Consider the following 54,925-nt stretch of genomic DNA (forward strand, 5'->3'; position numbering starts at 1 on the left):
CCGCCGCCGAACGCGGCGACAGCGGGGCCTGCATGGAAAAGGTCCGGCAGGCACGGCAGATCGCCCTGGGAGCGACGACCGGCGTGCGTGGCGGCGGCTGACGCCGGGAAAAAGTGCTGTGGCGGCTCTTGCGCGTTCCCGAGGCATTTCCATATAGGGAACATGTCATCAACAACGGAAAGGAGGTGGTCCTGTGTCTAATTGTTCCAAGCCGCGATCCACGATCGTCGAGACCAGGGTCTTCGCCTCCGGCGGAACCCAGCTTCTGTAAGAAGTCGTATCGTGATCTGAAAAGGATCGTGGTTTGACAATGGAAAGGCCGCCCTTCGGGGCGGCCTTTCTGCTTTCCGGTCACCCGCTTCTTCGTAATACTTCCAACTTCAGTGGCAGAGCCTCGCCCAGCCATGCCGCATGATCGGTATGGTCGGCGTAGTCGTCCCCGGTCGACGGGTGGAGCAGGACCGGCAGGCCGAGGCGGTTCAGCATCAGCCAGGGGAGGAACTTAGACAGGAGTTCCGATGGGAATGCCACCTGATACATGGCCGACGTGTGCGGTCCTACCGGCTGGTCGTGCCAGCGTCCGAGCAGGGCTTCGGGGAAGGACGCCGCGACACGGTCGCGGATTGCCGCTGCCCGGTCGCGGTTCACCGCCGGATCGTAGTAAATGTGGGCGTGGTATCCGCTGATCCGGCTCGGGTCGGTGACCCCTTCGTCCGGGGGCGGGATCGTATCGTCGGTCATCGCCGCGTCTCCCTTACAATCAGGCTTCTTGGCGCATCCCTAAGGATGCTTGGGCCTGAAGAATGTTTGGGATTGATGGTCCGGCTTCAATCACGGATCAGGACTGGCCCTTGTCCCGATCGGAGTGGGCGGTTTGCCCAAGCCTGACACCCGGTCCACAATCGGCATCGGGATCCAGGAAGATGACGCCACCCGCTTCCAGGGCGCGGCGGATCGCTGCCGCCGTAGCGCGCTGCAACCCGTGCTGTCCGCCTTCGAAGCCACGGACGGTGCTGCGGCTGACCTCCGCCCGGACGGAGAGGTCGTCCTGCGTCCAGTCCAGAAGCGCCCGTGCGGCGCGGCATTGTTCCGATGTCAGTGGCATGGCCTGCTAGATAGGCTTGCTATTCCAAAAGGTCAATGTCAGGCATTTTGGTTGAAACTAAGGCATTTGGTCCCATGTGACTGCTACAGCTTTTTGTAGTTTCATTGCATTTCCAGGGAGAGATTAGTGCCAGGGCATGACACGCCTCTTATCGCCATCATCGCCATCGGCCTCGCAATGGCCTTCGTTCTCGGCTTGGCGGCGCATCGGTTGCGCGTGTCGCCCCTGGTAGGCTACCTGCTCGCCGGTATCGTCGTCGGTCCTTTCACGCCCGGTTTCGTGGCCGACCAGGGACTGGCCAACGAACTGGCCGAGATCGGCGTGATCCTTCTGATGTTTGCGGTCGGGCTGCATTTTTCGCTGAAGGACCTGATGTCGGTCAGGACCATCGCCCTCCCCGGAGCGGTCGTTCAAATCGCGGTCGCGACGCTGCTGGGCATGGCGCTGGCGTGGAGTTTGGGCTGGACGATGGGAGCCGGGATCATCTTCGGTCTGGCGCTGTCGGTCGCCAGTACGGTCGTCCTGATCCGCGCCTTGCAGGAAAGACGCATCCTGGAAACCGAACGCGGCCGGATCGCGGTCGGCTGGCTGATCGTGGAAGACCTTGTCATGGTGCTGGCGCTGGTGATGCTGCCGGCACTGAGCGGCGCCCTGGGAGGCGCCGGGGGGACGGCGTCCTGGCAGACGATCGCATGGTCGGCCGGCATCACCCTGGTCAAGGTCGCGACCTTCGTCGCCATCATGCTGATCGCCGGCCGGCGTATCGTGCCCTGGATCATGCACTACGCCGCCCATACCGGATCGCGCGAGCTGTTCCGGCTGTCGGTCTATGCCGTGGCGCTCGGCATCGCCTATGGAGCGGCGGCGCTGTTCGGCGTGTCGTTCGCGCTCGGCGCCTTCTTCGCCGGCATGGTCCTGGCCGAAAGTCCGCTGAGCCAGCGCGCCACCGAAGAAGCGCTGCCGTTGCGCGACGCCTTCGCGGTGCTGTTCTTCGTGTCGGTCGGCATGCTGTTCGATCCCGGCGTCCTGATCCGGTCGCCCTGGTCGGTGCTCGGCACCGTCGCGATCATCATCGTCGGCAAGACCATCGCCGCCTTCCTAATCGTCAAGGCCTTCGGCCGCTCGAATTCCACCGCCCTGACGATTTCCGCCAGTCTGGCGCAGATCGGCGAGTTCTCGTTCATCCTGGCCGGCCTGGGCGTCAGCATGGGCGTGCTGCCGACGGAGGGGCGGGACCTGATCCTGGCCGGCGCCATCATCTCCATCCTGCTGAACCCGTTCGTCTTCATGGCTTTCGAGAAGCTGCGTCCGGCGCCGAAACCCGCCCTTGCGGGTCCCGGCGTCTACACGCCGGCCGCTCCCGAGACAGAACCCGCTAAACCCCTTGCTGCCGTGGTCGCGGACGAGGAAGCTGTCCCGCTTAAAGCCAGCTCCCTGACCGGGCACGACGTCATCGTCGGGTATGGCCGCGTCGGTTCGCTGGTCGGTTCAGGCCTGCGTGCCGCAGGCCGCCCGGTGCTCGTGTTCGAGGAACGCCTTGACGAGGTCGCCGCCGCTCGCCGGGACGGTGCCGAGGTCTTCGTCGGCAATGCCGCCGATCCCCGCGTGCTGGCGACCGCGAACCTGCATGAAGCCCGTCGTCTCTTCGTGACTGTGCCGGAAGCCTTCGAGGCGGGGCAGGTGGTCGAACAGGCGCGCGCCGCCAATCCTGGGCTGGAAATCATCGCGCGAGCCCATACGAGTGCCGCGGTCGGGCATCTGGAAGAGATGGGATGTTCGCTGGCGGTCATGGGTGAGCACGAGATCGCCATGCGGATGCTCGAGCATGTCGGCGTGGACGAGGCGCCGCCGGGTTCCGGCGCGGACAAGGGCGTGCTCCCGGGGAAGTGACCGAAGGCCGGCGTCCGCTTCGCCTGAGGTGGACACCATCCTGCTCATGGGTAAAATCAAGCCGCACAGTCGCCCCGGCCTTCGAAACATGAGGCCACTTGGGCTGACGAAAACGATAGATTGTTTTCCGTTTTTGCTGAAACAAATTCCATGATATTTAAGATGCAGGTATCTCTTCCGATCGAGTGACACCATGGCTTGGCGGCAGTTTTATTGTGCGGTGCGGCAAAGCTACTTGGTCATCCTCTCGATCTCCCGCCTTCCGATCGGCCCGCCTGTGAACGCTGGCGCCGGCCAAGCCTAAAAATCAAGCAATAACATGATCAACAGGGAGGGAGGCTGTATGCAAGGGCTCCTGATTGCCATCGACAAGGTAAATACCTGGGTCGGTAAGATTTTCTCATGGTCGATCCTCGCCATGACGTTTGTCATCGTATACGAGGTCTTCAGCCGCTACGTCTTCAGCGCGCCGACCACCTGGGCATACGATGTCAGCTACATGCTGTATGGGACGCTGTTCATGATGGCAGGCCCCTATGCACTGTCGCGCAACGGCCATGTCAGGGGTGACTTCCTGTATCGCAAGTGGTCGCCAAGGGTCCAGGCCACCGTCGACCTGACGCTCTACATCCTGTTCTTCTTCGCGGCGGTTCTGGCACTGATCTACTCGGGCTGGGGCTTCTTCAAGATCTCCTACATGTTCAACGAGCGCTCGGCGTTCAGTCCCGACGGACCGCCGATGTGGCCGTTCAAGATGCTGATCCCGCTGGTCGGCGTGCTGATGCTGCTTCAGGGCTTGGCGGAGAGCGTCCGCTGCGTCATCTGCATCCGCAATGGCTGGTGGCCGCAACGCCTACAGGATGTCGAGGAACTCGAACAGCAGATCCTGGCCGAAGCGGCGGAACGCCGGGAAGCGGGGCTGGCCCGATGACCGATCCGCAACTCGGCCTCACCATGCTCGTCCTGTTCATCGGGGCGATCACACTGGGCTTCCCCATCGCCTTCACCCTGATGGCGCTGGGCCTTGGCTTCGGCTACATGGGTATGGGAGACGCGATCTTCAGCCTGTTCGTTCAGCGCACCTACGCTGTCATGTCGAACGACGTGCTGATCTCCATCCCGCTGTTCGTCTTCATGGGGTATATGGTCGAACGCGCCAATATCCTGGACCGGCTGTTCCGGTCGATCCAGATGACGTTCGGGCGCATGCCCGGTTCGCTGGCGGTGGCCACCCTCGCCACATGCGCCCTGTTCGCCACCGCTACCGGCATCGTCGGCGCCACGGTGACCCTGATGGGCCTGCTGGCCTTCCCGGCGATGCTCCGTGCCCGCTACGACACGCGGCTCGCGGCAGGCGTCGTCTGCGCCGGCGGATGCCTGGGCATCCTGATCCCGCCCTCGGTCATGCTGATCCTGTACGGCGCCACGGCGGGCGTTTCGGTGGTCAAGCTCTACGCGGCGGCATTCATCCCCGGACTAATGCTGACCGGCTTCTACATGCTCTATGTCGTGGGGATAGCCTTCTTCCGCCCCGCCATGGCGCCGCCGCCACCGCCCGAGATGCTGCGCGACGCAACTTGGGGACGGGCACTGTCCGAACTGGCGCGTTCGTTCCTGCCGCTGACGGCCCTGATCTTCTCGGTGCTTGGGGCCATCCTGTTCGGCCTCGCGACGCCGTCGGAAGCCGCCGCCATGGGAGCCTTGGGAGCCATCATCCTGGCGGCATGCTACCGGGCATTGACCTTCGGGAAGCTGAAGGAATCGGTGTTCCTGACCGGACGGACCACCGCCATGGTGTGCTGGCTGTTCGTCGGTTCCTTCATCTTTTCCTCGGTGTTCGGCTATCTGGGCGGCCAGAGCGTGATCGAGGAGTTCGTGATGAGCCTCAATCTGAATCCGGTCACCTTCATGATCCTGGCGCAGGCGATCATCTTCGTGCTGGGCTGGCCGCTGGAATGGACCGAGATCATCATCATCTTCGTGCCGATCTTCCTGCCGCTGCTGGATAACTTCGGCATCGATCCGCTGTTCTTCGGGATCATGGTGGCGCTCAACCTCCAGACCTCGTTCCTGTCGCCGCCGATCGCGATGGCGCCGTTCTACCTGAAGGGCGTCGCTCCCAAGCATGTCACGATCGAGCAGATCTTCGCCGGCGTCATGCCGTTCCTCGGCATCGTCGTCGTTTGCCTGCTGATCCTCTACGTCTTCCCGGAGGTGGCGCTGTGGCTGCCCGACGCCGTCTATAATTGATCGCATAGCAGACTACTCGCTAAACGAACTATCTCGTCCAGGCTGTGGCGGCTACCATATATGAACCGGCATATAGGGTAGCCGCCGCATCTGAATGAGAAACGTTGAGGAGTTGGTCATGGAGCCGTACAAGACCGTCGATATCGCCTTCGGACGCGGACACCTGACGGTAGGGCTGCCCGAACGGGCCGAGGCTACCGTGATCCGCAAGGCGACATTGCCCAAGCTGGCGGACCAGACCGGCGCCATCCATGCCGCCTTCGACAACCCAATCGACGCGCCGCCGTTGGCGACGCTGGCTCAGGGGCGCAAGAGCGCCTGCATCCTGATCTGCGATATCACCCGCCCTGTCCCGAACCGCCTGTTCCTCCGCCCCATGATCGAGACGATGATGGCGGCCGGCATCCCCAAGGACGGCATCACCGTCCTGATCGCGACGGGCCTGCATCGCCCCAACGAGGGCGTCGAGATGGCCGAACTGGTCGGCGACCCGTGGGTGCTCGATAATGTCAGGGTGGAAAACCACTTCGCGATGCGCGACGAGGACCATGTGGATTTGGGCATGACCGCGACGCGCGAGACGCCGGTCCGGATCGACCGCCGTTTCGTCGAAGCCGACCTCCGCATCGCCACCGGCCTGGTCGAGCCGCACTTCATGGCCGGCTGGTCGGGCGGCCGCAAGGTGGTGGCCCCCGGCGTCGCCGGTCACGAGACGATCCGCACCTTCCATTCCGCCCGCTTCATGGAAGACCCGCTGGCCGTTCAGTGCAATCTGGTCGGCAACCCGCTGCACGAGGAGCAGCTTGAGATCGTCCGGACCCTTGGCGAGATCTATGCGCTGAACACGGTGATCGACGAGGACCGCGACCTCGTCCATGTCACCTTCGGCGAGATCATCGCCAGCCATCTGGCCGCCGTTGAGTTCATCCAGGACGTCACCCGCATCAAGGTGCCCCGGCGCTTTAAGACGGTCGTGACCTCCTCCGCCGGCTACCCGCTCGATAAGACCTATTACCAGACCGTCAAGGGCATGGTGACGCCTCTCGACATCCTGGAGCCGGGCGGGACGCTGATCATCGCGTCGGCCTGCTCCGAAGGCATGGGCTCGAAGGAGTTCCGCGACGCCCAGACCCGGCTGGTCGAGCTTGGCCCCGACCGCTTCCTCGCCACTCTGACGGCCAAGACCTTGGCCGAGGTGGACGAGTGGCAGACCGAGATGCAGTTGAAGCCGATGCGGATCGGACGGGTCATGCTCTATACCTCCGGCCTCGACGCGGAGGAGCGGCGCATCACCGCGGTCGAAGTCATCGGCGACCTCGACGCCGCCGTGGCCGAGAGCATCCAGCGCCACGACGATCCGCATGTCGCGATCATCCCCGAAGGACCCTATGTGGTCCCGGTCCATGAGGCGGCATGAGCCGTCGGCATATCCATCTCGATGTCGTCGGCGGCATCGCCGGCGACATGTTCGTCGCAGCCCTGACCGATGCCGTGCCGGAACTGCGCCGGCGGGTGCTCGATGACGTCGCCGCCGTCATGCCTCCGGCCGCCGGAACCTCTCACTTCATGGAGGGGACCAGCGCCGGCCTGACGGTGCTTCGCTTCGGGCTGGAGGGGCACCACCATCACCACCACGATGCCGGCCATCATCACCATGACGGCTCCGGCAGCTACCGGCACATGGTCGATTTGATCCGCGCCGCTCCCCTGGCCGAGGGGACGGCAGACCATGCCGTCGCGATCCTTACGGTCCTGGCGGAGGCCGAGGCCTTCATCCACGGCGTACCGATGGGTGACGTGCATTTTCACGAGATCGGCGACTGGGACTCGCTGATGGACGTGGTCGCCAGCGGCTCCATCATCGCGGCGCTGGACGCCACCTGGAGCATGTCCGACCTGCCGCTCGGCGGCGGGCGGGTGCGCACGGCGCATGGCTTGCTGCCGGTGCCGGCTCCGGCGACGGCGCGCATCCTGGATGGTTTCGAGTGGCGCGACGACGGGTTAGGGGGCGAGCGCGTCACGCCCACGGGGGCCGCCATCCTGCGCCATCTTGCCGCCGGTTCCACCCGCAGCGGCGGCAAGCTGACTGGCACCGGCATGGGAGCGGGAACCCGCGACCTGCCCGGCATGCCGAATATCCTGCGGGCACTGGTATTCGACCCAGCCGCTTCAGCCGGCAGTCCGGGCGAAGCCCAGACCGTCGTGGTGCTCTCCTTCGACATCGACGACATGACTGGAGAGGAAATCGGCATCGCCGCCGACCGCTTGCGCGATGCCAACGGCGTGCTCGACGTGGCCCTGGCGTCCCTGTCGGGCAAGAAGGGCAGGCCGCTGACGGAGTTCCGCCTGCTGGTGCGGCCGGAAGCCCTGGAAGCCGTCCAGCGGCTCTGCTTCATCGAGACATCGACCATCGGCCTGCGCTGGCGGGCCGAGCAGCGCTCGACGCTGGAGCGTAGAGCCGATCAGAGCACCTCCGATATCCGCGTCAAGCGGGTGAACCGGCCCGGCGGCGCCACGACCGGCAAGGCCGAAAGCGACGATCTGGCGTCCATCGAAAGCCTCGCCGGCCGCCGGGCAGCGAAGTCGGAGGCCGAGCGATGAGCGGCGCCGATGCCCAGTCACGGCTGATCGCCGCCCTGAACCGCTATCCCGAGCTGGTGATCGCCGTTTCCGGCGGGGTGGACAGCATGACGCTGGCCTATGTCGCGCACCGGTTTTCCAGCGGGAAGGTCGGCATGCTGCATGCCGTCTCTCCCGCCGTGCCGGCTCATGCGACTGCCCGCGTCCGTGCCCACGCGGAACGCCACGGCTGGGCGCTCACCGTGGCCGACGCCGGGGAGTTCGAGGACCCGCGCTACCGCGCCAATCCGGTGGACCGCTGCTATTTCTGCAAGTCGAACCTCTACGACCGCATACGCTCGGTCACCCAAGGGACGGTCGCGTCCGGCACCAACCTGGACGACCTCGGCGACTACCGCCCCGGCCTGAAGGCCGCCTCCCAGCGCGGCGTCGTCCATCCCTTCGTCGAGGCTGAAATCGACAAGGCCGCCATCCGCGAGATTGCGCATCTGCACGGTTTGGACGATCTGGCGGAACTGCCGGCCCAGCCCTGCCTGTCCAGCAGGGTCGAGACCGGCATCGCCATCGACGCAGACGACCTCGGCTTCATCGACACGGTGGAACGGGCGGTGGCCGAGACCATCCCCGGCGAAGCGAACATCCGCTGCCGCATCACCCATGCCGGCGTGGCGGTCGAGGTAGGAGACAGCGGAACCGGGCGCGACGAGATCGGCCGTCTGGTCGAAGCGCTGTGCCGTGGGACCGGACGGATCTTCACCGGGGTCCGCCCTTACCGCCGGGGATCGGCCTTTCTGCGCGAGTCACCGTGAGCGACTTCGATAACGACTTTCAGATCGACTGGGAGCGCGAGCGCCGCACCGGCATTCCCGAAGCGGTGCTTTGCGCTTTCAAATCCGCTGCCCAGATCGAAGCGATCCTGAAGGCAGCCGGCGAGGCGGACCGCCGTCTCCTGTTCACCCGCCTTGAACCGTCGGTCTTCGCGTCCTTGGGCGAGGAGAGCCGCGCGGCGCTCGCCAACTACGATCCGGTTTCGCGCACCGCCTGGTGCGGCGGCACGCCGGCCGAACCCAGCATCAGGCCCGGCATCGGCATCGTCGCGGCCGGCACCTCCGATCTGCCCGTCGCCACCGAGGCCGCACGTACCCTGGAGTTCCTGGGTTTCCAATCCCCCGTCATCGCCGATGTCGGGGTGGCGGGACTGTGGCGGCTGATGCGCCGCCTTGACGATATCCGCAGCTACCGCGTCGTCATCGCGGTTGCCGGGATGGAAGGCGCCCTGTTCAGCGTGCTCGCCGGCCTGACCGACGCGCCGGTCATCGCCGTCCCGGCCAGCGTCGGCTACGGCGTTTCCGCCGGGGGTATGGCTGCGCTTCATTCGGCGCTCGCGTCGTGTGCGCCGGGCATCCTGACCGTCAACATCGACAACGGGTTCGGCGCCGCCGTCGCGGCGGTCAAGATGATCAATAAAATGTGACTCTAATTGCTGTTTGTTCGTGCCGGTATATGATGCGATAAAGGGCGATCTCAACCTTTTCGCACAGGGACCCGTCGCAGTGATGTTTTCCTGGAAGAAGCAGGCCAGATTCGAAGTCGTGGTCGAACAGGGCGGCTATTCCAGCATCGACGGTATCTTCGAGGACCAGCGACAGGCGACGGAACGCGCGACCTATCTGCTCAGCCTCGCCAAATACGGCCGCGTCCAGGTCGTCCAGGTCGGCAAGCATACCCAGACGGTCGTGTTCGAGCGGGCCTCGCAGAGCGGCGGCACCGAGGTCGTCGGCATTACGCCCATCGACGAGGCTAGTTCCTGCAAGGATGTGCTGGACGTCTACGGCTATCCCAGCCGCATGACCCTGCTGCGGCTGACCCGCCGCTACGCCGACCGGCAGATCGCCGTCCCGAGCGAGACGCTGCACGACTGGATTGCCCTCCGCATGATCGAGCGGGAGGGCATGCTGCTGAACTCCGGCATCACCCGGCTCGCCAAGATCCAGACCCGTGACGTCTCCTGCTTCATACCGGACCGCGAGCGCGAACTCGGCGCCCTCTGGATGCGGATCAAGCAGCTTGCCCAGGCGTCGAATACCCTGGCGCCCTATGCCAAGCTTCTCGCCATCGACGGCATAGCGGCGCTTCAGGAACGGATCGCCGACGGCTGCGCGCCGGCGGAACACGACCGCGTCATGAGCTATGCCTTCGGCCGCCTGCTGGAAGGACATCGCGAGTGGTGCGACAAGGTCCATTCGCTCCTCATGATCCTGGAAGACGAGGACTGCGATCCGGACGGGATCACGGCGATCGACCAGTTTCTGGCGGAGACGATTGACGGCCGCGACCCCGTCAAGGCGCTGATCGGCTACTCGCCCGACCTGGGCTCCGCCCTGCTGGGCCTGCTGGCGACCTTGAACGGCAAGCTGGACGACCGGCTTCCCTTCACCCCCGTCCTGATGGACCTCAGCAATGCGCTGGCCCGCTGGCGCCTGCCGGAAGTGGAAGCCGCGCTGCTGCGGCGGGTCCGCGCCGGCCTGGACGGACATCACCCGCTGAGCAAGGACGGCTCGCGCTACTGCGCCATCGCCTTCCACCGCATCGCCGCCTCTCTCGCCTGCTTCAGCGGTTTTCGCGGCGGTCCGGAAATGAGCGTGGCGCTGACGCGCCGGGCCAAGACGGCGTTGCGGTCGGGTGAAACCGACCTGCCGTTCGAAACGGCCGTCCAGCAGCTCTGCGGTACCCTGAATACTTCCGGCGGCCAGATCGGCTACCTGCTCGATCTTGCGGAAACGGACATGGGGCGGCAGAAGGGAGTGTTCCTGTTCGGCAGCCTGTCCCGCATCTTCAGCCATATCCGCCACGCCCGCGACCTCGCCCCGGCCCATATCCCGATCGAAGACGTCCGCCGCGAACTGGGCGGCCGCCTCCGCCGCGCCGGCATCCCCCGCGACCTCGCCGACCAGCTCATGTACAAGATAGCGTCATTGCCTTCGGAAGATGCGCCGCGGGTCTTTCTGCGATGAGGAAGCCGAAAGATCTTTGAATGCCTGCCTTATACCGACGGCATTAAACATTGACCGGTCTGGAGCGTTGGATGTCGGGCTGAAGAGGCCCGACCTACGCCAGCGTGCTTTTGGCCAAGGGTCCTTTTGTAGGTCGGGCCTCTTCAGCCCGACATCTTTGCCGGAACTCATCGGTGAATCTTCAATGCCGTTGGTATGATACCAGGAGCCGAAGAGTTTGACCTGCGGTCGGCAAGTGTTGGGCCACGGCCCAACCTACGAAGCAGGAGTCTGTAGGTTGGGCCGTGGCCCAACAAACGCTGTCCACACAGGTCAATGTCTTCGGCCCTCGGTATGACATCGGATCAGAAGAAGACCGTCAGCAAATTGGCTGCAATGATCGAGGCTATGCAGGAAGCTGCTGCCTACATGGATGGAGCCAAGGGCAAGACTTCGACGCATATGGTCGAGGTGCCCGACGTCGATGTCGGCGCTCGACAGATCGGCGCGTGTATTTCTGAAAGTCATCGAGAAGCATCCCGATGCAGTCGAAGATGCCCTGAAAGCAGGGTAGTCGATATGGTGCGGTACATTACCCGTTCAACCACCACACCGCGCCGTTCAGCACCGCCGCGTAGCTGACCCAGAGCAGGTACGGCACGAAGAGCCAACCCGCCAGCGGCTTGATTCGCCGGAAAGCCACCGTCGTAGCGCCGACGGCGGCCCAGAGCGCCGTGATCTCGATGAAGGCGGCACCCGGACTTTCCAGGCCGAAGAAGATCAGCGACCACAGGATGTTCAATGCCAGTTGAAGGCCGAACAGCGCAAGAGCGCTGCGTGCGCCGTTCAGTCCGCGCTCGCGCCAGACCAGCCAGCCGGCTATCGCCATCATGGCATAAAGCGCAGTCCAGACCGGGCCGAACAGCCAGTTAGGCGGGTTGAACCATGGCTTCTCCAAGCCGGCATACCAACCGCCGATCTGCGGCAAGGTCACCGAAGAGGCCGTCGCCGAGGCGACCGCCACGAGGATCACGAAAGCCAGCAGCATGAGCAGCGACCGGCCACGGCTGCCGGTCCGGCCCGGCTCGTCCAGGAATGTCTGAGTCATCATGGATGAGAGATCAGTCACATCGCCCATCCGGTCAAGGCCTTATGATATCGCGATCGCCACAACCATGTCTTGTAATGAGTTGCACCGCGACAAATCTGATTCTTAATCAGCCTGACGTCGTCTATGGAACGAAGCTGTGAAAACCAACGAGATCATCGGCGCGTGGCTTGCGGGCGTGAGCATCTGGGGATTGTCCATGCTCGGCCTCGCCTTGATGCAGTCGCCGCAACCGCCGGCATATCAGGAACCGCCATCACGTGGAATCATGGTGGAAGACTGGTACGCCCAGGGGTTTCCCGACGATGCCGACGAGTTGGAAGCGAAGGGGGAGGAAGACCCGGACTGGTACCAGGAGGAGGACGATCCGTCGGATCGCCCCCGTTCGACCGTCCTACCGCCCCTCCCGTCTCCAGGCCGCCAGCAGGGCTCCGACAACCAGCAATACGACCAGCCCCGCCGGCAGCAGTGACGCCTCGCTGACGCCGGTCACGACATAGTCGCCGTTGGACCGCAGCCCGATCCAGTTCCGTCCGGTCTGGTCGCGGTCGGGGCGGGTGCGCCTGATGTCGATATCGCCGTCGGCCAGCCAGTGGATGCCGCCGCCGCTCACGGCAGCCGCCAGTTCCATGCGGTCGCCGGTGGTGCGGACATCGGCCAGTTCCGGCGGGTTGACGGCGCCGACCACGGCAAGCGCCGTCCGTTCTCCGTCGCTGATCCGGTAGATGCCGGGTTCCGTCGCCAGCAGCGACGCGGTCGCCAGACCGTTGCCGTCCTCGGTCAGGTCGACGCCGCGCACGTCGTTGGACGGGCTGGTCAGTTCGACCGCGCGCGGGTCAGGTTCCAGGCTTCGCCGCTCGATCGTGATGCGGTTGCCTTCGACCTTGGCGCGAAGGTCGTTCTCCTCAAGCTCCGGCTCCTTCATCAGCCAATGGGCAAGCCGGCGGAGCAGTTCGGCCTGCGGCCCGCCGCCCTCGTAGCCGCGCGACCACAGCCAGAGCTGGTCGCTGGCGATCTGCGCCACGCGGCCTTCTCCCACCCGGTTCAGGATCATCAGCGGGCGGCCCGCCACGCCTTCCATCACCACGCTGCCCTGAAGCGGAGTCACGTCCAGTTGACGGAACCAGCGGCCCCAGCCCGGCTCGGTTCCGGCCGGCGCTCCCGGCTGCACGTCGCCGGGAAGCCCCGACGTAACGGGATGCCGGCGGCCAAGCTCGGTGACCATCGGCTTGAACGGCTGCTCGATCACTTCCCCGGTCGGCTCGCCCGGCAGCACGGCGCCCAGCGGCGTCCGGTACAGGCTCATGGAGTTGGAGAAGCTCGCACCGCCCGCTTCCAGCAAGGCGCCGCCGTTCTCGACGTAGTTCGCGATGTTGCTCAGGTAGAGCTGGGGCAGCACGCCGCGCCGCCGGTAGCGGTCGAAGATGATCAGGTCGAATTCGTCCAACTTGATCTCGAACAGCTCGCGGATCGGGAAGGCGATCAGCGACAGCTCGCGGATCGGCGTGCCGTCCTGCTTCTCCGGTGGACGCAGGATCGTGAAGTGGACCAGATCGACGCCCGGATCGGCCTTCAGCAGGTTGCGCCACGTACGCTCGCCCGCATGGGGCTCGCCGGAAACCAGCAGCACCCGCAGGCGGTCGCGGACGCCGCTGATGACGACGGCCGCCTTGTTGTTGGCCAGCGTCAGCTCTTGCGGGGCCGCTGCCACCTCCATCTCGAAGACGTTCTGGCCGCCATGATCCAGCGTGAATTCCAGCGGCATGTCGCGCCCGACGGGCACCCGGAACGGCCTCGGCGCGCCGCCATCCTGCCGGATGTTCACGACGGCGTCGGGCGACTGGTTGCCGGGCATGTCCTCCACCCGCACCGTCACCGTCACGGGCTTGCCGACTAGACCGAAGCTCGGCGCCTTGACCACGGCGAGGCGGCGATCCGCTTCGTCGTGCTCTCCGGTCAGGAGCGTGTGGATCGGGCCGAGGTCGCCCAGCCCCTTGCCCTCTCCCGGCACGTCATGGACCTGTCCGTCCGTGATGAACACCGCTCCGGCCATCCGACGTCGCGGCAGGTCCGACAAGGCGCGGTCCAGCACCTCGAACAGCTTTGTTTCCTCGATGGCGCCGCCGACGCCGCCCTCGGCTCCGCTCGTCCTGACGACGCGTACTTCCAGGTCCGGGAAGCGGGCGAGCCGTTCCTGAACGTCGCCCAGCGCGCGTTCCGTCCGGGCGCGGCGCTCGCCGATGTTCTGGCTGGGCGATTCGTCGACCACCAGCACGGCGACGTCCTTGATCGGCTGGCGGTCCTCCTGGACCAGCGACGGGTTGAGCAGAGCCACCGCCAGCGCCGCAAGACCGAGCATGCGCCAAGCCGTACCGCTTGCGCGCCGTATCAGCGCCACCAGTACGGCGGCGGCGGCCAATACGAAAAGCGGGATCAGAACCACCCACGGCAGCAGAGGTGAAAACTCTATCGCGGTGCCGTCCAGTCCACCCATCATTGCCCAAGCCTTTCCAGAATGGCGGGCACATGGACCTGATCGGCCTTGTAGTTGCCGGTCAGTGCGTACATCACCAGATTGACCCCGAACCGATAGGCCATTTCCCGCTGACGCTCGCCGCCGGGAACGACGGCGTTGCGGGGCCTGCCGCTCTCGTCCACCGCCCAGGCGCCGGCCCAGTCGGCGGCGCCGATGATGACGGAGGACACGCCGTCATTGTGACGGCCCTCCTGCGCCTCCACCCAGACGTCGCCGCCGCTGTAGCGTCCTGGGAAGTCCTGAAGCAGATAGAACGCCTTGGTCAGCACATGCTCCGGCGGGACCGGCGCCAGCGCCGGCACGTCCAGCCCGTCGACCAGCTGGCGGAGCCGCTGCGATCCGGGACCGCCGCCCGTCAGCGCCGATCCCGCGCCGAACTGCCGGTCCCGCGTGTCGAACAGGATCGTCCCGCCGTTGCGGAGGAACATGTTGAGCTTGACCCGCGCCGCGTCGCTCAGGTCCGGCTGAGACGGCGAGATCGCCCAGTAAAGCAGGGGAAAGAAGGCCAGTTCGTCCTGTTCAGGATCGACCGCCATGGCGCCGGCGGTCTCGACGGCGGTACGCCGGTTCAGGACTTCGCTGAGCCCTTCCAGTCCCGCCTTGGTCGTATCGTCCAGCGTGCGGTCCCCCGTGACCACATAGGCGAGGTAAGTCTCGCCGCTGGCCTTGAGCGCGAAGTCGTCGCCGGCGGCCCGGGCGCCGCCCGGCCAAGCCGCCACGGTCCCTGCCGCCAGCAGCACGGCCGCCGCGGTGACCGCCGCCCTGCGCCGTCCCCGTCCGAACCGGAAGTTTCCAAGCAGCCCCCGCAACACCATCGCCACGAACAGATCGGCGATCGCCAGCGCCATCGCCATTCCCAGCAGCCAGGGCTTCAGGTCCACCTCGCCCCGAGCGGCATAGGTCCCTTGGGCGACGCCGGCCGGCAGGCGCCGCAGCGGCTCGATCCTGGTCACTAGCGATGTCAGGTTGAGCGCCCGCCGGGCCTCCTCGGTCCCGTAGAAGCCGGGAGGATGGCGCGGGCCAAGCGCATCGGGACGGAAAGCGTTGCCGGGGATCGGAAAGACGGTGGCGGGCGGCGGCACCAGCTGACCGCGCCCGTCCAGCACCTCGATCGGCGCAAAGGTGGTTGCCTGCATGTCGCCGGAAACTCCCTCGCTCAAGGCGGTGATCCGCCGCAGCATATCCACGAAAAGACCGGACAGCGCCAGATTGGACCAGTCAGGGTTGGCCGTGGTGTGGACCAGCACGATCTTCCCTTCCTCTCGGTTCTCCGCCGTCACCAGCGGAGTGCCGTCGGCCAGTCTGGCCCATGTCTTGTCCGGCAGGTCGATCGACGGTTCGGCCAGGACCTGCCGGTCCACCAGCACGTCGGGCGGAATGTGCATTCCGGCGAACGGGCTCGACGGCGGGAAAGCCGCCAGTTTGGCCGGCTCCGACCACGACAGCGCGCCGCCCAGCGTCCTGTCGCCCAGCCTGAGCCGCACCGGCACCAGATGGTCGGTATGCTGCGCCAGCCGGGGGCCGGCGAAGCGGACCAGCACGCCGCCGCGCTCGACCCAGGTCTCGACGGCGGTCGCCTCGGTGTCCGTCAGCGCCCCGATATCCGCCAGGATCAGGACCGACAGGTCCCGGCTCATCAGGTCCAGCACGGTGCCGCGCCGGATCTCGCTGAAGGGGGACAGCGCCCGCTCCAGATAATACAGGTCGCTGAGGAGCGGCTGGTTCTCTCCCTCCGGCCTGCCGGAAACCAGCCCGACCGGGCGGCGGCGCCAGCGTTCGTCCAGCAGCACCGTGGCGCCGGCGGTCTGTTCGCCTTCGATCGACATCCGGACCACCTCGTTCCGCAACTCGACCGGCAAGGCAAGGCGGATTTCCTGAGTGTCCGCGCCGGGCGCGAAGGCGGCACCCTGGCGTGCCAGCAAGCGGCCGTCGTCGGCCATGGCGCGAACGGTAACGGGTGTCGGCAGGGTCGTGTCCGCCCGCTTGACGGTCGCCACCAGATCGGTCCCTTCGGTCGCCGGGGGAAGCAGCAAGTTGGGCAGCCGGTCGGCGCCGTCCATCAGGATTTCCACGCCCCCCATCTGCTGGAGCCTGGCAGCCAGCGGCTGGGCGGCTGCATCGGACAAGCCGTCCGACAGCCAGACCGTATGGGCCGATCCCTGGACCTGAAGCCCCCGCAGCGCTTCCAGCACGGCAGCGCGGTCGGTCGGCCACGGCATCGGCGCCAGCGACTGGGTGATGCGCCGCGCATCGGCGGGGCGCATCAGGTTGCTTGGCCGCGGCTTCTCGCCGGCGGCGTCGGGGGCGGTCGCCACGACGATCAGGTCGCGGTTGCCGCGTTCGGCCTGATCGACCAGATCGGCCATGGTCCGCTGCCGCGCCGGCCAGTCGCGTCCGGCGCCCCAGCCGTTGTCCACCACCATGACGATCGGGCCGCTGCCGGGCAAGCCGGCGCGCGGGTTGAGCAGCGGTTGCGCCAGCGCCAGGATCACCAGTGCCGCCAGGATGATCCGCATTATCAGCAGCCAAAGCGGCGTCCGCGCCGGCGTCTCTTCCCGCGCGACCAGATCGCGGAGCAGGCGGATCGCCGGGAACTGGACGATCCTTGGGCTTGGCGGCGTCAGTCTCAGCAGCCACCAGAGGACCGGCAGGACGATCAGGGCTCCGAGGATCCAAGGTACTGCGAAGGCTATCGGTCCCAGTCCCAGCATGGTTCAGCTCGTCGGTTCCTGGGCGATTGCCCCGTAGAGAGCGAGAAGGGCGGTTTGCGGCGGCCGGTCCGTCCTGTGCGTGACGAAGCTCCAACCGGCGGCGCGGGCCAGTGCCGCCAAGCCGTCGCGATGGGCTTCCAGTCTTTCCATATAGGCCTGCCGGACGGCTTCGACGCGCGGGATCAGCAGTTCGTCCTCGCCTTCCATCCCCTCGAACTCGACCCGGCCGTCGAACGGCAGGGTCTCCTCGGCGGGGTCGAGGATCTGCACGAGGTGTCCGCGCAGACCGCGGCCGCTCAGTGCCGCGACGGTCTTGTGGATGTCGGGCAGCGGCGACAGCAGGTCGCCGATCAGCACGACCTGGGCATGACGGGGCAGGGGTTCGACGCGCGGCAGGCCGTCCTTCGGCAGGGTGTCTTCCAGTATCCTCATGGCGAGCCGGTTCAGGGTCACCTTGTTTCCCGATGGTGGCAAGCCGCTCCCCAGCAGCGCCACCCTTTCGCCGCCCCGGACCAGAAGCACCGCCAGTGCCATGATCAGCAGTTCCGCCCGTTCCTTCTTGGTCGGCAGTCCCTGGACGGATCGATAGTCCATCGAAGACGACGAATCGTGCCAGAGCCAGACGCTCTGCGCCGCTTCCCACTCGTTCTCGCGGACGAAGACCGGCTGCGTCTTTCCCGACTGGCGCCAGTCGATCATCGTCGCGCTGTCGCCGATTTCATAACGCCGGTACTGCCAGAAGGTTTCTCCGGTGCCGACGCGGCGCCGGCCATGGACGCCCTGTGCGACGGTCGCGGCTACCCGTTCCGCCGCGACCAGCAGCGGGGGGAGCCGGGCGGCCAAGGCCTCCGACCGGTGCTGTGCCCGCAGGGCCGTCGCCGCCAGATCCGGTTTGCCGATGGGGTCGCGCGCCATTCCCGCTTACCGCAGCGGTTCGCACAAACGGTCGATCACGTCGTCGAGCGTGATGCCGTCGGCGCGGGCTGCGAAGTTGAGCGCCATGCGATGCTTGAGCACGGGCTTGGCCAGCGCCAGCACGTCGTCGAGCGAGGGTGACAGCCGCCCGTCGAGCACGGCGCGGGCGCGGGCCGCCATCATCAGCGCCTGACTGGCGCGCGGTCCGGGGCCCCAGGCGACGTGACTGCGGACTTCCTCCAGCTCAGAACTTTCCGGGCGGCCGGACCGGACGAGGCCGAGGATGCCTTCCACCACGCTTTCACCCACGGGGACGCGCCGGATCAGCCGCTGCGCCGCCATCAGGTCGGTCGGATTCAGCACGGCCACGGCGGGCTCCTCGTCCGTCCCCGTGGTGGCGATCAACATCCGCCGTTCCGCCTCGTATTCCGGGTAGGTCACGTCCACCTGCATCAGGAAGCGGTCGAGTTGGGCTTCCGGCAAGGGATACGTCCCTTCCTGTTCGAGCGGGTTCTGGGTCGCCAGCACATGGAAGGGCTGAGGCAGGGGATGGTAGTGGCCGGCGACGGAAACGCGGCGTTCCTGCATGGCCTGAAGCAGGGCGGACTGAGTGCGCGGGCTGGCGCGGTTGATCTCGTCCGCCATCAGGAGCTGGCAAAAGACCGGACCCGGAATGAAGCGGAAGGACCGCCGGCCGTTCTCGGCCTCTTCCAAAACTTCCGAACCGAGGATATCCGCCGGCATTAGGTCAGGCGTGCACTGGATGCGCTTGTCGTCCATGCCGAGGACGATGCCCAGCGTCTCGACCAGCCGGGTCTTCGCCAGGCCGGGAACGCCGATCAGCAGCACGTGTCCGCCGGCCAAGAGCGTGATCAGCGTAAGGTCCACGACTTCCTGCTGGCCGAAGATGATCCGGCCGATGCGGTCCCGGACGACCGTAAGGCGGCCGCCGAGCGTTTCTACCTCGGCCAGCAGTTGGGCCGGATTCTCGCCACCGGGGGACCCTTGGCGCATCGTATCGGTAACGGTCAAATCAGGGATCTCCTGTGGTTGTACGATACCCGGTAGCATGGCCTGACGTAGGAACTAGTTTATCAGTATGGCGAAAATGCGTACCCGACTGGTCATATTAACAGGAAATTCGCCTGCACAACGAGGAAAGCAAGCCCATGCCCAATAGGCCGTCATCATCCGATCCCGTGCCGGAGACGCCCGCCGGCCTGTTCGCGGCCGGCGACCGGCGGCCCGACGAAGGATATCAGATCCGGATCGACCGGGAAGGCACCTGGTACTACCACGGTTCCCCGATTCGCCGGATGGAGCTGGTGAAGCTGTTCTCGACCGTGCTCCGGCGCGACGAGGCCGGCGATTACTGGTTGGTTACTCCCGCAGAACGAGGCAGGATACAAGTAGACGAGGTTCCGTTTACCGCGGTCGGACTGACGGTCCGCGGCGAGGGCGAAGACCAGGAGTTGATTTTCCGCACCAACCTGGATGTCGAAATTTCAGCGGGACCCGATCATCCGATCCGGGTGGAAGAGAGTGATGGAACGGGTGAACCGAGGCCCTATATCCTGGTGCGCGACAATCTGGAAGCCCGCATCACCCGGTCGGTCTTCTACGAACTGGTTGAACGGGCGGAAACGCTCGAAGACGGGGAGGAAGTTCAGGTCGGAATATGGAGCAAGGGCACATTTTTTCCTCTGGGGCGTCCGATGAGTCGCACGACGGTATTTTGAGCGGGGCATTGAACAAGGAACAGATCATCGGCAGGCTGCCGCGCATCGCCGCGACGGCGAACCGGACCCAGCCGGGGCGGACCTTGAAGGTCCGGGGCGATCACGACCTCAACCAAGGCATGGGGGCTCCGGCCAAGCTGCGCCATGCCTCCGTGCTGGTCCCGCTGGTCGAGCGGGAAGGTGGGATGACCATCATCTTCACCCAGCGCACGGCCCATCTGGCCGCCCATGCCGGCCAGATCAGCTTTCCCGGCGGCGGGATGGAACAGGCGGACCGCGACGCCGTGGCCACGGCGTTGCGGGAAACCCAGGAAGAGATCGGCCTGGAGCCGGAACGGGTCGAAGTGGCCGGCCGTCTCGACACCTATGTCACGCGCACGGGTTTCGAGATCACGCCGGTCGTCGGGTTCATCCGGCCCCCTTTCATCCTTAATCCCGACCCCTTCGAGGTGGCCGAAGTCTTCGAGGTCCCGCTGGAGTTCTTCCTGAGGCCAGGGGCGGCCAAGAAGGAGACGCGGCAGTTCCAGGGAAACCAGCGCTACTTCTACGTCTTTCCCTACGAAGACAGGTATATCTGGGGCGCTACGGCGGGCATGCTGGTGAACCTAGTCGACGTCCTGAACGGCTGATGCTGAAGAATCTGCTGACGGTCGTGCTGCCGCTGATGCTGCCGACCCTGATCTACATGGCTTACGCGATGTTCGGCCGCCGCAAGACGGCGGCACTGGAAGGCGCTCCCGCGAGCTGGTGGACCGGGGCTCCCTGGACATGGCTGGTGACCGGCGGGGTCGTTCTCGCCGCCGCCGTCCTGGTGACGGTGGCGCTGACCGGCGGCTTCGATACCAGCGGGACCTATCACCCGGCCCGCCTGATCGACGGCCGAGTGATCGAGGGCGAGACGACGCCCTCCGCGCCCGATCCTGCCTCACCTGCGGTCCCGCGCCCGTGATCCCGGCCGGCAGCATCGAGCTCCCGCCGTCCATGGCCGCTGCGGAAACGCGACGGGTGTTCGATGCCGTCACCGCCGACGGCGCCCAGGCCCGCTTCGTCGGCGGCTGCGTCCGCGATGCGCTGCTCCGCCGCGCGGTCAAGGATATCGACATCGCGACCGATGCGGAACCAGAACGGGTCATGCGGCTGCTGGAAGCCGCGCGAATCAGAGCAATTCCGACCGGGATCGCCCACGGTACCGTCACCGCCGTCATCGCTCCGGCGCATTACGAGATCACGACCCTGCGTCACGACGTCGAAACCTTCGGTCGCCATGCCCGCGTCGCTTTCACCGACGACTGGATGACCGACGCGTCGCGCCGCGACTTCACGATGAATGCCCTGTTCTGCACCATCGACGGGACCCTCTACGATCCTTTCGGCGGGGTGGAGGACGCTCGCGCCGGCCGGGTCCGGTTCGTCGGCGATCCCGCCGCCCGGATAACCGAGGATGTGCTCCGGCTGCTTCGGTTCTTCCGCTTCCAGGCCCATTACGGCCTGACGCCGCCGGAACCGGCTGCCTTGCGAGCCTGCATCGGACTGGCGCCCCAACTGCCCCAGCTGTCCGGCGAGCGCGTCCAGGGCGAGGTGTTCCGCCTGCTGCGCGCTGCCGATCCGGTGCCTGTGGTGCGCCTGATGCTGGACAACGGCATCCTGGAGCATCTGCTGCCGGAGGCCACGTCGATCGGTCGGCTGGTTTTCGCCGTGGGCGCCGCACCCGGTCACGACGATCCTGTTTTCCGCCTTGCCGCCCTGCTGGATACGGATCGCGCGGGCGCCTTGAGGGTGGCGGAGAGGCTGCGCCTGTCCAACGCCGATTCCGATCGGCTTGCCTTGCTGACGGCGCCGCCAGTACAGGTTTCAAGCTTGGACCCAAGGCAACTGCTCTATCGTTTCGGACCCGACACCGCCCGCGACCTCGTGCTGCTGCACGATCCCGAACGCCGTGCCTTGGCCGCACAGGCGGCGGCCCAGTGGGAAGACCCCCGTTTTCCGCTCCAGGGCCGCGACCTGCTGGAACTCGGTGTGCCACGCGGCCCTCAAGTCGGCCGGCTCTTGAAGGATCTCGGGCGCTGGTGGGAAGATCGGGACTATCGTCCGACCCGCGAAGACTGCCTGAGCGAACTCCACGCCCGGCTTGCCGGAGAACCGTAACGGAGGCGACACATCCATGCGCTCCCTGATCGTCACCGCCGTCCTGGCGGTCGTCCTGATCGGCTTCGTCTTCGGCAACGCCGCCTTTTCCATCAGCGTGCTCGCCGACCGCATAGGCGGGGTGAACGCCTTCAACTACCGCATCGCATCCACGACGGTCGTGATCCTGCTGGTCGCATGGCTCCATGCCCGCCTGTCTTCCGGCCCCGGCTGGCTGGGCCGCGCGATATTGGCAGGCGTTCTCTGGCTGGGGCTGTCCGTCGCTCTGGAAGTAACGATAGCCCGCGCGCTGATGGGAGTAAGCTGGCCCAATCTGCTCGCCAATTATGCGATCTGGCGCGGTGAACCGTGGTCCGTCGTCCTGCTGCTGGAACTGGCGGCACCTGTCTTGTTCGGTTGGCTCAGGAACCGGCGGGGTGCGGCTGGCTGAACCTCAGGGCCACTTCACCTCCGGCGGCATCGACATCAGGATCGCTTCCACGTTCCCTCCGGTCTTCAAGCCGAAGGTCGTTCCACGGTCGTAAAGAAGGTTGAACTCGACGTAGCGGCCGCGCCGCACCAACTGGTGCTCGCGCTGCTCGGGCGTCCAGGGATCGTTCATGTGGCGGCGGACGATGCGGGTATAGACGTCCAGGAACGCCAGCCCGACATCGCGGGTGAACGCGAAATCCGCTTCCCAGTCGCCGCTGTCCAGGTTGTCGTAGAAGATGCCGCCAATGCCGCGCGGCTCGTCCCGGTGCGGCAGGTAGAAGTAGCGGTCGCACCATTCCTTGAAGCGCTCGTAATAGTCCGGACCATGGGAGTCGCACGCCGCCTTGAGTGCTGCATGGAAGTCGGCTGCGTCTCTCTCCGCCGGGAACATCGGCGTCAGGTCGGCGCCGCCGCCGAACCAGCCGAGCGACGTCACGATATGCCGCGTGTTCATATGGACCGCGGGGACGAGCGGCGAGCGCATATGCGCCACCAGGCTGATGCCGGCCGCCCAGAACCGGCCGTCCTCCGCCGCTCCCGGCATGTTCTTGCGGAACTCGGGACTGAAGAAGCCGTGAACGGTCGAGATGTTGACTCCGACCTTCTCGAACACGCGGCCTCGCATGATCGACATGACGCCGCCGCCGCCATGACCGCCCTCGGCGTCCGGACGGTTCCATTCCTTGCGCTCGAAACGGCCGGCGGGCATGTCGGAGTTGGTGCCGGTCAGTTCGTCCTCGATGCTTTCGAACGCGCCGCAGATGCGGTCGCGCAACTCCGCGAACCAGGCGACCGCGCGGGCCTTCCGCTGGTCGGTCGAGTGCTCATCGGTCGGAACTGTGCGGTCCATGGTCGGTCCTTCAAGCGATCAGTCTATTCCAGTATCACCGGACGCCGCCGGCGGCAACGCCGTTTGGCGCAGCGCCTCGCCCAGCACCATGGCGGCTGCCACCGCCACGTTCAGCGACCGCAGTCCCGGCCTCATCGGTATCCTGATCCTGGCGTCGGCGGCATCGGCCACTTCATCCGGAACGCCGGCGCTTTCGCTTCCCATCAGCAACGCGTCGCCCGGCCTGAAGGTGAAATCCAGGTAGGGGACGGACCCCCGGGTGGTCAGAAGCACGATCCGGCCTATGTTCAACTCAGCGCGGTTCGTTCCGCTTGCGAATCGGTCCCAGGAAATGTGACGTTTCATGTCGAGATGATCGATGTAATCCATTCCGGCGCGCCTGAGCCGGCGGTCGTCCAGGATGAATCCGCATGGTTCTATGATGTCGAGCGGAACGCCCATGCAGGCTGCCAGCCGCATCATGGCGCCGGTATTCTGCGGAATGTCGGGCTGGTAAAGCGATAAACGCACGCGCGTAGCGTTGGGGGCGTCAAAAATCAAGGGTCATTCTCTCAGCGAAACGACGCAGCCGGCGAAGCGCGACACTATGTCTCCGGAAGTCCGACTTTCCTTGACTGCCCTCGAGAGGTATATCCCTTTCACCACTGCGGCTGGGATATACCGGCCTATAAGTCGAGGTTTTGGGCTCGAGGTTTTCGGTTAGGTCCGAAGCAGACACAGCCGAAAACTATTGTTAATGTCCGTCCGGTTTGCAAGCGCATGGCAGTGTGCTTGCCTAGGGCCAAGGAGAGAAAAGCTAATGTCGGATACCACCCATCCGGCCGGTGGCGGCGGTCAGGGAGGCCATGAAGGCGAGGGAGCGACCCGTCGCGATTTCCTGTATCTCGCGACCGGTGCCGTTGCGGCAGTCGGAGTTGCGTCGGTAGCATGGCCGTTCATCGACAGCATGAACCCGGCGGCCGATACGCTGGCGCTCGCGCAGATCGATGTCGATCTGTCGCCGATCCAGGTCGGTCAGTCGATCACCGTGACATGGCGCGGGAAGCCGGTCTTCATCCGCCGCCGCACGGAAGAGGAAATCGCCGCCGCCGCTTCCGTCAATCTTGCCGAACTGCGCGATCCCGCACCGGACAGCGCGCGTGTCCAGCAGCCGCAATGGCTGGTCATGGTCGGCATCTGCACGCATCTGGGCTGCGTTCCGCTCGGTCAGAAATCGACCGATCCCAAGGGTGATTACGGTGGGTGGTTCTGTCCCTGCCATGGCTCCCACTACGATACGGCGGGCCGTATCCGTCGCGGCCCCGCGCCGCTTAACCTGGCTCTGCCGGAATATGCGTTCCTGACAGACACGTCGATTCGCGTCGGTTAGTTGATCAACTGGAGCTGAACATGGCTGCCCCGCAGTTCAAGAATCCCGTGGTTCGGTGGATCGACTACCGTTTGCCGATCTTCACGCAGCTGAACCACGAGTACAACGAATACCCGATGCCGAAGAACTGCAATTATTTGTGGTCCTTCGGCGCCATCGCCATGGTCGTGCTGATCACGATGATCGTGTCCGGCATCACCTTGGCGATGAACTACACGCCGCACACCGCCTACGCCTTCAATTCGGTCGAGCGCATCATGCGCGACGTGAACTTCGGCTGGCTGATCCGGTACATCCACATGAACGGCGCGTCGATGTTCTTCATCGCCGTCTTCATCCACATCTTCCGCGGCCTGTATTTCGGTTCGTACAAGGCCCCGCGCGAAATCCTGTGGATGCTGGGTGTCGTCATCCTGCTTCTGATGATGGCCACCGCGTTCATGGGGTACGTGCTTCCCTGGGGCCAGATGAGCTTCTGGGGCGCCACCGTCATCACCAACCTGTTCTCCGCGTTCCCCATCATCGGCGATCACATCGTGACCTGGCTGTGGGGCGGCTTCTCGGTCGACAACCCGACGCTGAACCGGTTCTTCGCTCTCCACTACCTGCTGCCGTTCGTGCTGCTGGGCGTCGTCTTCCTGCACGTCGCCGCCGTCCACGTGCACGGCTCGAACAACCCGGTCGGCATCGACATCAAGGGTCCGCAGGACAGCCTGCCGTTCCATCCTTACTTCACGATCAAGGATACGTTCGGCCTGGGCGTCTTCATGATCATCTTCGCCGGCTTCGTGTTCTTCGCGCCGAACTTCATGGGTCATCCGGATAACTACATTCCGGCCAACCCGCTGGTCACTCCGGCGCACATCGTCCCGGAATGGTACTTCCTGCCGTTCTACGCGATCCTCCGCGCGGTTCCCGACAAGCTCGGCGGCGTCCTTGCCATGTTCGGCGCCATCGCTGTGCTGTTCGTCGTGCCCTGGCTCGATACCTCCAAGGTCCGCAGCGCCAACTACCGTCCGCTCTACCGGCAGTTCTTCTGGGTCCTGGTCGTCGCCTGCATCCTGCTGGGCTATGCCGGTTCGCAGCCTGCCGAAGGCATCTGGCTGATCGTCGCTCGCGTCGCGTCGATCTATTACTTCGCTCACTTCCTGATCATCCTGCCGCTGCTCGGCAAGCTGGAGCGTCCCCGGCCGCTTCCCGCCAGCATCAGCGAACCCGTTCTGAAGGGTGGTGGTCGCCTGGCGACCGCGGCAGCCGCCAAGCCGATGGAGAAGGCCTAATGCGCTCGTTGAAGAAGGTCATCCTGGCGGCGGCGATAGGCCTGGGACTTACAGGTTCGGCTTTCGCCGCCGGGGAACAGATCGAGCTGCCCAAGCAGGAGTGGTCGCATAGCGGCATTTTCGGCACCTTCGACCGGGCGTCGCTTCAGCGCGGCTTCCAAGTCTACAAGGAAGTGTGCTCGACCTGCCATGGCATGAGCCTCGTATCGTACCGCAACCTCACGGCGCTGGGTTTCAACGCGGACGAGGTCAAGGCGATCGCGGCCCAGTACACCGTGATGGGCGGTCCGAACGACGCTGGCGAGATGGTCGAGCGGCCCGCCATCCCGGCGGACCACTTCAAGGCTCCGTTCCCGAACGAGCAGGCGGCCCGTGCCGCCAACGGCGGCGCCTATCCGCCCGACCTGTCGCTGATGGCGAAGGCGCGTCCGGGTGGCGAGGACTACATCTACGCGCTGCTGACCGGCTTCGAAGAGCCGCCGGCCGACGTGAAGGTCCCCGACGGGATGTACTATAACAAGTACTTCCCCGGTCACCTGATCGGTATGCCCGGGATTCTCCAGGACGACAGCGTCACCTACACCGACAACACTCCGGCCACGCAGGCCCAGTTGGCGCACGACGTTTCCGCCTTCCTGGCGTGGGCGGCGGAACCTCACCTGGAAGCGCGTAAGCAGACCGGTGTGAAGGTCATCCTGTTCCTCCTCGTCTTCACGGGTATGATGTATGCCGTGAAGCGCAAGGTCTGGGCTGACGCGCACCACTGACCGCGTCGGGACTGACTGTCCAAGGAAAAGGGCGCCTCCGGGCGCCCTTTTCTGCTTTCTGGGGAATCGGTTGCGAAGGGATGACGAATGATGACGTTTCATGACGTTCTAGGGTTTTGGTTCAGCTCCGCCACCCGTCCCAAGTGGTTCGAGCAGAGCGACGCCTTCGACGCGGAGGTCCGGCGCCTGCTGATGCCGGTCCACGAACAGGCGGCGGCCGGCCGGTTGCCGGAGTGGCGGGAGACTCCCGAGGGATGCCTGGCGCTGGTCATCCTCCTGGATCAAGTGCCGCGCAACGTCTTTCGAGGCACACCCCGAGCCTTTGCCAATGATCCGGCTGCCCGCGATCTCACCAGACTGGCGATAGAGCGTGGGTATGACTCCGGCTTCGACATGCACCAGCGGTTGTTCCTGTATCTTCCGCTGGAGCATAGCGAGGATCTGGCCGACCAGCGCCTGTCGGTCGAACTCACCCGTTCCCGCATCGGCGATCCCGAATATCTCGACTATGCGGAGCGCCATCTGCGAATAATCCAGCGCTTCGGCCGATTCCCGCACCGCAACCGCATTCTCGGCCGCGCCTCGACGGAGGAGGAGACCGAGTTCCTGAAGCAGCCGGGATCGTCGTTCTGATGGCCCCCGCCCATGCCAATCCGCTGAGCGGGATCGACCACACCCTGATCGGCGTCCGCGACCTTGAAGCCGCCCGCGAGACGTGGCGGCGTCTGGGCTTCACCGTGACTCCGCGTGGACGCCATATCGGCTGGGGTACCGGCAATTACTGCGTCATGTTCAGGGATGACTACGTCGAGCTTCTCGGCATCGTCGATCCGGCCCAGTTCCTGAACCGCCTGGACGTACAGCTGGAAACGAGGGGAGAAGGCTTTCTGGGTCTCGCCTTCGCCGCAGGATCGTCCGCCGCCGTCCAGGCCGCGTTCCCCCATGCCACGCAGCCGCCGAAGGACTTGGGTCGCTTGCTGGAACTGCCGGAAGGGAACGTCACTCCGCGGTTCTCGCTGGTCCATTTCGATCCGGATGCGACCCCCGGCCTTGCCACCTTCTCCTGCACCCACTTAACGCCCGAAATGCTGCGCCGCCCTGAATGGCTGGACCACGCCAACGGCTCGCTCGGTCTGGAAAGCGTCACCATCGCCGTAGCCGATCCCGCAGCCTTGGCTTCGGCCTATGCGGCCCTGTTCGGCGAGCCGGCGCTCAAGGGCGGGCAGGGCAGGCTGGAGGTCGGAACCGGCGCCCACACGGTGCGCTTCCTGTCACCCGATCGCCTGGAGCGGCGATATCCCGGTCTTGGCGGCGCATCGGTCATGACAGTGGCGTCGCGGGATCTGGAGGCGACCCGCGCATATCTCGCAGCCATGGGCATCCCACTTGCCGAAGCCGCCGGGGCACGTCTCGTCGTTCCGCCGGAGCAGGCAAATGGGATCGTGCTGGAGTTCGTCGAAACCTGAGGATTAAGGAAGGGTCAGGACGCGAGTCGGCGGACCAGTGCCGGGATATCTGCCACGGCGGTCGGCGGCGCGAACAGGAAACCCTGCATACGGTCGCAGCGGTAAGCCCGCAGGAAGATCAACTGCTCCTGGGTTTCCACACCTTCGGCGATCACCCGCATCTTCAGCGCATGGGCCATGTTGATGATGGCGTTGACGATGGAGGCGGCGTCCGGGTCCTCGACCATGCCCTGGACGAAGCTCTTGTCGATCTTGATCGCCTCGATCGGAAAGCGCTTCAAATAGCTGAGGGAGGAATATCCGGTTCCGAAATCATCCAGCAGGAACCTTACTCCGGCTGCATGAAGTTCCAGCAGCGCCTCGCGGATGCCGGGGGTGCTGCGGAACAGGGCGGTCTCCGTCAGCTCCAGCTTCAGATGGGACGAAGGCAGGCCGGAATGGGCCAGGATAGCCAGCGCCTTGCGGCTCAGATGGGGGTCGCTGACCTGACGGCCTGACAGGTTGACCGAGACCGGCAGATCGACCAGCCCTTCGCGCCGCCACGCCGCCATCTGCTCGCAGGCGGACCGCAGCACAAGCTCGCCCAGGGGGATGATCAGGCCGGTCTCTTCCGCGGCCGGAATGAACTCGCCGGGGGAGATCAGCGCGCCGTCCTCGCCGCGCCAGCGGACCAGCGCCTCGAATCCGGCCAGCTTCAGGGTCTCGACCTCGATTTTGGGCTGGTAGACCAACTCGAACTGGTCGGCATCGATTGCCCGGCGCAGACGGCTTTCCAGCGAAAGCTGGCGGGCCGCGTGAGTTTCCATGTCCGGGGTATAGAGCTCGAACCGCGAGGTGCCCTGGTCGCGCGCCCGCTGCAAGGCCGCGCCGGCCATCCGGACCAGTTCGTCCGGGTTGCCGGCATCGAAGGGCGACAGGCTGACGCCGATCACCGGCGGCAGCAGGAAGTCCTGTCCGTCCGCCTCGATCGGGGTGCTGAAAGTCGCGATGATGCTCTTGACCGTCGCCAGTGCCTCTTCCGGGTCGGCGAGGTTGGGCAGCAGGACTGCGAACAGGTCGTCGCCGATCCGGCCCACGACATCGTCCGGACCCAGCGCCCGGCGCAGCCGGTCTACCAGCCGGCGCATCAGATGGTCGGCGGCCGTCCGGCTGTGGGCGAAGCGGATCGGGTCGAGCCGGTCGAAACTGATCGCCAGCAGGGCCGCGATCCTCTCGTCGGCGGCAGGACGCTCCAGCGCCGTCGTGACCCGCTCACCGAACAGGGACAGGTTCGGCAGCCCGGTGACCTGATCGAAGGAGGCCAGGTAATGGATCCGCTCCCGTGCCCTGCGGGCTTCGGTCACGTCCTCGAACAGGCCGATGATGTATTTAGGCCGGCCGAGCGGATCTCGGACCAGCGATGCCGTGGTGCGTGCCCAAAGCTCCGTGCCGTCGCGCCGTTGGAACCGCCGCTCCGTCTGGAAAGTTGCCCGGCGCCCGCTTAGGAGTTCCAGGAAGCGTCCGGTGACCTGGGAGATCTCGTCCTCGTGGACGAACTGCTTGAACGATTGGCCGATGACCTCTTCACGGCCATAGCCCAGCATGGTCTCCAGCGTCCGGTTGACGTCGATGATCCTGCCGTCCACCGAGGCATAGCCGATGCCGACGCCGGCATGCTCGAAGATGGACCGGAACCGCTGCTCGCTGTCCCGAAGAGCCTGTTCGGCCTCGACCCGTTCCGAAATGTCGATGCTCGATCCGAACAGCCGCGTCACCCGCGAACCGGAAGCGCCGCCGATGATCGGAACCAGCCGCGTTTCCCAATGTCGGCGCCCGGTGGGAAGGTGCAGCACCTCCTGGAAAGTGGTGGGGAGCTGGCGCTTGACGCATGTCCGGTAATGGGCGAGCACGCTGGCGGCGTCGTCCGGCGGCAAAACCTGCTCGGGGCTTCGTCCGATCACTTCGTCCAGGGACAGGCCGGTCAGTTCCTCATGCCGGCGGTTGAGCATGGCGTAACGAAATTGACCGTCCTCCGTCACGTCGACGATGAAGACGGAGGCCAGCAGATTGTCGATGACGTGGCTGATCTGTCCATCGGTCGGGCCGGCATCCTCGGTCACGATAACGTGAGTTGCCTTGGCGCCGCCGATGGGTTGAATATTCAATGCTACCGGACCGTGCGCCAGATCGAGGACGACGACCGAAGGCTCGGCTCCCGCAAGTGCCTCCACGAGCATGGCGCAATCTACAGGCTGCGCGAGCCGTGATGCATACTCGGCGAGGTCGCGGCCAACCACTTCGGGGCTGCTGGTCCCCAGCAAGCCGGCGAAGCGGTCGTTGACGGCGACGATGTGAGAGATGGCCGTCGGCGGAACCTGACGCTCCAGGATTGCCTGGCCGATCTCTTCCGAGGCCGTATGCGGAAGCGCCTGCGGCGCGTCCAGACCAGCCGTCATCACATCATACATTCCAAGACTTAATCCCATCGGTCCGGCCCATGCGGCTCGTGCTCATGCACAAGTAACACAGGATACCGGATCAATGGACCATTTTTAGTAAAAAAATTATTTACCTATCGATTGTAGTATATCGTCATAGGCAAACAGCTTTAGACGTTGAAGCGGAAGTGGAAAATATCGCCGTCCTGGACGATGTATTCTTTGCCTTCCTGCCTCATCTTTCCCGCCTCTTTCGCGGCTTGTTCGCCTCCAAGTGTGACAAAGCTGTTATAATCTATCGTTTCCGCCCGGATAAAACCGCGTTCGAAGTCGCTGTGGATAGCGCCGGCGGCTTCAGGAGCCTTGGCATTGCGATGGACCGTCCAGGCACGGGCCTCCTTGGGACCGACGGTGAAGAAGGTGATCAGGTCGAGCAACTCGTAGCCGGCGCGGATCACCCGGTTCAATCCCGGCTCGTCGAGGCCAAGGGATTCCAGATATTCCTTCTTCTCGGCCTCGTCGGTAAGCTGCGCCACCTCCGACTCGATGGCGGCGGAGACGATGACGCTGACGGCACCCTGAGCCTTCGCCATTTCCGCAACCTTAGCGGACAGCGCATTGCCTGTGGAGGCCGCGTCTTCCTCGACGTTGCAGACATAGACGACCGGCTTGCCGGTCAGCAGCAGCAGCGATTTGAACAGCGGCAGTTCGTCGTGGGAAACATCCAGCGTGCGGGCGGGTTTGCCCGCTTGGAGAACGGCCAGCGCCCGCTCCATCATGTCGGCCGTGGCCTTGGCTTCCTTGTCTCCCCCCTTGGCCTTCTTCTGCATGGCATACAGACGGCGCTCGAGACCGTCCATGTCTGCCAGCATCAGCTCGGTCTCGACCGTTTCGGCATCGCGGATGGGATCGATGCCGCCTTCGACATGGGTGATGTCGTCGTCCTCGAAGCAGCGCAGCACGTGGACGATGGCATCGACTTCGCGGATATTGCCGAGGAACTGGTTGCCCAGCCCCTCACCCTTGCTGGCGCCCCGGATCAGGCCGGCGATATCGACGAATTCCAACTGGGTCGGGATGATCTTGGCCGACTTGGCGATCGTAGCGATCTTGTCGAGTCGCGGATCCGGCACGCCGACGCGCCCGACATTCGGCTCCTTGGTGCAGAACGGGAAGTTCGCCGCCTCGGCCGCCTGGGTGGCGGTCAGCGCGTTGAACAGAGTGGACTTGCCCACATTCGGCAGGCCGACGATGCCGCAATTGAAACCCATGGGAAATGCCGCCGCTTTCAAAAATAATCCAACCGCGGCCGAGTCCCGGCCGCTCCAGGCTTCTATATGCGATACGGAACGCTAAAACGAAAGTCCGGAAGACTTGCCGGACCCGTTTCCGCTATGCTTCGCCCGTTGCGAGAAGGGGAATTCATAGATGTCCGACCCAAGACAGGAACTGCTGCGCCAGATGGCCGCCTTGCGCAAAAGCCTGGACCCCAAGGTGGTCGAACGCCTGGATCTCGCAACCGAGGGCAAAGTCCCCTACGACCGCGAGACAGCCCAGAGCGCCGTTCGCCAGTTCCTCGCCACCCGGCAGGATGGCGGTCGGTTCCAGAAGAAGCTGGTCGAAGCCTTGAAGAAGGGCGGGGGAAAGGACGTCAAGGCGTAAGGGACGCGCCTCAGGACGCGATGGCGATCCTGCTGGCGAACTTTTCCGGCTGCCCGGCGACCATCAGGGGAAGCTCCTTCGCGACAGTGTCAAGCAGCGGGTCGAGCCAGACCTGCTCGGTCTTGCTGAAGTCGTGCAGGACATAGCCGTGGACGAGGTCCTTGTTGCCCGGATGTCCGATCCCAAGGCGAATACGCCAATAATCCTTGCCGATATGGTCGTCGATCGAGCGCAGCCCGTTATGGCCGCCGTGGCCGCCGCCCTGCTTGACCCTGACCTTGCCCGGAGCGAGGTCCAGGTCGTCATGGATTACGATGACGTCTGGCGGCGTCAGCTTGAAGAAGCGCATCGCTTCGCCGACCGACTGGCCGGAAACGTTCATGAAGGTCTGCGGCTTCAGCGCCAGCACCTTTTCGGACTCGACTGAGCCATCGCAGCTCTGGCCCTGGAAACGCCTGCGCCAGGGGCCGAAGCCATGGCGGCGGACGATTTCGTCCACCGCCATGAAGCCGATATTGTGCCGGTTGCGGGCATATTCCGAACCAGGATTGCCCAGGCCCACCAGCAGCAACATAAGCTTACTCCTGCTCTGCTTCCGGCTCTTCCGCGCCGCTGGCTTCCGACTTCACCGCCGACGGAGAGGCGATGGTCGCGACGGTGAAGTCGCGGTCGGTGATGGTCGGCGCGACACCGGCCGGCAGCTTGACCGAGCTGATGTGGATCGAATCGCCCAGGTCGTAGCCCTCGAGGTCGACGGTGATGTGCTCCGGGATTTCCTCGGCGCCGCATTCGACTTCGATCTCGTGGCGGACGATGTTCAGCATGCCGCCACGCTTCAGGCCCGGAGACTTCTCGGCGTTGACGAATTCGACCGGAACGGCGACGCTGACCCGCGCTTCCTTGCTGACGCGCAGGAAGTCCACGTGGATCGGAATGTCGGTGACGGGATCGAACTGAACGTCACGCGGCAGCACGTGGTAGGTCGACTCGCCGACCTTGACGTCGAACAGGTGGGTGAAGAAGCCCGGGGTGCGCAGGACGCGTTCGAACTTCAGCCGGTCAAGCGAGATGGTGACCGGCTTTTCCTTGTTGCCGTAGATCACGGCGGGGATCCGGCCGGCGCGGCGCGTCTGGCGGGCAACCCCCTTGCCGGCCCGCTCACGTACCTCGGCGGCGAGAACTGTAGCTTCGGACATACTCTACTCCATACACGATAAGGCGGTCGCTCAGGGACCGCCCTTGGGTGGACGCCGGCCTCCAGGGGTGCCGGACGTACCGCGGCCGCCTTGCTTGGCGCCGACCGCAGGTCCCAGTGGCAGAAGCCTCTCAGGAGGCTCCGCCGAATTCGATGAACCGACCGTCCAGTTGCCCGGCGATCAGTTGAAGAGGCTGGAAACCGACCGTTCCTCGCTGATGCGGGTGATCGCCTCGGCGATCAGCGGGGCGATGGTCAGCTGGCGGACGTTGCGCGACACGCGTACGGCTTCCGTCGCCTGGATGCTGTCGGTGGTCACCAGCATTTCCAGCGGGGAGGCCGAGACGCGGGCAACGGCACCGCCGGACAGGACGCCGTGGGTGACATAGGCGCTGACCGACTTGGCGCCTTCCTTCATCAGTGCCGTGGCCGCGTTGCACAGGGTGCCGCCGCTGTCCACGATGTCGTCCACCAGGATGCAGCGCCGTCCTTCGACCTCGCCGATGATGTTCATGACTTCCGACACGCCGGCGCGCTCGCGCCGCTTGTCGATGATCGCCAGGTCGGCGTCGAGCCGCTTGGCGATGGCGCGGGCACGGACCACGCCGCCGACGTCGGGCGACACGATGACGAGCTGTTCTCCCGACTTGGTCGTTTCCTGGATGTGCCGCACGAAGACCGGCGCACCTTCCAGGTTGTCGAGCGGGATGTCGAAGAAGCCCTGGATCTGCCCGGCATGCAGATCGAGCGTCAGGACGCGGTGGGCGCCGGCCATCGTGATCAGGTTGGCGACCAGCTTGGCGGAGATCGGCGTACGCGGCCCCGTCTTGCGGTCCTGGCGGGCGTAGCCGTAATACGGCAGGACGGCGGTGATGCGGCGAGCCGATCCACGACGCAGGGCGTCGATGGTCACCAGCAGTTCCATCAGGTTGTCGTTGGCAGGATAGGAGGTCGACTGGATGACGAAGACGTCCTCACCGCGGACGTTCTCCAGAATTTCCACGAACACTTCCATGTCGGAGAAGCGGCGGATGCTGGCCTTGGTCAACGGCACGTTGAGCGCGGCCGAAATTGCTTCGGCCAATGGCCGGTTGCTGTTGCCGGCAATGACTTTCATACTTCACAGCTCTCTTCTGGAAACAGTGCCGTTGCCGCCGGCCGCAAATACTGAACACGGTGCAACACGAAATCGGCCGGGAACATATCAGCGCGACCCACTCATGTAAATGTTTGATGACGGCCGTGGAAGCCACCATGCGCTTCGCACATGGGCCTAACGCCGAGGTTTGGCACTGGTTCCGTCAGATCACGCAGCTGACCATCAAGCCCAGGATGCAGAAGGCGATGAGCATGATCACATAGGGCATGAAATCTTCCGTAAGTGGTAGTATTTCAGCCGGTTCTCAGCCACGCAGCGTGATGACCGAGATGCCCCGGCCGTAGTCCGCCTCGCCCCGCAGGGTGGCGCGCCGATAGCTGAAGAAGCTGTCTTCCTCGGTCACCGTGTCGTTGGGGCTGCGCTGAATTGTCCCGACGCCGCTCCGCTCCAGCCGGCGCTCGACATATCCGCCTATGTCGAACATGAAGTGTCCGGTCCGCCGGGCCGTCACGAAGAAGTCCGCGTTGCCCGCGTCCTCCGACAGGAAGCGCTCGGGAAACTCCGGTCCGACTTCGTACGACCGCTGGGCGATGCACGGCCCGATGGCGGCGGCGATCCTTTCCGGACGGGCGCCCAACGCGACCATGGCCGCCACGGTGGACTCGATGACGCCGCCCTTGGCGCCCTTCCAGCCGGCATGGGCACCGCCGACGACGCCGGCCTCCCTGTCGGCGAACAGGACCGGGACGCAATCGGCGGTCAGGATGCCGAGAGCGATGCCGGGCGTGGCGGTCACCATGGCGTCGGCCCTGGGCTGGGCTTCGCCCGGCGCCCAGGGACGTTCCACCGTCACGACATCGGGGCTGTGTACCTGATAGAGCGTCACGAGCCGGTCGGAGGCGAGGTCGAAGCGGGCGGCACAACGCCGCCGGTTCTCGGCAACGCTGGCGGGATCGTCATTGGAGCCGAGGCCGCAATTGAGACTGTCGTAGATCCCGGTGCTGACGCCGCCCTCGCGTGTCATGAAGCCGTGGCGAATGGCCGGGATGTCGTCGAGCGCACCTGAAGTGATCACTGGAGAGTCCATAGCTTTAGGGCAGGTTGATGTCGGAAGACGCCTTGCCGGTATCGAGAGGCGGTTTCAAGGCTGGCGCAACGACTCGAAACCTGCCGGAGAATCCTGTCCGGGACCGGTAAGAGCCAGCACCTTGAACAATGTGCCCATCTCCTTTTCACCAATCAAGCGTTGCACGGCACTGTCGATGTCGGCCGCCTGTCCCGGCGTCGCCCGTTCGCGCAACATCGCGGCGCGTTCGCGGATGCCGAGAGCCGCGAGGAATTCGCCCTGGGTGACGGGACCCCATGCGCTGGCTCCTCCAGCCCTTGCCGCATCGCCGAGCAGCTCGAAATCGACATGGGCGGTCAGATCGGCGGCGCCGGGATCCTCCAGCACCGGGACGAAGGCGTGGTTCCGGACGGCCTGGAGCGTTTCTCCCGCCGCCGAGCGCGGATGTCCGTAGTCGACGATCACGGCGGCTCCTCCCGACGTGGCGAGCCGGCCGCCCAGTTCGCGGGCGATCGCGGTGGCGGCGGGGCAGATCTCGAACACGCTGCCGACGGGGGAGGCGCGGACCCGTGCCGGGATCAGCGCTTCGAGCGGACCGGGACGGCGGTCCAGCACGATCCGGAAACCGCCGCTTTCGGGATCGATATCGACGAGACGCTCGGTCCAGCCATGGGACGTCTTCTCGAACTGCCGGATCGGAAGGGCGTCGAAGAACTCGTTGGCGATGACCAGCAGGGGACCGTCGGGCAGCGTCGAGACGCTGTCATGCCAGACCGGCTTGCCGCCTTGCAGGGCAGGGGCCAGCATTTCGACCTGGCGCAGGCGGAGGACGGGACTGGTTTCGACCAGGTGGACGCGGACAGCCTGGCGGAAGGACGGTAGCATCGCCGCCGCTCGAAGCGCGTCGCGCATCAGCGTGCCGCGTCCCGGTCCGAGTTCGACAAGGCCCACGTGTTCCGGCGAGCCCATGGCGGCCCAGGTGTGGGCGCACCAGAGGCCGATCAGCTCACCGAACATCTGACTGATTTCCGGCGCCGTGATGAAGTCGCCGGCGGCGCCGAAGCGGTCGGCAGTGATGTAGTAGCCGAACCGGGGGTGCCCCAGCGCGTCGCCCATGAACGACGCGACGGAGACGGGTCCCTCGACCGAGATCCTTCGTTTCAGATGCTCCGTCAGCCGGCGGTCAAGCGCCATCACGCGCACCCTCGCTGCCGGCTTGCCGGCTCACCTCGCCCCGGCGGCGCGCGATCACGATCAATGCCAGACCGGCGAGCACCATGGGGACCGACAGGATCTGCCCCATCGTCACGTTGCCGCCCAGCAGGAAGCCCAGCTGAGGATCCGGTTCGCGGAAATGTTCGACCAGGATACGGCTGAGGCCGTAACCGATGAGGAAGATGCCGCCTAGCATCCCGGGCCGGTTCCGGATCGAGGAGCGCTGGGCGAGGATTGCCAGCACGACGAACAGCACCAGTCCTTCCAGGGCAGCTTCGTAGAGCTGGCTGGGGTGGCGGGGCAGGCCGCCGGCCCGCTCGCTGGGGAAGATGACGCCCCAGGACACGTCGGTCACGCGGCCCCAAAGCTCGGCGTTGACGAAATTGGCGATGCGCCCGAAAAACAGACCGATCGGGACGGCGCAGGAGATGATGTCGCCCAGGGCGAGCGGCGAGAACCTGCGCCTATAGGCGAACAAGAAGATGGCCGCGATCACGCCCAGCATGCCGCCGTGGAACGACATGCCGCCGTGCCAGACCGCCAGCGCCTCCAGCGGGTTGTTTAGATAATAGGCGGTATTGTAGAACAGCACGTAGCCCAGCCGTCCGCCCAGGATGACGCCGATCACCGCCCAGGTCAGGAAATCGTCGAAATCGACCGCGGTCGGCGGCCGCTGGTCCTTGCGGGCGAGATAGATGCAGTAGCGCCAACCGGCGACGAAGCCGATCAGGTAGGCCAGTGCATACCAGCGGATCGCGAGTGGCCCGATCTGGATCGCGATCGGATCGATGGCAGGAAACAGGATGGCAAGCATGCGGCGGTTCGGCTCAATACATGGAGGGCGGTAAGGTCCTGAAGGCGATATCCCGAAGGCGGATGCCTTCCACGGACTGGCCGGAACGCGGGATCTCCCGCAGGTATCGCAGAGCTTATAGGCATGCTTGCCGCACCGCCGCAAGTGATGCCCCGTTGCATCGGGCCGGACCGAGGCCCATAATACTCCCGTTGTGCAAGGATATGGTACTCATGCAGGTCGATAATAAGCTTCTCGATGATCTGGCGCGCGTAGCGGGCGGCGCCATCGGCGCGCTGACCGGGTTGCGTGGCGAGGTCGAAGCCCAGGTGCGTCAGCAGTTCGAGCGCATCCTGAGCCAGATGGACGTGGTCAGCCGCGAGGAGTTCGAGGCTGCCCGCGAAATGGCGGTGAAGGCGCGGACGGAGCAGGAAGACCTGACGGAGCGGGTGACCGCACTGGAAGCTTTGGTCGCGACGCTGGTCGCCGAGCGGGAACTGTCACATGCAGCACCCGGACCGAAACGGTCGGCCCGTGCCCATGGCGCCGCCGACCAGACGCCGGCGCCGGATGCTTCCTGACCGGTACGCTTTCTGACCGGTACGAAACTTCCTTCGGGATCTGGAACGATCCACCGGGTCGGCCCGGTTCCGAATGGATAAAATACTGAATTCTGTTGCGCGTCCGTGGCCGTTCTGTCACGGTCCCCGGCGGTAGTAGCCCCACGATCTCCTTGATACAACATATCGGGGCATAGAAATCCGACCGGCCCGGAACAGCCGGGCGATCGATGGGGCCGTTGCCGCCAACCGCGCGCGATGAAGGAGTCGCAGGCATGTCGGCAGTCGCCGTCGAAGAGTCCCCTACCACGACGCTCAACCCTCTGGACATGATCGAAGAGATCGTGGTCGCCAACCAGTGGCCTTTCGACCGTTCGAACGACGACGAACTGATCGTCGAAATCGCTGCCCGCTGGTGCGACTATCGTCTGTACTTCGTCTGGCAGGAAGAGGTGAGCGCAATGCAGTTCTCCTGTCAATTCGACCTTAAGTCACTGGCCTCGCGCCGTTCCCACGTCAACGAGCTGCTGGCCGACATCAATTCGCGGATGTGGCTCGGCCATTTCGACGTCTGTCCGGACGAGCATACGCCGATGTTCCGCCACACGATCCTGCTGCGCGGCGCCCCGCGGGCCAGCGTGGAACAGCTGGAGGATCTGGTGGAGATAGCGCTTCTCGAGTCCGAGCGGTATTATCCTGCTTTCCAATTCGTGATCTCGGGTGGCAAGACCGCATCGGAAGCGGTCACCGCTTCCATCCTCGATACAGTCGGCGAGGCGTGACAATGGGATGCTCGTTGCTTCTGGTCGGCTGCGGGAAGATGGGCGGCGCCTTGCTGGACGGTTGGCTTGCCGCCCGCACCGTCGATCATGTGGTCGTCGTCGAACCGCAGGGCGCGTTCCCCGCTGATGCGGGAGCAGCGGGCCAGCGGATCGTCCGATGCGCCGGCGTGTCCCGGATTCCCCCCGGTTTCGACCCAGATGTGGTGGTGATCGCGGTCAAGCCGCAGGTCATGGACGAAGTCGTCCCGGGTTACGCCGGCTTTGTCCGGCCCGGTACGGTCTTCCTGTCCATCGCGGCCGGCAAGACCATCGACTATTTCACGGCCCGGCTGGGCGCCGATGCCGCCATCGTCCGGGCGATGCCCAATACCCCGGCGTCGGTAGGACGCGGCATGACCGTGGCGGTCCCCAATGCCGCCGTCACGCCCGAGCAGCGCCGGCTGTGCGAAACCCTGATGGGCGCGGTCGGACAGGTCGCCTGGGTCGAGGACGAGAGCATGATGGACGCTGTCACCGCCGTTTCCGGCGGTGGGCCGGCCTATGTCTTTCTATTGATCGAGACGCTGGCGAAGGCCGGAGTGGCGGCAGGATTGCCGGAAGACCTGGCCATGAAGATCGCACGGGCGACCGTCGCCGGGAGCGGCGAGCTGGCGGCCCGCTCGATCGAGCCGGCTGCGTCGCTTCGCAAGAACGTGACCAGCCCCAACGGTACGACCCAGGCCGCTCTTGAAGTGCTGATGGCGGACGACGGTATCCAGCCGCTGGTCGACCGGGCCATCGCGGCGGCGACGGCGCGGTCGCGGGAACTGGCGAGCTGAAGACCGGCAGCGGTCTCCCGGGTGCGCTGCAGTTCAGGCGCCTGGGAGACCGTGAGCTGCGGCCGAGGGCTGAAGCATTTCCCGAAGCCTTGCCAATGCGCGTTTTTCCAACTGCCTGACACGGTCCTTGGAGATCCCAAGCTCCCGTCCGATCGCTTCGAAAGTGGGCGCTACGTCGCTCATATGACGTTGGCGGATGATCGCCGCCTCACGGGCCGGCAGCATGGCCAGCGCCTTGTCGATCAGGCCGGTCCACAGGCGGCCGATGCTCCGTTCCTCCACGATTTCTTCCGGATTGGGCTGCTCGGCGGGTAGCCGGTCGATGGGCGCCTCGGCGTCCTCGCCGTCGCCATCGCGCAGCGGAATATCGAGCGACCGGTCGAAGCACGCGATCCGCCGGGCCAGGCCGGAAACCTCGGCCTGCGGCAGTTCGAACCGTGTCGCCAAGGCGGATAGCGCGTCTTCGTCCAGGGCGGCGGAATTGGTCCGCTGTTCCGCCGCCACCTTCTTCAGCGCGAAGAACAGCGCTTTGTGAGCGGCTGTCTTGCCGACCCGCACGAGCGACCATGACCGGACCACGTAATCCTGGATCGCTGCCCTGATCCACCACATGGCATAGGTGCCCAGCCGCGCGCCGCCGTCCGGATTGAACTTGCGTACCGCCTGGATCAGGCCGACCGTTCCTTCCTGGATGAGTTCGTTGACCGGCAGGCCGAACCGCCCGTAGCTCCGGGCGATCTTGACGACGACGCGCAGATGGCTTTCGACCAGCCTTTCGGCCGCCGCCGGATCGCCGGCAGCGGACCGCAACGCAAGGTCGCGCTCCTCATCGGGAGTCAGATAGGGGAGCCGGTGCGCCAGGGTCGTGAGGCAGCCGGAGGCCCATCCAGGCAAAGCATTCATCCTTTTCGCGCCCGAACCAGAAGGTGGGAAAGCATCTCATGCCCCTGCATACAGTCAACTCCTGAGGAGGAAGATCGTCCCCCCCTGCGCTGAAATCGACCATGTCGCCGCCGGGACCTTTGGCATTCGGCGTAGCGGCCCAATCTTATTGTCAAAGCAAACGAACTGCACGGGAATCTCGGATACCATGGTCAAGAAGGCTGATCTGTCGCGTCGCATCATCGACACCGCCCTGTCGCTCGCTGGAGAGAAGGGATGGCGAGCCACGACCATGGCCGACATCGCCGCTCGAGCCGAGATCACTCTCGCCGAGATCTACCGGGTGTTTCCCGCCAAATCCGATATCCTCAAAGGCTTCACCCGGCAGATCGACGAAGCGGTCCTTGCGGTCGGACCGGATGGGGACGACGGTGAAAGTCCCCGGGACAGGCTGTTCGATGTCATGATGCGTCGTTTTGACGCGCTCACCCCTTATCGGAGCGGATTGGACAGTATTTCCCGCGATCTGCGAGCGGACCCGGTGGCCGCATCCGTTCATTCCTGTGCGCTCCGGCGTTCGCTGGCCTGGATGCTCGAAGCGGCCGGTATTCCGTCGGATGGTATCTCCGGCATCCTTCGGGTCAAGGGTCTGGCGGTGATCTATCTGATGGTATTCAGGGTTTGGCTGACCGATGACAGTGCCGACCTGTCGCGCACCATGGCGGCGCTGGACTCCAGGCTGCGTCAGGCGGAGCAGTTTTCGAACAGCCTGCCCGGCCGCAGGCGGCGAAGCGGCGGCAAGACGAGCGGCACGGGAAGCCCCGAAGCGGATGAAGCGGGTATAACGGCCTGAGTGGCTGTCTTGTTGCGTTGCACAAAAGAAGTTGACGAAGATTTGCGCAATATGCATGATGCGGCATCAGTGATGTTGCAGCGCAGCAACCAGAAACGCTTTTTGAGGGGAATTCCAAATGGCCAAGACGAACCCATTCTTCGACGTCGACGTGTCCAAGTTCGCTGACGTTTCCAAGCTCATGTCCGAATTCAAGCTTCCCGGCGTCGATGTGGAATCCGTCCTGGCTTCCCAGCAGAAGAACATTCAGGCGCTGACCGCCGCCAACCAGCTCGCGTTCGAAGGCTTCCAAGCCGTCGCTCGCCGCCAGTCGGAAATCGTTCGCCAGACCTTCGAGCAGACCTCCGCCATCGTGACCGAGCTGATGGCTGCCGGGTCGCCGGAAGACAAGGTCGCGAAGCAGGCCGATCTGGTCAAGCTGGCCTTCGAGAAGGCGCTGTCGAATGCCCGCGAACTGGCCGAGCTGGTCGCCAAGTCCAATTCCGAGGCCGCCGACGTGATCAACAAGCGCGTCAGCGAGAGCCTGGAAGAACTGAAGGCTTCGGTCGCTCAGATCAAGTCCGCCAAGTAAGTCCGGCATTTCGACGGCATGCCGCCAGCCGGCACGCCGTCCATTGACTTGCACGGGATCGGGCCGCTGTCGGGAAACCGGCGGCGGCCTTGTCTTTTGCCCATGTGATCGCTAGCGTCGTCCCCTCATAAACAAGGAGAGACGACAGATGGCGGGCATGGAAGAGGCAGCGACGACAAATATCACCTTCAACGATTTCCTGAAGGTCGACATTCGCGTCGGCACCATCGTCGCCGCCGAGCCCTATCCGGAAGCGCGCCGACCCGCCTACAAGCTTCAGGTCGATTTCGGGCCGCAGATCGGACTGCGCCGGACTTCGGGCAGATTACCCGCCACTATACACCGGAGACTTTGATCGGCCGCCAAGTTGCCGGAGTGATCAATTTTCCGGCAAAGCAGATCGGCAAGTTCATGTCCGAAGTGCTTGTGCTGGGGTTTCCCGATGCCGACGGCGAAGTCGTGCTTGTCGCCCCGGAACGGCAGGTGCCGAACGGCGGACGTCTTTACTGACCATAATCTCCGAACAAGGACGGCTCAGACCGGCAGGCGAACCACCGCCCGCAGGCCGCCGCGCGGGCTGTCGCCGAGCGTGATGTCGCCGCCGTGGCTGCGGATGACGTCGCGGGCGATGGTCAGGCCGAGGCCGACGCCGCCGGTGGATCGGTTGCGGGAGCCTTCCAGGCGGAAGAACGGCCGGAAGACGTCTTCGTGCGAACTGGCGGGGATACCGGGGCCGTCGTCGTCCACGGTGATCTCGATCGCGTCGTCACGCCGTCCGGCCTGCACCCATACATGATCGGCATAGCGCCGGGCGTTGCCGATCAGGTTGGCAAGGCAGCGCTTGACCGAGTTGGGACGGAGCGGCAGGCTCAGCTCGCCTTCGAGGTGCAGGTCGACGATTGCACCGTCGCGCCGGGCACTGCTGACAGCCTCGTTGATGAGCCGGTTGAGATCGGTGGGTACGGGGGCTTCGGCACCTTCGCCGCGGGCGAAGGCCAGATAGCCCTCTATCATCTGCTCCATGTCAATCACGTCGACCTTGAGGTCCTCGACCTCCTGGCAGTCGCCGAACAGCTCGAGCTGGATCTTCATGCGGGTCAGCGGGGTCCGCAGGTCGTGGGATACGCCGGCCAGCATCTCCGTCCGCTGGCTGATCTGGCGCTGAATGCGCTCGCGCATCACCAGGAAGGCGGCAGCCGCCTGCCGGACCTCCGTGGCGCCTTCCATCTTGAAGCGGGTGACGTCGCGGCCCTTGCCGAAGGCGTCGGCGGCGGCGGCCAAACGCCGGATCGGGCGGATCTGGTTGCGCATAAAGATGATCGCGATGGCGAACAGCACCATCGCGGCGCCGACCATCCACAGCAGGAAAATGTAGGTGGTCGAGCTGAACAGCCGGCGTTCCGGCGACATCACCGAGAGCACGCCGTCGGCCATCTGGACACGGATCTCGATCCAGTTGCTGGCGACGCGCGTGTCTATCAGGAAAGGTTTGTGCACCCGTTCGTCCAGCGCCATCCCGAGCGTGCGTTCCAGCAGGCTGGTCAATTCCCGCCTTTGCGGCGGCAGGATGGCTTCGGGCTCGAACGTGATGATCAGGTCCATCGTCCGCGCCGCCATCGACAGCGTTTCGGTGCGATCCGCCATGGTGACGTCGCGTTCCAGCTGCTCGATCACCATGCCGATCTCGCCGCCGACCGCGTAGGCCAGCCGGTTGGTCATGGTGTCCCAATGCCGGTCGTAGAAGATCCAGGTGGCGACGACCTGAAGCAGGATGACGGGCGTCACGATGATCAGCAGCGACCGGCCGAACAAGGTCTGCGGCAGGATGCGCTTGATAAGCCCGCCGAAGCCGGGGCGGCGCGGCAGATAGCTGCGGGCGGTCAGTTCCGGGATCGTCGCCGTCATGGTGCCGGGCTCATGGCTACAGCCTTAATCCGTGTGATGTCTTCATTCCGGTCCGGTCATTCCGATCTCAATACATAGCCCTCGCCGCGTACGGTGTGGAGATAGCGCGGCAGGCGCGGGTCGTCTTCCAGCTTGCTGCGGAGCCGGCTGACCTGGACGTCCACCGTCCGCGCGTTGCCGACGATCCCGGCACGGTCGGCCAACTCCTCACGCGTCAGGATCGAGCCCGGCTGGCTCGCCAGCACCCTGAGCAGGGCCGCCTCGGCGCTGGTCAGGCGGACGATCTCGTCGCCGTGGCGCAGTTCCTCCCGATCGGGGACGAAGGTCCAGCGTCCAATCCTGAGATCGGCCATCGGTTCCACTGGACGCGGCACGCGCCGCAGGATCGAGCCGATGCGCAGCACGAGTTCGCGCGGCTCGAACGGCTTGCTCATGTAGTCGTCGGCACCGGCTTCGAGGCCCGCGATGCGGTCGTCGAGTTCGCCCCGCGCGGTCAGCAGCAGGATCGGCACCTGGCTGTCGCGCCGAAGCTTCTCGGTCAGTTCCAGGCCGCTTTCCCCAGGCATCATCACGTCCAGCACGAGCAGGTCGAAGGCGAGGCTTTCCAGCTTGGCGCGGGCATCGGCGGCGTCCTGGGCCGTCGTCACCATGAAGCCGTTCTTGACGAGGTACTTGCGCAGCACCTCGCGCAGCCGGAGGTCGTCGTCGACCACGAGGATGTGGGGCATCTCCTCGGTCATGGCGATCCCTGTCATTCCGCTTTCCCCCCATTTCCCGGCCCCTTCCATCCGTGAACCCATCCTGTCACGGCGATGCCGGTTTTTTCAGCGTTTTGTCTTCTCAGCGCTTCGTGGTGGCGGCGCGATCGATCCGGGCGGAGAACTTCGGCCGGTCCTCGTCGTCGATGATGCCCAGCATGACCTCGCGGAAGCCTTCCACGGCCACCGCTCCGGCCTTGCGGTAGGCACGGGCAATCCGCTGCCGCTGGTTCTCCGATAGCTGCCGCTCCAGGTCGATGCCTTTCTCGGTCAGTTCCAGCAACCGCTGTCGGCGGTCGCGCGTTCCGGGCCGCTGCGTGACGAAGCCGAGGCGCACCAGTTCGCTCAGCACACGCGACAGGCTCTGCTTCGTTATGCGCAAAATCGATAGCAGCTCTGTGACCGTGATCGCGGGGTTCCGTCCGACGAAGTAGATGACCCTGTGATGGGCACGCCCCAGGCCGATTTTCCCAAGGATTGCATCGGGTTCGGAGGTGAAGTCGCGGTAGGCGTAGAACAGCAGTTCTATCCCCTGGCGCAGTTCCTCCTCACGCAGGAACAGTGGATTGACCCCGGTTTTTACGTCAGCCATGTTGACACAAATATGATCCGAATGTTACGTCTGAACCACCAAAACGAGACATAATCTAACAATGAAAGTGCTTTGCGATGTCCATTCTTCCCTTCGATGATCGCGATGGCCAGATCTGGTTCGATGGCGAACTGATCCCGTGGCGCGATGCCAAGGTCCATGTGCTGACCCACGGCCTGCACTATGCAAGTTGTGTATTCGAAGGAGAGCGCGTTTACAACGGTTCCGTCTTCAAGTTGACGGAACATTCCGAAAGGCTGGTGAAATCGGCAGAGATCCTCGGTTTCAAGCTACCCTACAGCGTTGCCGAGATCGATGCCGCTACCAACCTCGTGGTCGAGGCACAGGGATTGACCGATGCCTATGTGCGCCCCGTCGCATGGCGCGGCAGCGAGATGATGGGCGTTGCCGCCCAAGGCAACACGGTTCATGTCGCCATCGCCTGCTGGCAATGGCCGAGCTATTTCTCGCCGGAAGCGCGCATGGCCGGCATCAGGCTCCAGACCAGCAAATGGGCGCGGCCGGCTCCCAACACAGCACCGACCGCCAGCAAGGCCGCCGGCCTCTATATGATCTGCACGATGAGCAAGCATACTGCGGAAAACGAGGGATTCCACGATGCGCTGATGCTGGACTACCGCGGGCGCGTCGCCGAGGCGACTGGCGCCAACTTCTTCATGGCGGTCGGCGGCAAGCTGCATACGCCCACGCCGGATTGTTTCCTGGACGGCATCACCCGCCGCACTGTGATCGGCTTGGCCAGGCAGCGCGGGATCGAGGTGATCGAGCGGGCGATCATGCCGGAAGAACTCAAAACAGCCGATGAGATATTCCTGACCGGTACGGCGGCGGAGGTCACTCCCGTCAGCCGGATCGACGGCCTGACATTCACGCCGGGCCGGATCTGCATGACGCTGATGGAAGACTACGAGAGGCTTGTACGAGGTGCTGCGGTCACGGACGTCGCGGCGGAGTAGGGGCTTCCATCCTGGAACGGGACCGCTGAGCCGTCACCGCGGCTTGGCTTCGGGGTAGATCGCGACGATGCCGTCACGGAAGTCCTTCAGGTGCTCGATCACGCCGTCGACGTCGGCGACGAGACCCTGGAGCGCCACGCCGTCGCGCATCGCCGCCTTCCAATTTTCCAGCAGCGTCTCGACCGCGTCTTCGGTCGCGTAAGATGACAGGTCGGAGCTTGGCTTGGCCAGCTTCCTGAGCATGTTGCAGATGATATCTGGATCGGCGCTCATCTGAAACCTCTGACGGTGAAACCCGCCAGATAATTACTCAAGGTTACCTTATGGAAAGTTAATGGCATGGAAAGTTAATGGCGCGAAAATGCCGCCATCAGCGCTGCTGCCATTTGTCGGCGGCAGCGTCGTCGCTGTCCTTCGCCTCGACCCACTGGCTGCCTTCGGCGGTTTCCTCCAGCTTCCAGAACGGCGCCCTGGTCTTCAGCCAGTCGATCAGGAAGTGGCAGCTTTCGAAGGCGGCTTCCCGGTGTTTGCTGGCTGTCGCGACCAGCACGATCCTGTCGCCCGGCTCCAGCCTGCCGTAGCGGTGGATGATCAGCGACGCCTGGAGCGGCCAGCGACGGTTTGCCTCCGCCTCGATCTCGGCAAGCTGCCGCTCGGTCATGCCGGGATAGTGTTCCAGCGTCATGGCGCTGGGGCCGGAGCCCATTTCCCGCACCAGTCCGATGAAGCTGGTGACGCCGCCGATGCTCGCATCGCCCTCCGTCAGTGCCGCCAGTTCGGCGCCGATGTCGAAGTCATCGGCCTGTACCCGGATCGCCATGAAACGCTCAACCCCCCGTGACCGGCGGGAACAGTGCCACCTCGTCGCCGGCTGCCAGCGGATGGCCGGGGCGGACATATTCCTGGTTGACCGCCACCCGTACCACCGACGGGTTCTTGAGCGCATCGGCGAAGTTCGGGCCGCGGGTCTGGAGCCAGCCGATCAGGGAGGCGACGTCGCGGACTTCGGCCGGCGGCGCCACATCTTCCTGGGAGACTCCGATCTTGGTCCGAAGCCAGGCGAAATAGAGCAGCTTCATGGCGGTTCCTTCGGTTTGCCGGCGCCTTCAGCCGACGCTGCGCGCGGCACCGGTGGTGCCGTGCGGCTGTCCTGGGCGCGGAGTGGGTTCCGGCTCCGGTTCCCGTTCCTCGTTCATGTGCTTCCAGCCGGCCTGCATGTAGTCCCAGCCGGTGATCAGCGTCAGCAATCCGGCGGCCCACAGGCCGATCTCGCCGATCAGTTCGACCGGCAGCCAGGGCGGGCCGTCGTTGCCGACGATCAGGATGCCGAGCGCCACCATCTGGATCGCGGTCTTCCACTTGGCGAGCTTGCTGACCGGCATGCCGACGCGGATGCCCGCCAGGAACTCCCGCAGGCCGGACACCAGCACTTCGCGCAGCAGGATAACGACGGCGGGGAGAACTGAAATGCCGTTGAGCTTGTCCACGGCGACCAGCATGAACAGCACCGCCGCCACCAGCAGCTTGTCGGCAATCGGGTCGAGGAACTTGCCGACGATGGAGACCTGCGACCACGAGCGCGCCAGATAGCCGTCGACATAGTCCGTTATCGCCGCGGCGCCAAACAGGACGCATGCCGCCCAGGCAGCCCAGTGCTCGCGCACGAAGAACAGCCCGATGATGATCGGGATGACGACGATCCGCGAGAGTGTCAGCAGGTTGGGCAGGCTGGTCAGCATGACAGGAGGCTCTGAATTACGGCGGTCCGGCGGATAGGTGGCATTCTAGCCGTCCGGGTGGAAGTGATCATAAATCTTTTTGGCTACGGTTCCGCTAATCCCTTCGACTCCCTCCAGATCCGCCAGCCCGGCCCGCTCGACGGCGCGGGCGGAACCGAAATGGTGGAGCAGCGCCTTCTTGCGGCTCGGGCCGATGCCGGGGATCTCGTCGATCACCGATTGTCCGATCGCCTTGGTGCGCCGCGCCCTGTGGGTCCCGATGGCGAAGCGGTGGGCCTCGTCGCGCAGACGCTGAAGGAAATACAGGACGGGGTCCTTCGGGTCCATACCGAAAGGCGGCCGCCCCGGCATGAAGAAGCGCTCCCGGCCGGCGTTGCGGTCCGGTCCCTTGGCGATGGACACCACGGCGAGGTTCGTGATGTCCAGTTCGTTCATGACCTCCATCGCCGCCGAGAGCTGTCCCTGGCCGCCGTCGATCAGGACGAGGTCGGGCCAGGTGCCGCGCTCGCGGTCCGGGTCTTCCTTGATCGCGCGGGAGAACCGGCGGGCCAGTACCTCCCTCATCATGCCGTAGTCGTCGCCCGGCGCTATGTCTGAGCGGATATTGAACTTGCGGTAGCTGTTCTTCATCATGCCGTCCGGGCCGGCGACGATCATGGCGCCGATCGCGTTGGTGCCCTGGATGTGGCTGTTGTCGTAGACCTCGATCCGCTCCGGCGTGGCGTCCAGGCCGAAGAGTTCGGCGACACCTTCCAGCAGCCGGGCCTGCGAGGCGCTTTCCGACAGCCGGCGGCCCAGCGCTTCCTTCGCGTTGACCAGGGCGTGGTCGAGCAGGCGCCTCTTGTCGCCGCGCTTCGGCTCGACCAGTTCGACCTTGTGGCCGGCGCGCAGGCTGAGCGCCTCGGCGATCAGGTCCTGCTCGGCCGGTTCGTGGCTGACCAGGATCAGGCGCGGCGACGGCTTGTTGTCGTAGAACTGGCTGATGAAGGCGCCGAGCACCTCCGGTAGTTCCAGGTTCTTGTCATGGCTCGGGAAATAAGCGCGGTTGCCGTAGTTGCTGCCGCCCCGGAAGAAGAAGACCTGGATGCAGGTGCTGCCGCCGTCCTGATGGCAGGCGATCACGTCGGCGTCGTCGATCCCTTCGATGTTGATGTCCTGATGCGCCTGGGTGGCGGTCAGCGCGCGGATGCGGTCGCGGATGCGGGCGGCGGTCTCGAAGTCGAGCGCCTCGGCTGCGGCCTGCATCTGCTTCGCCATCTCCGCCTGGATATCGCGGCTCTTGCCCGACAGGAAGGCGCGCGCCTGCAATACCTGGGACTGGTACTCCTCCGGCGTGACCCGGCCGACGCAGGGCGCCGTGCAGCGTTTGATCTGATGCTGCAGGCAGGGCCGCGTCCGGGTGGCGTAGACCGTGTCGGCGCAGTTCCGCAACTGGAAGGCGCGCTGGAGCGCCGTGACCGTCCGGTTGACGGCGCTGCCCGAGGCGAAGGGGCCGAAATAGTCGGCGGACTTGTCCCGGACGCCGCGATGCTTGGTCAGCTGCGGATAGTCGTGACCGCGGGTGATCTTGATATAGGGGAACGACTTGTCGTCCCGCAGGAGCACGTTGTAGCGCGGCATCAGCCGCTTGATCAGGTTCGACTCGAGAAGCAGCGCCTCGACCTCGGTATGGGTCGTGACGAACTCCATCGTCGTCGTCTCCGCCACCATCCGCTGGAGACGGGTCGGCAGCTTCATGACGTGGGTATAGTTGACCACCCGCTTCTTCAGGCTCTTGGCCTTGCCGACATACAGCACGTCGCCGTCGGCGTTCATCATCCGATAGACGCCGGGGCTGTTCGGCAAGGTCCGCAAGTAACTGCGGATCACGTCGGCGCCCTGCGTCAGATTGCCCGCTGCCGGCCTGCGCCGTGCCGGCGAGACCTGTTGAGGCGCCGCATCGGGCTGCGGAGCTTGCGGCGTCGCGGCTGCCGCCGGCTCGGGCTTTTCCTGGATGGTCTGATCTGCTGCCATGGTTGTCGTCATGTTGGCGGTATTCCGCGCTTGGTCAACCTGTGAACGGGCGTTTGGGCCGGGAATGGGGTACCCGACTCAATCGGCCTTGCGGACTATCCACGGAAACTGTGGATAACTCTGTCGATAAGCTGCGGACGACTATGCTTGGAGGCAGTATCTCTCAGGGTTTTCAGCCTCTGCACAAAACTTAGGCAAAAACATCAACTGTTTGATTCTGTTGATGTTTTTTCCTGTCAAGCGCCCTTGGCACGGTGTCGCGCCGCATTTTTCGGGTTGACAAGAAGCTGACGGCGGCGGGTGGGCACGTTGTGCAAAACTCGAAGGAGTAGCTATGACGACGTGCCATTGTGACAGTTCCGAGTTACCGGATACTGTCGCGACAGCTTATTCAACTGGGACGAATCCACGGCCGGGCTGTGCCCATCCCAAGTGCTCACCGCCATCCAGTGCGATCATCTGTCCGGTCAGCGCAGGAGCGTCCAGGATGAAGCGGACACCCTGGCAGATTTCCTCCGGACCGGTCGGACGCCGGAGCGGAATGTTCTCCCACTGGGCCGCGAAGTGCTCCTCGCTCTGGCGGTCGTTCCTCAGCGTCGGACCCGGACCGATGCCGTTGACCCTGATTCGAGGCGCCAAGGCCAGGGCGAGGGTCTGGGTCAAGGTCCACAAGCCTGCCTTGCTCAGCGTGTAGGAGACGAAATGCGGCGTCAGGTTCCAGACCCGCTGATCGATGATGTTGACGATGCAGCCATCCTCATCCGCCGGCAATTGGCGGGCGAAGGCCTGGGAGAGCACGAGGGGTGCCCGCAGGTTGGTCTCCATGTGGCGGTCCCAGCTCTCGCGGTCCGCATCGTCGATCTCGTCCCGCTCGAACACGCTGGCGTTGTTGACCAAGGCCGTCAGCGGACCGAGTTGCTCGACCGCCGCCGGGACGAGCCCCACCGTCTCCGCCTCGATGCCCAGGTTGGCCTGCACCGCCGCGGCACGACCACCCTGGCGGGTGATTTCCTCGACCACCGCGTCGGCATCGTCCCTGGACGTGAAGTAATGAACAGCGACGCCCCAGCCTTGGGCCGCGAGGTCCAGCGCGATGGCCTTGCCGATGCGCTTCCCCGCTCCCGTGATCAACACGGATTTTTTTCTGATCTCAACCATGGGGTTAATCTACCCGTGCCCACCGGTCAGGCAAGGGGCTTCAACGCGTAGAGAGCCACGGATAATCGCCGATCGGCTGGATATGGCTGACGATGCCGGCGCCTTCCCGCCAGAAATGCAGCGCTATCCCCGGCGGTTCCTGCGTCCACAGGCCCTTGGCTTCCGGGCTCAGCTCAAGCGCGAACTGGAACGAGACGGCGGGAGCGGTGCTGGCGAGCGTCCCGTGCCAGCGGACGCAGGTCGGCCGGTGGACATGGCCGCACAGGATCCGTTCGATGGCAGGGTGGTGTTCGACCAGCTCACCCAGGCGCTCGACTCCGAAGCAGCGGAGCTTGTCCATGAAGCCGATCCCGATCTCGTAGGGTGGGTGGTGCATCAGCAACACCGTCGGACGTCCTGGGGCTTCCGCCAGCCGGCCGGCCAGCCAGTCCAGCCGGCGGTGGCACAGCAGCCCCGGGACTTCGCCCGCAACAAGGGTGTCCAGCGCAATGATCCGGACCGGCAGGTGGTCGATCGTGTACTGGAAGAACGGGCCTTCCGGCGGCACCCAGGGCTGCCCGGCGCACAATCGCCGCAAGGCTGCGCGGTCGTCGTGGTTGCCGGGGATCGCGCACCAGGGAAGCTCCAGGGATTCCAGAAGCGGCGCCAGGGCCTCGTACTCGCCCGGCTTCGGCCCATTCACCAGATCGCCGGTGATGACGACCAGGTCCGGAGCAGGCCGAAGCGCGTTGAGCCGGGCGACGGCCGCTGCGAGCGTCGCCCGCGAATCGACCTTGCCGACGACATCAGCGCCTTCGGCCGCTACATGCAGATCGCTGATCTGGGCAATGAGCATCGCAATCTTCCCCGTCGGAGCCGTACCGGTGGCATGCTACTTGAAGACGATGATCCTTGAAAGGCGTCCCGAAAGGGTTTCGCTCGGACTGTCCAAGGGGAGATGAGGTTTCATGACTGCTTCGCGGAGTCGCTATTGGAAGGACCTGACGACCAAGGATTTCGCGGGAATCGATGCCGAACGCACGATCGCCGTGCTCCCGGTCGGTGCCGTGGAGCAGCATGGCCCGCATCTGCCGGTCTGGGCGGACAGTGCCATAAATTGCGGCATTGTCAGCCAAGCCGTGCCGCTGATCCCGGACGACCTATCTGTCCTCGTCCTGCCGATGATGCCCGTCGGCAAGTCGAACGAGCATCAGGCGTTTCCCGGAACCCTGTCGCTGTCGGCCGAGACCCTGATCCGGGTCTGGACGGAGCTCGGCGAGAGCGTCTTCCGCGCCGGGATCCGCAAGCTTGTTCTGTTCAACAGCCACGGCGGCCAGCCTCAGATCATGGATATCGTCGCCCGCGATCTGCGGGTGCGGCTCAAGATGTTCGTGGTGACATGCAACTGGTTCAGCGCCGGACTGCCCGAGGGACTGTTCCCGCCGTCCGAGGTCGAGCATGGCATCCACGGCGGCGCGATCGAGACGTCCATGATGCTCCATCTGCATCCCGAACTGGTGCGGCAGGCCGAGCGGCGCAACTTCGACAGCCTCAGCATTGAGATGGCTCAGGAGTTCAAGTACCTGACGCCGGAGGGGAAGATCAGCTTCGGCTGGCAGAGCCAGGACCTCAACCTGTTCGGGGTCTGCGGCGATGCGCGGGATGCGGATGCCGCCCGCGGCGCCGCCCTGGTCGATCATGCGGCCCACTGCCTTGTCGAATTGCTGGGAGAAGTCGACCGCTTCCCGCTCGACGCCCTGCGTGACCGCGTGTGACGCGGCTTGATGCCTGAACTTTCGGCATCTACCACAATGACGCCCCTTTTCGATGCAAATGTATCGTCCATAGGCATGCCATTGCTTGAATAATTACTGGTATGATGTTTGCATGCGAGATTAATGCGGATTTTGCCGCGAGTGTTCACTTAAGGGGGCGGGGCATTGGTCCCCTCCGCATGGGTCCCGCCCTCCTTTTTCAGGCCGATCTTCCTCGCCGTTCTCCAGTGCGAATCCGCGACGATCGGCCATGGCCGCTCTTGCCGATCGGAGTTATGTGGCGCAGCCTGAGAGACGTTTTGGTAGCGCCGCGACATTTCTATCCCACCCTTGGAATTCTAGAATCGGTTGCCTGAAAATGCCCAGCCGCTTCCATGCGACAATCACCGGCGCCTGCCGTGGCGCCAAGTTCTGGCTCAAGAAAGCGCTGGTACCTCTTTGCCTGCTGGAGGATGCCTCGCCGGAGGTCAGGGCGGGCGCCGACAGCGACGGTCTCGCCTTCGTCGACCTGCGGATCGAGCACGGCCGGATCAGCGCCGTGGTGCCGGGAGGGACCGCCCCCTGTTGCAGTCCGGGCATCAACCTTGAACGCGGGCAGGTCTGGCCATGCCCGGTCGATCTGCACACCCATCTGGACAAGGGACACATCTGGCCGCGCCGGGAGAATCCCGACGGCACCTTCGCGGGCGCTCTCGATGCCGTAGCACGGGACCGGGATGCTAACTGGACCGCCGACGACGTAACCGCCCGCATGGAGTTCGGCCTGAGATGTGCGTATGCGCACGGTACCCGCGCGGTCCGCACCCATCTCGATTCGGCCGGCAGACAGGCGGAGATATCCTGGCCTGTCTTCGACCGGATGCGCGAGCGCTGGAAAGGCCGGATCGACTTGCAGGCTGTCTGCCTCGTGACGCCGGAAACCTATCTGACCGACGAGGGCGATCGAATTGCCGAACTGGTGGCCCGCCACGGCGGCGTGCTGGGCTGCGTCACCTATATGGTCCCACGGCTGGACGAGGCGTTGGACCGGCTCTTCGCCCTGGCGGACAAGCATGGCCTGGACGTCGATTTCCATGTCGATGAGACTGGTGACGCCGAATCCGTCAGCCTCCACCATATCGCGGAGGCGGCGCTGCGCAATCGGTTCGAGCGCCGCATCCTGTGCGGTCATTGCTGTAGCTTGGCGACACAGGAGCCGGAGCAGGCGGCGAGCACCCTGGACCTCGTGGCGAAGGCCGGGATCGCCGTCGTCACGCTGCCGATGTGCAACCTCTATCTTCAGGATCGGGTTCCCGGCCGGACGCCGCGCTGGCGCGGAGTGACCCTGCTCCACGAGATGCGGGCGCGGAACATTCCGGTGGCTGTCGCGTCCGACAATTGCCGCGATCCCTTCTATGGCTACGGCGATCACGACATGGTGGAAGTCTACCGGGAAGCAACGCGGATCCTGCACCTCGACCGCCCGGTCGGCGACTGGCCCCGAGCCGTGACGGCGACGCCGGCCGGGATCATGGGGCTTGATGGCGCCGGTCGGATCGGAGTGGGGCAGGTCGCCGATCTCGTGGTCTTCCGCGCCAGAGGCTACAGCGAACTTCTGTCACGGCCCCAGTCCGACCGCGTCGTTCTGCGTGCAGGACAACTGCTGGATGCCGAGGTCCCGGATTATCGCGAGCTGGATGAGCTGTTCACGTGAGGCGCAGGGGAGACCAGACGGGACTGGCGAAGGTTCAACCGGCTTCGTCAGGCTGGCTCTTCGGCTTGCGGCCACGACGCTGGGGTCTGACGACGAAGCCCAGCCGCCTCTCCAGATCGTTGAAGAACGTTTCGCTGCCGAGTGGACGGCCTATTGTTTCCGCACGCCGAAGCGCCGTCACCGCTTCATCGGGGAGTTGCCGTTCGAGCAGCGAGACGAAATCGGGCACCCGGTCGAGGACGGGCTGG

At 64.9% G+C, this 54,925-nt stretch carries 58 protein-coding genes and 1 pseudogene (2 of these 59 cut by a window edge); 30 read left to right on the forward strand and 29 right to left on the reverse strand.

Going from position 1 to position 54,925, the window contains the following annotated elements:
- Positions 1-101, forward strand: the 3' portion of a protein-coding gene (locus tag N826_RS26150) for a hypothetical protein (protein ID WP_147040505.1). Its footprint begins 265 nt before the window's first position; only the last 101 of its 366 coding nucleotides appear in the window; its start codon lies beyond the left edge, outside the window; it ends in the stop codon at positions 99-101.
- A 250-nt stretch (positions 102-351) separates the two neighbouring features.
- Here N826_RS26150 and N826_RS26155 read toward each other — a convergent pair whose 3' ends face one another.
- Both N826_RS26155 and N826_RS26160 read right to left on the reverse strand, forming a co-directional pair.
- Complete coding sequence (locus N826_RS26155) at positions 352-741, reverse strand: DOPA 4,5-dioxygenase family protein (RefSeq protein WP_044433585.1); 390 nt, start codon at positions 739-741, stop codon at positions 352-354.
- Between the two features lie 97 nt (positions 742-838).
- Positions 839-1,105: a helix-turn-helix domain-containing protein gene (locus N826_RS26160; protein WP_044433587.1), complete on the reverse strand. Its 267-nt coding sequence runs from the start codon at positions 1,103-1,105 to the stop codon at positions 839-841.
- 126 nt (positions 1,106-1,231) lie between these two features.
- Here N826_RS26160 and N826_RS26165 point away from each other — a divergent pair, with 126 nt between their 5' ends.
- The 8 genes from N826_RS26165 (at position 1,232) to N826_RS26200 (ending at position 10,839) form a co-directional block, all read left to right on the forward strand.
- Complete coding sequence (locus N826_RS26165; protein WP_044433590.1) at positions 1,232-2,995, forward strand: cation:proton antiporter domain-containing protein; 1,764 nt, start codon at positions 1,232-1,234, stop codon at positions 2,993-2,995.
- Between the two features lie 343 nt (positions 2,996-3,338).
- Positions 3,339-3,926 carry a TRAP transporter small permease subunit gene (locus N826_RS26170; protein WP_044433592.1) on the forward strand — a complete coding sequence of 196 codons (588 nt, stop codon included), beginning with the start codon at positions 3,339-3,341 and terminating at the stop codon, positions 3,924-3,926.
- Positions 3,923-5,245, forward strand: coding sequence for a TRAP transporter large permease (locus N826_RS26175; RefSeq protein WP_044433593.1), 1,323 nt, complete (start codon positions 3,923-3,925; stop codon positions 5,243-5,245). Before N826_RS26170 ends, N826_RS26175 begins: the two co-directional genes overlap by 4 nt.
- Before the next feature lie 118 nt (positions 5,246-5,363).
- Entirely contained in the window at positions 5,364-6,662 is a 1,299-nt protein-coding gene (locus N826_RS26180) for a nickel-dependent lactate racemase family protein (protein ID WP_044433595.1), read from the forward strand.
- Entirely contained in the window at positions 6,659-7,846 is a 1,188-nt protein-coding gene (larC, locus tag N826_RS26185; RefSeq protein WP_084721203.1) for a nickel pincer cofactor biosynthesis protein LarC, read from the forward strand. Before N826_RS26180 ends, larC begins: the two co-directional genes overlap by 4 nt.
- Positions 7,843-8,634 carry an ATP-dependent sacrificial sulfur transferase LarE gene (gene larE / locus N826_RS26190; RefSeq protein ID WP_044433597.1) on the forward strand — a complete coding sequence of 264 codons (792 nt, stop codon included), beginning with the start codon at positions 7,843-7,845 and terminating at the stop codon, positions 8,632-8,634. The genes larC and larE overlap by 4 nt, the downstream gene beginning before the upstream one ends.
- Positions 8,631-9,299, forward strand: a complete 669-nt coding sequence (larB, locus tag N826_RS26195; RefSeq protein WP_044433599.1) for a nickel pincer cofactor biosynthesis protein LarB — start codon at positions 8,631-8,633, stop codon at positions 9,297-9,299. The genes larE and larB overlap by 4 nt, the downstream gene beginning before the upstream one ends.
- An 82-nt stretch (positions 9,300-9,381) precedes the next feature.
- On the forward strand, positions 9,382-10,839 hold the full coding sequence (locus N826_RS26200) for an FHA domain-containing protein (RefSeq protein ID WP_147040503.1): 1,458 nt from the start codon (positions 9,382-9,384) through the stop codon (positions 10,837-10,839).
- A 571-nt stretch (positions 10,840-11,410) separates the two neighbouring features.
- Here N826_RS26200 and N826_RS26205 read toward each other — a convergent pair.
- Positions 11,411-11,929, reverse strand: a complete 519-nt coding sequence (locus tag N826_RS26205; RefSeq protein ID WP_244619535.1) for a TspO/MBR family protein — start codon at positions 11,927-11,929, stop codon at positions 11,411-11,413.
- Positions 11,930-12,065: 136 nt separating this feature from the next.
- On the opposite strand from N826_RS26205, the gene N826_RS26210 reads away from it, so the two are divergent.
- A complete protein-coding gene (locus N826_RS26210; RefSeq protein WP_044433601.1) occupies positions 12,066-12,398 on the forward strand; it encodes a hypothetical protein in 333 nt (110 codons plus the stop codon).
- Here the strand turns inward: N826_RS26210 and N826_RS26215 are convergent.
- Genes N826_RS26215 through N826_RS26230 form a run of 4 tightly spaced genes read right to left on the reverse strand, consistent with a single transcriptional unit; the run spans position 12,321 to position 19,102 of the window.
- Positions 12,321-14,420 (reverse strand): hypothetical protein, encoded by a 2,100-nt coding sequence (locus N826_RS26215; RefSeq protein ID WP_147040515.1) that lies wholly within the window; start codon positions 14,418-14,420, stop codon positions 12,321-12,323. The two genes, N826_RS26210 and N826_RS26215, sit on opposite strands and share 78 nt — an antisense overlap.
- The gene (locus N826_RS26220) at positions 14,420-17,173 is read right to left on the reverse strand and encodes a DUF4159 domain-containing protein (protein ID WP_044433606.1); all 2,754 of its coding nucleotides are present in this window, start codon (positions 17,171-17,173) and stop codon (positions 14,420-14,422) included. The genes N826_RS26215 and N826_RS26220 overlap by 1 nt, the downstream gene beginning before the upstream one ends.
- Before the next feature lie 3 nt (positions 17,174-17,176).
- Positions 17,177-18,088 carry a DUF58 domain-containing protein gene (locus N826_RS26225; RefSeq protein ID WP_044433608.1) on the reverse strand — a complete coding sequence of 304 codons (912 nt, stop codon included), beginning with the start codon at positions 18,086-18,088 and terminating at the stop codon, positions 17,177-17,179.
- A 6-nt stretch (positions 18,089-18,094) separates the two neighbouring features.
- Positions 18,095-19,102 carry an AAA family ATPase gene (locus N826_RS26230; protein WP_044433697.1) on the reverse strand — a complete coding sequence of 336 codons (1,008 nt, stop codon included), beginning with the start codon at positions 19,100-19,102 and terminating at the stop codon, positions 18,095-18,097.
- 155 nt (positions 19,103-19,257) lie between these two features.
- Between N826_RS26230 and N826_RS26235 the strand changes: the two genes are divergently transcribed.
- The 5 genes from N826_RS26235 to N826_RS26255 are packed head-to-tail and all read left to right on the forward strand — an operon-like array spanning position 19,258 to position 22,402.
- Complete coding sequence (locus N826_RS26235) at positions 19,258-19,827, forward strand: DUF1285 domain-containing protein (protein WP_044433611.1); 570 nt, start codon at positions 19,258-19,260, stop codon at positions 19,825-19,827.
- Between the two features lie 8 nt (positions 19,828-19,835).
- Positions 19,836-20,456, forward strand: coding sequence for a CoA pyrophosphatase (locus N826_RS26240; RefSeq protein WP_052832080.1), 621 nt, complete (start codon positions 19,836-19,838; stop codon positions 20,454-20,456).
- The gene (locus N826_RS26245; protein WP_044433613.1) at positions 20,456-20,776 is read left to right on the forward strand and encodes a DUF6111 family protein; all 321 of its coding nucleotides are present in this window, start codon (positions 20,456-20,458) and stop codon (positions 20,774-20,776) included. Before N826_RS26240 ends, N826_RS26245 begins: the two co-directional genes overlap by 1 nt.
- Positions 20,777-20,808: 32 nt before the next feature.
- Positions 20,809-21,972 (forward strand): CCA tRNA nucleotidyltransferase, encoded by a 1,164-nt coding sequence (locus tag N826_RS26250; RefSeq protein ID WP_052832090.1) that lies wholly within the window; start codon positions 20,809-20,811, stop codon positions 21,970-21,972.
- Between the two features lie 16 nt (positions 21,973-21,988).
- Positions 21,989-22,402, forward strand: coding sequence for a hypothetical protein (locus N826_RS26255; RefSeq protein WP_052832082.1), 414 nt, complete (start codon positions 21,989-21,991; stop codon positions 22,400-22,402).
- A 3-nt stretch (positions 22,403-22,405) separates the two neighbouring features.
- Here the strand turns inward: N826_RS26255 and hemF are convergent, their stop codons facing one another.
- Together hemF and N826_RS26265 are read right to left on the reverse strand one after the other, a co-directional pair.
- Positions 22,406-23,293 (reverse strand): oxygen-dependent coproporphyrinogen oxidase, encoded by an 888-nt coding sequence (gene hemF, locus N826_RS26260; RefSeq protein WP_044433617.1) that lies wholly within the window; start codon positions 23,291-23,293, stop codon positions 22,406-22,408.
- 18 nt (positions 23,294-23,311) lie between these two features.
- Positions 23,312-23,803 carry a tRNA (cytidine(34)-2'-O)-methyltransferase gene (locus tag N826_RS26265; RefSeq protein ID WP_084721208.1) on the reverse strand — a complete coding sequence of 164 codons (492 nt, stop codon included), beginning with the start codon at positions 23,801-23,803 and terminating at the stop codon, positions 23,312-23,314.
- A 289-nt stretch (positions 23,804-24,092) separates the two neighbouring features.
- Here N826_RS26265 and petA point away from each other — a divergent pair, with 289 nt between their 5' ends.
- The 5 genes from petA (at position 24,093) to N826_RS26290 (ending at position 28,175) form a co-directional block, all read left to right on the forward strand.
- Positions 24,093-24,662 (forward strand): ubiquinol-cytochrome c reductase iron-sulfur subunit, encoded by a 570-nt coding sequence (gene petA / locus N826_RS26270; protein ID WP_044433619.1) that lies wholly within the window; start codon positions 24,093-24,095, stop codon positions 24,660-24,662.
- Positions 24,663-24,682: 20 nt separating this feature from the next.
- Positions 24,683-25,942 (forward strand): cytochrome b, encoded by a 1,260-nt coding sequence (locus N826_RS26275; RefSeq protein WP_044433621.1) that lies wholly within the window; start codon positions 24,683-24,685, stop codon positions 25,940-25,942.
- Positions 25,942-26,709 (forward strand): cytochrome c1, encoded by a 768-nt coding sequence (locus N826_RS26280; protein ID WP_044433623.1) that lies wholly within the window; start codon positions 25,942-25,944, stop codon positions 26,707-26,709. The genes N826_RS26275 and N826_RS26280 overlap by 1 nt, the downstream gene beginning before the upstream one ends.
- An 87-nt stretch (positions 26,710-26,796) precedes the next feature.
- Complete coding sequence (locus tag N826_RS26285) at positions 26,797-27,342, forward strand: DUF924 family protein (protein ID WP_044433625.1); 546 nt, start codon at positions 26,797-26,799, stop codon at positions 27,340-27,342.
- A complete protein-coding gene (locus tag N826_RS26290) occupies positions 27,342-28,175 on the forward strand; it encodes a VOC family protein (protein ID WP_052832084.1) in 834 nt (277 codons plus the stop codon). Before N826_RS26285 ends, N826_RS26290 begins: the two co-directional genes overlap by 1 nt.
- A 14-nt stretch (positions 28,176-28,189) precedes the next feature.
- Here the strand turns inward: N826_RS26290 and N826_RS26295 are convergent, their stop codons facing one another.
- Both N826_RS26295 and ychF read right to left on the reverse strand, forming a co-directional pair.
- The gene (locus tag N826_RS26295) at positions 28,190-30,610 is read right to left on the reverse strand and encodes a putative bifunctional diguanylate cyclase/phosphodiesterase (protein ID WP_169789419.1); all 2,421 of its coding nucleotides are present in this window, start codon (positions 30,608-30,610) and stop codon (positions 28,190-28,192) included.
- A gap of 152 nt (positions 30,611-30,762) precedes the next feature.
- Positions 30,763-31,863, reverse strand: coding sequence for a redox-regulated ATPase YchF (gene ychF / locus N826_RS26300; protein WP_044433627.1), 1,101 nt, complete (start codon positions 31,861-31,863; stop codon positions 30,763-30,765).
- A gap of 157 nt (positions 31,864-32,020) precedes the next feature.
- Between ychF and N826_RS26305 the strand changes: the two genes are divergently transcribed.
- Positions 32,021-32,254, forward strand: coding sequence for a hypothetical protein (locus N826_RS26305; protein ID WP_044433628.1), 234 nt, complete (start codon positions 32,021-32,023; stop codon positions 32,252-32,254).
- Positions 32,255-32,264: 10 nt separating this feature from the next.
- Here N826_RS26305 and pth read toward each other — a convergent pair whose 3' ends face one another.
- The 6 genes from pth to lgt form a co-directional block, all read right to left on the reverse strand.
- Positions 32,265-32,828 (reverse strand): aminoacyl-tRNA hydrolase, encoded by a 564-nt coding sequence (gene pth / locus N826_RS26310; RefSeq protein WP_044433630.1) that lies wholly within the window; start codon positions 32,826-32,828, stop codon positions 32,265-32,267.
- Between the two features lie 4 nt (positions 32,829-32,832).
- A complete protein-coding gene (locus N826_RS26315; RefSeq protein WP_044433632.1) occupies positions 32,833-33,450 on the reverse strand; it encodes a 50S ribosomal protein L25/general stress protein Ctc in 618 nt (205 codons plus the stop codon).
- Between the two features lie 180 nt (positions 33,451-33,630).
- A complete protein-coding gene (locus N826_RS26320) occupies positions 33,631-34,566 on the reverse strand; it encodes a ribose-phosphate pyrophosphokinase (RefSeq protein ID WP_044433634.1) in 936 nt (311 codons plus the stop codon).
- Positions 34,567-34,852: 286 nt separating this feature from the next.
- The gene (gene pgeF, locus N826_RS26325) at positions 34,853-35,623 is read right to left on the reverse strand and encodes a peptidoglycan editing factor PgeF (protein WP_044433702.1); all 771 of its coding nucleotides are present in this window, start codon (positions 35,621-35,623) and stop codon (positions 34,853-34,855) included.
- 66 nt (positions 35,624-35,689) lie between these two features.
- Positions 35,690-36,808, reverse strand: a complete 1,119-nt coding sequence (locus N826_RS26330; protein ID WP_044433636.1) for a class I SAM-dependent methyltransferase — start codon at positions 36,806-36,808, stop codon at positions 35,690-35,692.
- Positions 36,798-37,643 (reverse strand): prolipoprotein diacylglyceryl transferase, encoded by an 846-nt coding sequence (gene lgt, locus N826_RS26335; protein WP_044433638.1) that lies wholly within the window; start codon positions 37,641-37,643, stop codon positions 36,798-36,800. Before lgt ends, N826_RS26330 begins: the two co-directional genes overlap by 11 nt.
- Positions 37,644-37,855: 212 nt before the next feature.
- Here lgt and N826_RS26340 point away from each other — a divergent pair, with 212 nt between their 5' ends.
- From N826_RS26340 to proC, 3 genes are all read left to right on the forward strand, one after another.
- Positions 37,856-38,203: an accessory factor UbiK family protein gene (locus N826_RS26340; protein WP_044433640.1), complete on the forward strand. Its 348-nt coding sequence runs from the start codon at positions 37,856-37,858 to the stop codon at positions 38,201-38,203.
- Between the two features lie 254 nt (positions 38,204-38,457).
- The gene (locus N826_RS26345; protein ID WP_044433642.1) at positions 38,458-38,964 is read left to right on the forward strand and encodes a type III secretion system chaperone family protein; all 507 of its coding nucleotides are present in this window, start codon (positions 38,458-38,460) and stop codon (positions 38,962-38,964) included.
- A 2-nt stretch (positions 38,965-38,966) separates the two neighbouring features.
- The gene (gene proC, locus N826_RS26350; RefSeq protein ID WP_044433644.1) at positions 38,967-39,782 is read left to right on the forward strand and encodes a pyrroline-5-carboxylate reductase; all 816 of its coding nucleotides are present in this window, start codon (positions 38,967-38,969) and stop codon (positions 39,780-39,782) included.
- A gap of 33 nt (positions 39,783-39,815) precedes the next feature.
- Here proC and N826_RS26355 read toward each other — a convergent pair whose 3' ends face one another.
- A complete protein-coding gene (locus tag N826_RS26355; RefSeq protein ID WP_044433646.1) occupies positions 39,816-40,685 on the reverse strand; it encodes an RNA polymerase factor sigma-32 in 870 nt (289 codons plus the stop codon).
- Positions 40,686-40,872: 187 nt separating this feature from the next.
- On the opposite strand from N826_RS26355, the gene N826_RS26360 reads away from it, so the two are divergent.
- From N826_RS26360 to N826_RS26370, 3 genes and pseudogenes are all read left to right on the forward strand, one after another.
- Positions 40,873-41,517 carry a TetR/AcrR family transcriptional regulator gene (locus tag N826_RS26360; protein ID WP_044433648.1) on the forward strand — a complete coding sequence of 215 codons (645 nt, stop codon included), beginning with the start codon at positions 40,873-40,875 and terminating at the stop codon, positions 41,515-41,517.
- A gap of 118 nt (positions 41,518-41,635) precedes the next feature.
- Positions 41,636-42,088, forward strand: coding sequence for a phasin family protein (locus N826_RS26365; RefSeq protein WP_044433649.1), 453 nt, complete (start codon positions 41,636-41,638; stop codon positions 42,086-42,088).
- A gap of 157 nt (positions 42,089-42,245) precedes the next feature.
- Positions 42,246-42,598: pseudogene (locus tag N826_RS26370) on the forward strand (tRNA-binding protein).
- Positions 42,599-42,622: 24 nt separating this feature from the next.
- Here N826_RS26370 and N826_RS26375 read toward each other — a convergent pair.
- The 3 genes from N826_RS26375 to N826_RS26385 all read right to left on the reverse strand — a co-directional run bounded on the left by N826_RS26375 (position 42,623) and on the right by N826_RS26385 (position 45,343).
- Complete coding sequence (locus N826_RS26375) at positions 42,623-43,993, reverse strand: ATP-binding protein (protein WP_052832086.1); 1,371 nt, start codon at positions 43,991-43,993, stop codon at positions 42,623-42,625.
- 56 nt (positions 43,994-44,049) lie between these two features.
- Positions 44,050-44,733, reverse strand: a complete 684-nt coding sequence (locus N826_RS26380) for a response regulator (protein WP_084721209.1) — start codon at positions 44,731-44,733, stop codon at positions 44,050-44,052.
- A gap of 100 nt (positions 44,734-44,833) precedes the next feature.
- Positions 44,834-45,343, reverse strand: a complete 510-nt coding sequence (locus tag N826_RS26385) for a MarR family winged helix-turn-helix transcriptional regulator (protein WP_044433652.1) — start codon at positions 45,341-45,343, stop codon at positions 44,834-44,836.
- A gap of 77 nt (positions 45,344-45,420) precedes the next feature.
- Here N826_RS26385 and N826_RS26390 point away from each other — a divergent pair, with 77 nt between their 5' ends.
- Entirely contained in the window at positions 45,421-46,320 is a 900-nt protein-coding gene (locus N826_RS26390; protein WP_044433654.1) for a branched-chain amino acid aminotransferase, read from the forward strand.
- A 33-nt stretch (positions 46,321-46,353) separates the two neighbouring features.
- On the opposite strand, the gene N826_RS26395 is transcribed toward N826_RS26390, so the two are convergent.
- The 7 genes from N826_RS26395 to N826_RS26425 all read right to left on the reverse strand — a co-directional run bounded on the left by N826_RS26395 (position 46,354) and on the right by N826_RS26425 (position 52,065).
- Complete coding sequence (locus tag N826_RS26395) at positions 46,354-46,593, reverse strand: hypothetical protein (protein WP_044433656.1); 240 nt, start codon at positions 46,591-46,593, stop codon at positions 46,354-46,356.
- A gap of 97 nt (positions 46,594-46,690) precedes the next feature.
- The gene (locus N826_RS26400; protein WP_044433657.1) at positions 46,691-47,140 is read right to left on the reverse strand and encodes a molybdenum cofactor biosynthesis protein MoaE; all 450 of its coding nucleotides are present in this window, start codon (positions 47,138-47,140) and stop codon (positions 46,691-46,693) included.
- A gap of 7 nt (positions 47,141-47,147) precedes the next feature.
- Positions 47,148-47,399: a molybdopterin converting factor subunit 1 gene (moaD, locus tag N826_RS26405; RefSeq protein WP_044433659.1), complete on the reverse strand. Its 252-nt coding sequence runs from the start codon at positions 47,397-47,399 to the stop codon at positions 47,148-47,150.
- A 27-nt stretch (positions 47,400-47,426) separates the two neighbouring features.
- Entirely contained in the window at positions 47,427-48,059 is a 633-nt protein-coding gene (pgsA, locus tag N826_RS26410; RefSeq protein ID WP_044433661.1) for a CDP-diacylglycerol--glycerol-3-phosphate 3-phosphatidyltransferase, read from the reverse strand.
- Positions 48,060-48,104: 45 nt separating this feature from the next.
- Positions 48,105-50,072: an excinuclease ABC subunit UvrC gene (uvrC, locus tag N826_RS26415; RefSeq protein WP_373866631.1), complete on the reverse strand. Its 1,968-nt coding sequence runs from the start codon at positions 50,070-50,072 to the stop codon at positions 48,105-48,107.
- Between the two features lie 387 nt (positions 50,073-50,459).
- Complete coding sequence (locus tag N826_RS26420; RefSeq protein WP_044433663.1) at positions 50,460-51,230, reverse strand: SDR family oxidoreductase; 771 nt, start codon at positions 51,228-51,230, stop codon at positions 50,460-50,462.
- 40 nt (positions 51,231-51,270) lie between these two features.
- Positions 51,271-52,065: a phosphodiesterase gene (locus N826_RS26425; RefSeq protein ID WP_044433664.1), complete on the reverse strand. Its 795-nt coding sequence runs from the start codon at positions 52,063-52,065 to the stop codon at positions 51,271-51,273.
- Positions 52,066-52,177: 112 nt separating this feature from the next.
- On the opposite strand from N826_RS26425, the gene N826_RS26430 reads away from it, so the two are divergent.
- Together N826_RS26430 and N826_RS26435 are read left to right on the forward strand one after the other, a co-directional pair.
- A complete protein-coding gene (locus tag N826_RS26430) occupies positions 52,178-52,984 on the forward strand; it encodes a creatininase family protein (protein WP_044433665.1) in 807 nt (268 codons plus the stop codon).
- 358 nt (positions 52,985-53,342) lie between these two features.
- Positions 53,343-54,677: a cytosine deaminase gene (locus N826_RS26435; protein ID WP_084721207.1), complete on the forward strand. Its 1,335-nt coding sequence runs from the start codon at positions 53,343-53,345 to the stop codon at positions 54,675-54,677.
- Between the two features lie 34 nt (positions 54,678-54,711).
- Here N826_RS26435 and N826_RS26440 read toward each other — a convergent pair whose 3' ends face one another.
- Positions 54,712-54,925, reverse strand: partial view of a transposase gene (locus tag N826_RS26440; RefSeq protein WP_044433666.1) — the 3' end only. 464 nt of this gene lie beyond the right edge of the window; only the last 214 of its 678 coding nucleotides appear in the window; its start codon lies beyond the right edge, outside the window — the gene reads right to left on this strand; the stop codon is at positions 54,712-54,714.

Origin of the sequence: Skermanella aerolata KACC 11604 (genome assembly GCF_000936425.1) — a bacterium.
Lineage (GTDB): Bacteria > Pseudomonadota > Alphaproteobacteria > Azospirillales > Azospirillaceae > Skermanella > Skermanella aerolata.

Excerpts from the sequence above, each read along its gene's own strand:
- N826_RS26170 (WP_044433592.1), top strand. The coding sequence starts at position 3,339 with ATGCAAGGGCTCCTGATTGCCATCGACAAGGTAAATACCTGGGTCGGT.
- N826_RS26250 (WP_052832090.1), top strand. The coding sequence starts at position 20,809 with ATGGCCGCTGCGGAAACGCGACGGGTGTTCGATGCCGTCACCGCCGAC.
- petA (WP_044433619.1), top strand. The coding sequence starts at position 24,093 with ATGTCGGATACCACCCATCCGGCCGGTGGCGGCGGTCAGGGAGGCCAT.
- N826_RS26355 (WP_044433646.1), bottom strand. The coding sequence starts at position 40,685 with ATGAATGCTTTGCCTGGATGGGCCTCCGGCTGCCTCACGACCCTGGCG.
- proC (WP_044433644.1), top strand. The coding sequence starts at position 38,967 with ATGGGATGCTCGTTGCTTCTGGTCGGCTGCGGGAAGATGGGCGGCGCC.
- N826_RS26340 (WP_044433640.1), top strand. The coding sequence starts at position 37,856 with ATGCAGGTCGATAATAAGCTTCTCGATGATCTGGCGCGCGTAGCGGGC.
- N826_RS26385 (WP_044433652.1), bottom strand. The coding sequence starts at position 45,343 with ATGGCTGACGTAAAAACCGGGGTCAATCCACTGTTCCTGCGTGAGGAG.
- N826_RS26395 (WP_044433656.1), bottom strand. The coding sequence starts at position 46,593 with ATGAGCGCCGATCCAGATATCATCTGCAACATGCTCAGGAAGCTGGCC.
- N826_RS26175 (WP_044433593.1), top strand. The coding sequence starts at position 3,923 with ATGACCGATCCGCAACTCGGCCTCACCATGCTCGTCCTGTTCATCGGG.
- lgt (WP_044433638.1), bottom strand. The coding sequence starts at position 37,643 with ATGCTTGCCATCCTGTTTCCTGCCATCGATCCGATCGCGATCCAGATC.
- N826_RS26290 (WP_052832084.1), top strand. The coding sequence starts at position 27,342 with ATGGCCCCCGCCCATGCCAATCCGCTGAGCGGGATCGACCACACCCTG.
- N826_RS26245 (WP_044433613.1), top strand. The coding sequence starts at position 20,456 with ATGCTGAAGAATCTGCTGACGGTCGTGCTGCCGCTGATGCTGCCGACC.
- N826_RS26330 (WP_044433636.1), bottom strand. The coding sequence starts at position 36,808 with ATGGCGCTTGACCGCCGGCTGACGGAGCATCTGAAACGAAGGATCTCG.
- N826_RS26390 (WP_044433654.1), top strand. The coding sequence starts at position 45,421 with ATGTCCATTCTTCCCTTCGATGATCGCGATGGCCAGATCTGGTTCGAT.
- N826_RS26360 (WP_044433648.1), top strand. The coding sequence starts at position 40,873 with ATGGTCAAGAAGGCTGATCTGTCGCGTCGCATCATCGACACCGCCCTG.
- N826_RS26200 (WP_147040503.1), top strand. The coding sequence starts at position 9,382 with ATGTTTTCCTGGAAGAAGCAGGCCAGATTCGAAGTCGTGGTCGAACAG.
- uvrC (WP_373866631.1), bottom strand. The coding sequence starts at position 50,072 with ATGGCAGCAGATCAGACCATCCAGGAAAAGCCCGAGCCGGCGGCAGCC.
- N826_RS26345 (WP_044433642.1), top strand. The coding sequence starts at position 38,458 with ATGTCGGCAGTCGCCGTCGAAGAGTCCCCTACCACGACGCTCAACCCT.
- N826_RS26205 (WP_244619535.1), bottom strand. The coding sequence starts at position 11,929 with ATGATGACTCAGACATTCCTGGACGAGCCGGGCCGGACCGGCAGCCGT.
- N826_RS26235 (WP_044433611.1), top strand. The coding sequence starts at position 19,258 with ATGCCCAATAGGCCGTCATCATCCGATCCCGTGCCGGAGACGCCCGCC.
- N826_RS26295 (WP_169789419.1), bottom strand. The coding sequence starts at position 30,610 with ATGACGGCTGGTCTGGACGCGCCGCAGGCGCTTCCGCATACGGCCTCG.
- N826_RS26230 (WP_044433697.1), bottom strand. The coding sequence starts at position 19,102 with ATGCGCCAAGGGTCCCCCGGTGGCGAGAATCCGGCCCAACTGCTGGCC.
- N826_RS26280 (WP_044433623.1), top strand. The coding sequence starts at position 25,942 with ATGCGCTCGTTGAAGAAGGTCATCCTGGCGGCGGCGATAGGCCTGGGA.
- N826_RS26420 (WP_044433663.1), bottom strand. The coding sequence starts at position 51,230 with ATGGTTGAGATCAGAAAAAAATCCGTGTTGATCACGGGAGCGGGGAAG.
- N826_RS26215 (WP_147040515.1), bottom strand. The coding sequence starts at position 14,420 with ATGGGTGGACTGGACGGCACCGCGATAGAGTTTTCACCTCTGCTGCCG.
- pth (WP_044433630.1), bottom strand. The coding sequence starts at position 32,828 with ATGTTGCTGCTGGTGGGCCTGGGCAATCCTGGTTCGGAATATGCCCGC.
- N826_RS26320 (WP_044433634.1), bottom strand. The coding sequence starts at position 34,566 with ATGAAAGTCATTGCCGGCAACAGCAACCGGCCATTGGCCGAAGCAATT.
- N826_RS26365 (WP_044433649.1), top strand. The coding sequence starts at position 41,636 with ATGGCCAAGACGAACCCATTCTTCGACGTCGACGTGTCCAAGTTCGCT.
- N826_RS26375 (WP_052832086.1), bottom strand. The coding sequence starts at position 43,993 with ATGACGGCGACGATCCCGGAACTGACCGCCCGCAGCTATCTGCCGCGC.
- N826_RS26305 (WP_044433628.1), top strand. The coding sequence starts at position 32,021 with ATGTCCGACCCAAGACAGGAACTGCTGCGCCAGATGGCCGCCTTGCGC.
- N826_RS26255 (WP_052832082.1), top strand. The coding sequence starts at position 21,989 with ATGCGCTCCCTGATCGTCACCGCCGTCCTGGCGGTCGTCCTGATCGGC.
- ychF (WP_044433627.1), bottom strand. The coding sequence starts at position 31,863 with ATGGGTTTCAATTGCGGCATCGTCGGCCTGCCGAATGTGGGCAAGTCC.
- N826_RS26225 (WP_044433608.1), bottom strand. The coding sequence starts at position 18,088 with ATGGCGCGCGACCCCATCGGCAAACCGGATCTGGCGGCGACGGCCCTG.
- larE (WP_044433597.1), top strand. The coding sequence starts at position 7,843 with ATGAGCGGCGCCGATGCCCAGTCACGGCTGATCGCCGCCCTGAACCGC.
- N826_RS26315 (WP_044433632.1), bottom strand. The coding sequence starts at position 33,450 with ATGTCCGAAGCTACAGTTCTCGCCGCCGAGGTACGTGAGCGGGCCGGC.
- N826_RS26380 (WP_084721209.1), bottom strand. The coding sequence starts at position 44,733 with ATGACCGAGGAGATGCCCCACATCCTCGTGGTCGACGACGACCTCCGG.
- N826_RS26155 (WP_044433585.1), bottom strand. The coding sequence starts at position 741 with ATGACCGACGATACGATCCCGCCCCCGGACGAAGGGGTCACCGACCCG.
- N826_RS26275 (WP_044433621.1), top strand. The coding sequence starts at position 24,683 with ATGGCTGCCCCGCAGTTCAAGAATCCCGTGGTTCGGTGGATCGACTAC.
- N826_RS26425 (WP_044433664.1), bottom strand. The coding sequence starts at position 52,065 with ATGCTCATTGCCCAGATCAGCGATCTGCATGTAGCGGCCGAAGGCGCT.
- pgsA (WP_044433661.1), bottom strand. The coding sequence starts at position 48,059 with ATGCTGACCAGCCTGCCCAACCTGCTGACACTCTCGCGGATCGTCGTC.
- larC (WP_084721203.1), top strand. The coding sequence starts at position 6,659 with ATGAGCCGTCGGCATATCCATCTCGATGTCGTCGGCGGCATCGCCGGC.
- hemF (WP_044433617.1), bottom strand. The coding sequence starts at position 23,293 with ATGGACCGCACAGTTCCGACCGATGAGCACTCGACCGACCAGCGGAAG.
- N826_RS26285 (WP_044433625.1), top strand. The coding sequence starts at position 26,797 with ATGATGACGTTTCATGACGTTCTAGGGTTTTGGTTCAGCTCCGCCACC.
- N826_RS26160 (WP_044433587.1), bottom strand. The coding sequence starts at position 1,105 with ATGCCACTGACATCGGAACAATGCCGCGCCGCACGGGCGCTTCTGGAC.
- N826_RS26430 (WP_044433665.1), top strand. The coding sequence starts at position 52,178 with ATGACTGCTTCGCGGAGTCGCTATTGGAAGGACCTGACGACCAAGGAT.
- N826_RS26435 (WP_084721207.1), top strand. The coding sequence starts at position 53,343 with ATGCCCAGCCGCTTCCATGCGACAATCACCGGCGCCTGCCGTGGCGCC.
- N826_RS26400 (WP_044433657.1), bottom strand. The coding sequence starts at position 47,140 with ATGGCGATCCGGGTACAGGCCGATGACTTCGACATCGGCGCCGAACTG.
- N826_RS26180 (WP_044433595.1), top strand. The coding sequence starts at position 5,364 with ATGGAGCCGTACAAGACCGTCGATATCGCCTTCGGACGCGGACACCTG.
- N826_RS26220 (WP_044433606.1), bottom strand. The coding sequence starts at position 17,173 with ATGCTGGGACTGGGACCGATAGCCTTCGCAGTACCTTGGATCCTCGGA.
- moaD (WP_044433659.1), bottom strand. The coding sequence starts at position 47,399 with ATGAAGCTGCTCTATTTCGCCTGGCTTCGGACCAAGATCGGAGTCTCC.